This window comes from Nocardioides kribbensis (assembly GCF_015070375.1).
Lineage (GTDB): Bacteria > Actinomycetota > Actinomycetes > Propionibacteriales > Nocardioidaceae > Nocardioides > Nocardioides kribbensis.
In genome coordinates this window covers 227,325-284,995 of sequence record NZ_JADCLL010000006.1, presented here as the reverse complement: position 1 = coordinate 284,995, position 57,671 = coordinate 227,325, and the positions used below count along the sequence as shown (strand labels likewise).

Sequence of the window (57,671 nt, the reverse complement as noted above, 5' to 3'; positions counted from 1 at the left end):
CCTGCACGAGGGCGGTGTAGGTGGCCTCGACGTCGGCGGGGTCGGTCTCGGTGCAGCCCTGGATGTTGTGGGCCGGCGAGATGCGGATGCCGACCTTGTCGGCGCCGATCTCGGCGGCCACGGCGCGGGTGACCTCGATGGCGAAGCGGGCACGGTTCTCCGGCGAGCCGCCGTAGGCGTCCTCGCGGTGGTTGGAGCCCGGGGCCAGGAACTGGTGGATGAGGTAGCCGTTGGCGGCGTGGACCTCGACACCGTCGAGACCGGCGTCGATCGCGCCGCGGGCGGCGTCGACGTACTCCTGCACGACCGAGGCGATCTCGTCGGTCTCGATGGCGCGCGGGGTGGGCGAGGGCTTCATGCCCTCGGCGGTGAACATCTCGTCGGGGGTGGCGATCGCGCTCGGCGCGATCAGCTCCTGGCCGCCGGTGTTGTCGGGGTGCGCGACGCGGCCCGCGTGCATGAGCTGGGCGACGATGCGGCCGCCGCCGGCGTGCACGGCCTCGGCGACGCGCTTCCAGCCGGCGAGCTGCTCGGCGGTGTGGAAGCCGGGGGTGTTGAGGTAGCCCTGGCCGTGGGCGCTGGGCTGGCTGCCCTCGGTGATGATGAGGCCGGCGGAGGCGCGCTGGGCGTAGTACTCCACGTTGAGGTCACCGGGCACGGTGCCCTCGGCGCGGTTGCGGGTGAGCGGCGCCATCACGAGGCGGTTGGGGAGCTCCCAGTTCTTCACGGTGAGGGAGTCGAAGAGGTCGGCCACGGTGGTGTCAGCTCCTGTGTGTCGGGTGCGGTCGGTCACGAGTACGAACGCCCCGGACGCCCCACCTCATCCCGGTCTCACCCGGGGAGGTGAGAATGGGGCGTGATGAGCACCGCAGCCCTCGCGCCGACCGCCGACACCGCCACCGCGTGGCTGGTGGCGCTGCACCTGGGCGCCCTGCACCCGGTGGAGCAGGCACTCACGGTGGCGCTGGCCTTCGGGCCCTTCCTGGTGCTCGGCGTGGTCGTGGCGCTGCGGCGCCGCTCCGACCGGGCCGCCGAGGAGACCGCGGGTGAGGCGGTCGCCGGCGACGGCGCCCGGGCCGCCCAGGCACCCGACGCGGGCGACGGACCCCGAGGTGCCCCCGGCCGCGACTGAGCGACCGGGGCGGCCCCGGTCAGCGGGCGAGGTACTCCCGGCCGACCTTGTTCTCGGCCTTGAGCGCCTTGAGGAGCATGTCGCTGACCAGGCCCTCGATCTTGCCGCCGACCAGCGGGATGCCGACCTTGATCTCCAGGTCGACGGTCTCGGTGGTGACCCCGCCGGCCTCGCGCAGGGTGGCGGTGCCCTTCATCTCGCCGGGCTTGCCCGGGATGGTCACGAGCACGGCGCCGCGGTCGATCGTGCTCCACGACTCGGTCTGCACGATGTTGATCTCGTCGCCGACGAGCTTGGTGGCGAAGGAGGGGAGGCCCTTGGCCGGCTGCACCTGGTCGATGACGACCTCCATGCCGTCCTCGGGCCGGTCGCCCTTGGGGGTGACCGTGACGGTGTGCGAGAGCACCCGCTGGTAGTCGCAGACCTCCTCGCGGAAGGACTTGTCGGCCAGCATCGCGGCCACCTCGGCCAGAGGGGCGTCGTAGGTCAGGTCGTGCTTGAGTCGCTTGCTCACTTCTCACCTCTCGTGGCCGCGCCGGGGGCGCGGGGCCGCGTGCGTGCGGATCGGTCGGTGCACATCATGCACGGGTGTGCACCGAGTCGGCAGGCCCGACCGGGTGACGTGCGCCAGGTCAGCTCTGCGGGACGTGCGGCCCGATCGCGGGCAGCTCCTCCTCCTCGGCGAGGATCTCGGCGTACGTCGGGTCCTCGAAGGAGATCGGGTCGGGCACCCCGGCGGTGATGCGGGTGCCGTCGGAGCGCACCCCGCCGAGCTGCGGCTCGTCGCCCAGGTGGCCCGAGAGCCGGTCGCCGTGGCCGTCGAGCGCGACCACGAGCGGGGCGCCGGCGCGCACGACGTGCTCGCGGCCCGCGACCGCGATCTCCACGTCGGGGGCGTCGTCGCCGTCGAGGGTGAAGCTGATCGCGGCCTCGGTGAGCTCCACGCGCACCCGGGTGCCGCGCCAGGTGACCGCGAAGCGCAGCCGGCCCCAGGCGTCGGGCAGCCGCGGGTCGAAGGACAGCCGGGGACCGCGGTCGCGCATGCCGCCGAAGCCGAAGACCAGCGCGCTCCACACGCCGCCGGTCGAGGCGATGTGCAGGCCGTCGACGGTGTTGCCGTGCAGGTTGCACAGGTCGACGTAGAGCGACTGCAGGAAGTACTGGAACGCGACCTCGTGGTAGCCCACCTCGGCGGCCATCACCGACTGCACGACCGCCGACAGCGTGGAGTCGCCGGTGGTGATCGGGTCGTAGTACTCGAAGTCGGCGCGCTTCTCGGCCGCGGTGAAGCGGTCGCCCTGGAGGAAGAGCGCGAGGACGACGTCGGCCTGCTTGAGCACCTGGAAGCGGTAGATCACCAGCGGGTGGTAGTGCAGCAGCAGCGGGCGCAGCTCGTCGGGGGTGCGCGAGAGGTCCCAGACCTCCCGGTCGAGGAAGAAGTCGTCCTGCGGGTGGATGCCCAGGCCCTCGTCGAAGGGGATGTGCATGCCGGCCGCGCAGCGGCGCCACTCCTCGACCTCGTCGTCGCCGAGGTGCAGCCGGCCCACCAGGCGTGCGTGCTCGACGGGGTGCTCGGCGCGCAGCAGCTCGACGGCGGCCACGGCCTGCTCGAGGTTGTAGCGCGCCATGACGTTGGTGAAGAGGTTGTTGTTGACGACCGTCGTGTACTCGTCGGGGCCGGTCACGCCGTGGATGTGGAACGACAGCGAGCCGTTGCTGCGCCAGAAGCCGAGGTCGACGTACATCCGCGAGGTCTCGACGAGCACGTCGATGCCGTCGCGCACGAGGAAGCCGGTGTCGCCGGTGGCCGCGACGTACTGCGTCAGGGCGTAGGAGACGTCGGCGTCGATGTGGACCTGGGCGGTGCCGGCGGCGTAGTAGGCCGAGGCCTCCTCGCCGTTGATGGTGCGCCAGGGGAAGAGCGCACCGCTCTGCGCCATCTCGCGGGCCCGGTGGCGCGCGGCGGGCAGCATCCGGGTGCGGAAGTGCAGCAGGTTCCGGGCCAGGTGGGGCTGGGTGTAGGTGAGGAAGGGCGCGACGTAGATCTCGGAGTCCCAGAAGTAGTGCCCCTCGTAGCCCGAGCCGGTCACCCCCTTGGCCGGCACGCCCTGCTGGTCGGCGCGCGCGCTGGCCTGGGCCAGGGAGAAGAGGTTGAAGCGGATCGCCTGCTGGGTGGCGAGCGTCTCCTCGACGTCGGTGCCGTCGGCGGCCTCCACCTCGACGTCGGCGGCCGACCAGAACCGGTCGAACCACGCGCGCTGCTCGGCGTGGTAGTGGGCCACGCCGTGCAGCGCGGCGCGGTCGAGGGTGCGGTCGCAGCGGTCGGCCAGCTCGCGCACGGGCACGCCGCGCGAGGTGTGGTAGGCCACCGTCTTCTCCAGGCGCACGGTGCGGCCCTCGCGGGCCTCGACGCGGAAGACCATCTTGGTGAGGTCCTCGTCGTCGCGCAGGATCACCTCGGGCTCGTCCTCCGACTCCAGCCGGTGGTCGGCGCCGACCGCGATGGTCATCTTGGAGTTGGCGCACATGTAGCCGAGCATCATCCGGTCGTGGCGCGCGTAGCTGAGCCGCGGCAGCAGCACCCGGTCGTCGAACGACGCCGCCTTGCGCGGGTCGACGCCCTCGCCCATCGACTGCGAGGAGACGTGGTACTCGTCCTTGCCGTCCTGGCGGTTGAGCACCTGCGAGGAGATCACGATCGGGGCGTCGCCCTCGAGCATCGTGACCTCGAAGGTCATCACCGCGAGGTGGCGCTGGGTCATCGAGACCATGCGGGACGACTCGACCCTGACCCGCTTGCCCGAGGGGGTGCGCCACACCAGCGAGCGGCGCAGGACGCCGTCGCGGAAGTCGAGGCTGCGCTCGTAGTGCTCGAGGTCGGCGGTGCCGATGGTGAGCGGCTCGTCGTCGACGTAGAGCTTCATCAGCTTGGCGTCGGGCACGTTGACGATGGTCTGGCCGGTGCGGGCGAAGCCGAACGCCGCCTCGGCGTGGCGGATCGGCCAGGTCTCGTGGAAGCCGTTGACGAAGGTGCCGTGGGCGTAGGCGTCGCGGCCCTCGGCGGGGTTGCCGCGCATGCCGAGGTAGCCGTTGGCGACGGTGAAGAGGGTCTCGGTGACCCCGAGGTCGTCGGGGTCGTAGGCGCGCTCGACCAGGCGCCACGGGTCGACGGGGAAGCGGCTGCGGTCGACGGGGTCGGCCGCGACGTGGCGGCCGTGGCTGCCCTGGGTCTGTCCCTGCCCGGGGGTGCGCGCGCTCACGGGACCAGCTCGGCGAGGTCGGCGACGACCAGCGTGGCCCCGGCGCCGGTGAGCACCTCGGCGCCGGCGCCGCGGTCGACGCCGACCACGACCGCGAACCCGCCGGCCGCGCCGGCGCGCACGCCGGACACGGCGTCCTCGAGCACCACGGCCGAGCCCGGGTCGGCGCCCAGCACGGTGGCGGCGTGCACGAAGGTGTCGGGGGCCGGCTTGCCCGGCAGGCCGAGCTCCTCGGCCACCGCGCCGGACACGACGGTCTCGAAGCGGTCGGCCAGCCCGGCGGCCTCCAGCACGGCGGGGGCGTTGGCCGAGGAGGACACGACGGCCAGCGGCGTGCCGAGGTCGCGCAGGTGGTCGAGCAGCGCCACCGAGCCCGGGAAGGCGGAGACGCCGTCGCGTGCGAGCACGGCGTTGAAGGCGTCGTTCTTCCGGTTGCCCAGGCCCTTGACCGTGGGCGCCCGGTCGGGGGCGCCGGAGTCCGTGGCCTCGCCCTCGGGCAGCGCGATGCCGCGCGAGGCCAGGAAGTCGCGCACGCCGTCGTAGCGGGGCTTGCCGTCGACGTGGGCGAAGTAGTCGGCCTCGGTGTAGGCCGACCAGTCGCCCGCGGTGTCCTCGGAGCGGTGCTCGGACAGGAAGGCGTTGAACATCTCCGACCAGGCGCGCATGTGCACCTCGGCGGTCGGGGTGATCACGCCGTCGAGGTCGAAGAGCACGGCGGCGTGCGCCGACCAGTCGACCGGGGTCGTGCCGGCGGGCTCGGGCGGGGTCGCGGGAGTCGTCACCGCAGCAGGGTAGGCCGCGCGTGTGTCGCGGGTGTGAAGGCCCGGCGTACGCAGGTCGGGACGGTGACGGGCGCAACGCCGCGGCGGACGTAGGCTGCTCGGCATGGACGACCAGCCGGACCTGAAGCCCCGCTCCCGCGACGTCACCGACGGCCTCGAGAGAGCGGCCTCGCGCGGCATGCTCCGCGCGGTCGGCATGGGCGACGACGACTGGGAGAAGCCCCAGATCGGTGTGGCGTCGAGCTGGAACGAGATCACCCCCTGCAACCTCTCGCTCGACCGGCTGGCCAAGGCGGTCAAGAACGGCGTGCACGCCGCCGGCGGCTACCCGCTGGAGTTCGGCACGATCTCGGTCTCCGACGGCATCTCCATGGGCCACGAGGGCATGCACTTCTCGCTGGTCTCGCGCGAGGTCATCGCCGACTCGGTGGAGACCGTGATGATGGCCGAGCGCCTCGACGGCTCGGTGCTGCTGGCCGGCTGCGACAAGTCGCTGCCGGGCATGATGATGGCCGCGGCCCGCCTCGACCTGGCCTCGGTGTTCCTCTACGCCGGCTCGATCATGCCCGGGCAGGTCGACGGCAACGACGTCACGATCATCGACGCCTTCGAGGCCGTCGGCGCCTGCCTGGCCGGCAAGATCACCCGCGAGGAGGTCGACCGCATCGAGCGGGCCATCTGCCCCGGCGAGGGCGCCTGCGGCGGCATGTACACCGCCAACACGATGGCCGCCGTCGGCGAGGCCCTCGGCATGTCGCTGCCCGGCTCGGCCGCCCCGCCGGCCGTCGACCGGCGCCGTGACGGCTTCGCCCACCGCTCCGGCGAGGCCGTGGTCGAGATGCTGCGCCGCGGGATCACGGCGCGCCAGATCATGACCATGGAGGCCTTCGAGAACGCCATCACCGTCGTCATGGCCCTCGGCGGCTCCACCAATGCTGTGCTGCACCTGCTGGCCATCGCCCGCGAGGCCGAGGTGCCGCTGACCATCGACGACTTCAACCGCATCGGCGACAAGGTCCCGCACCTGGCCGACCTCAAGCCCTTCGGCCGCTACGTCATGAACGACGTCGACAAGATCGGCGGCATCCCGGTGGTCATGAAGGCGCTGCTCGACGCGGGCCTCATGCACGGCGACTGCCTCACCGTCACCGGCCGGACCATGGCCGAGAACCTCGAGGCCCTCGCGCCGCCGGCCCTCGACGACGACGTCATCCGCCGTCTCGACCGCCCGATCCACGCCACCGGCGGTCTCACCATCCTCAAGGGCTCGCTGGCGCCCGAGGGCGCCGTCGTGAAGTCGGCCGGCTTCGACGAATCGGTCTTCACCGGCACCGCCCGCGTCTTCGACGGCGAGCGCGCCGCCATGGACGCCCTCACCGCCGGGCAGATCACCGCCGGCGACGTGGTCGTCATCCGCTACGAGGGCCCCAAGGGCGGCCCCGGCATGCGCGAGATGCTCGCCATCACCGGCGCCATCAAGGGCGCCGGCCTGGGCAAGGACGTCCTGCTGCTCACCGACGGCCGCTTCTCCGGCGGCACGACCGGCCTCTGCGTCGGCCACGTCGCCCCCGAGGCCGTCGACGGCGGCCCGATCGCCTTCGTGCGCGACGGCGACCGGATCACCCTCGACGTGCTCAACCGCAGCCTCGAGGTCGAGCAGGGCGACGACTGGGAGTCGCGCAAGGAGGGCTGGGCGCCCCGCGAGCCGAAGTACACCCGCGGCGTGCTCGGCAAGTACGCCCGCACCGTCGCCTCCGCCGCGCACGGCGCCGTCACCGGCTGAGCCGCGTGAGCGTCCCGCGACGGGCGCCGAGCGAGCGCCGGGCGCTGCTCGGCGCCCTCGCCGGGCTGGTCGCGCTGGTGCTCGTCGCAGGCCTGGTGACCCACCTGCCGCGGTGGCTCGCGGGTGACGACCCGGCCCCGGTCGCCGACGGCGTCGGGCGCCCCGGTGCGGGGGCGGGGCCGGGGCCGGGCGGCGGCCGCGGCGACCGGCGTACGCCGGAGCAGGTGCGGGCCGCCAACGCCGCGACGCTGCTGCCCAACGGCACGCGCCGCGTCTTCGGCGCCGACGACTTCCTGGTGGCCTACTACGGCACGGCGCAGACCCCCGCCCTCGGGGTGCTCGGGGAAGGAGCGCCCGAGCAGGTGCGCGAGCGCCTCGACGCCGCGGCGCGGCCCTTCGCCCGCCCCGGCTCGCCCGTGCAGCCGGTCTACGAGCTCATCGTGACCATCGCCGACGCCGGGCCGGGTGACGACGGCGACTACGCCCACGACGTGCCGCGCGCCGGGGTGGAGCGCTGGGTCGCCGCGGCGCGCCGGCACGACGCGCTGCTGCTGCTCGACCTCCAGCCGGGGCGCACCGGCTTCCTCGACACCGCCCGCCGCTGGGAGTGGGCGCTGCGCCAGCCCCACGTCGGGCTCGCCCTCGACCCCGAGTGGCGGATGGGGCGCCGCGAGGTGCCCGGGCGGGTCATCGGCAGCGTCGGTGCCCGCGAGGTCGACCGCACCTCGGCCTGGGTGGCCGGGCTGGTGCGCCGCTGGGAGCTGCCGCAGAAGCTCTTCGTGCTCCACCAGTTCCGCACCGACATGGTGCGCGACATCGCGGCCGTCACGTCGCGCCGGGAGCTGGCGACGGTGCAGCACGTCGACGGCTTCGGCGCGCCCCGCGAGAAGCTCGCGACCTACCGCGCGGTCGTGCGACCGCAGCAGTTCCGTGGCGGCTTCAAGCTCTTCTACGACGAGGACGTCGACCTGATGGGCCCGCGCGAGGTGCACGCGATCCGGCCCGCGGTGAGGTTCGTGAGCTACCAGTGAGCCAGCCGTGAGCCACCCGACGGGCTCGGGCCCCCTCCAGCCCGACCCCGGGCGGGTCACCGGGCGTCGCGGGCACCACCGCCCCGACCTCCACCCAGTGGAAGCCGGCGGGACGGTGGCGGGGCCCCGACGGTTGGACCAGGAGTGCCTGACGTGACGACCGAGCCATCACGCCCGCCCACGACGACGCCGAGCCGGCCCCGTGGCGGTGGCGGTGGCCGGCTGCGCGACCAGCTCCTCGCCCTCGGACCCCACGACGGCGCGCACCGCGTCGCGGCCCGCGCGGGGGTCTCGATCCTCGTGCCGCTGCTCGTGCTGCTGGCCGCGGGTCGTCTCGAGTGGGCGCTCTACGCCACCTTCGGCGCCTTCGCCGCGCTCTACGCCCGCGACCGCGGCGGCGCCGAGCGGCGCCGCATGCAGCTCACGCTCGCGACGCTCCTGGTGCTCGCCGTCGGGCTCGGCACGGTCGTGGCGACCTCCCCGCAGCGCGCCTGGCTGGCCGTGCCGCTCGCGGCCGGTGTGGCCGCACTCGGCTCCACGCTCTCGGACCGCCACGCCTGGCACCCGCCCGGGGCGCTCTTCCTCGTCTTCGCCTTCGGCGCCACCGCCTCGGTGCCCTCCACGGCGGGCGACGTGCCGGTCGCTCTGGGCGTGGCGGCGGCCTCCGCCGCGCTCGCCGTGGTCGTGGGCGGCCTCGGTGCGACGGTGCGCGCCAGGCGGGGCGGGTCGGCCGCCGCCGGTGGGTCCGGTGCGGCGGCGGGTGCGCGAGCGGCGGCGGGTGCGGCGGCAGGTGCGGCAGGCGGCGCGACGGCGGGTGCGACGGCCGGGGCGACCACCCGGGTCGCGCCGACGGACGTACGACGCCACGCGCTGCGGGCCGCCCTCGGCGTGGCGCTGGCCGGGGCGGTGGCCACCGCGACCGGCATCGGCCACCCCTACTGGGCGATGGTCTCGGCCGTGGTGCCGCTCGCCGCGCGCGACCCGCGGGCCCAGGCCGTGCGGGGGCTGCACCGCCTCCTCGGCACGGGCGTCGGTCTGCTGGTCGCCGCGGCCCTGCTCGGCCTCGACCTCACCGGGCTGGGTCTCGTGCTGGTGGTGGTGGCGCTGCAGGTGACCGCGGAGCTGCTCGTCGGGCGCAACTACGCCCTCGCCCTGGTCGCCATCACGCCGCTGGCGCTGCTGATGGTGCACCTGGCCAGCCCGGTGCCGGTCGGCACCCTGCTGCTCGACCGCGCCGTGGAGACCCTGCTCGGCGTCGCCGTCGGGCTGGCGGTAGGCCGGGCGCTGCGGCGCCGGCCCTGACCCGCGGTCGCCGTCGGTCGCGTGGTTGCTGAAGCGGCGCAATTGCGTGGTGGTGCTGGGGGTCGGGTGGGGGGTTTGCGCGGCTGGTGCTGGTGGTGGGTCGCGTGGGTTGCTGAAGTGGCGCAATTGCGTGGTGGTGCTGGGGGTCGGGTGGGGGGTTTGCGCGGCTGGTGCTGGTGGTGGGTCGCGTGGGTTGCTGAACCGGCGCAATTGCGCCGTTGCGCACCGGACCGGGCTGGTGGCTCAGAAGTAGTCGCGCACGTGCAGCGGACGGCCCGCGAGCAGCAGGTCGAGCAGGGCGTCGTGGTGGCCGGGCCCGGTGAGGTGGTCGAGCATGCGCAGGTTGGCGCAGGTCTGCGCGCCCGCGAAGAGGAGGGCCAGTCCCTGCGGCGTGAGGGTCGGTACGTCGACCCCGCCCGGCGCACCGACCGCGACCCCACCGGCGGCCAGCCGCTCGCAGCGACCTGGCCCGTCGCCGAGCGTGAGCCGGTAGCGACCGTCGGCGCCGAGCCGGTCGCCGGCCACGGCGAGGTCGATCGCGACACCTGGCCCGGCAGTCCCGCCCCCGGCCCCGGCCCCGGCCCCGCCCCCGGACCCGATCCCGGCCCCGGACGCGACCCCGGCCCCGCCCCGCGGGCCCACCCCGTCGGGAAGGGCGAGGCGTCGCGCAGTGAGGGCGCCGGCGACGTCGTGCACGCGCAGCATGTAGGGGTGGTGGGCGGCGGGGTCGGGTGACCAGGTGACGCCGGGCAGGAGGAGCCGCGCAGGGTCGGCGCCGGAGGTGCGCAGCGCGAGGGTGGGGGCGACGGAGGCGGAGCTGGCCAGCACCTCCCACAGCGCGCGGTAGCCGTCGGCGCTGACGGCGAGGAGGTCGTGCACCTCGAGCACGCCGTCGGGGCCGTAGCCGCCGTGGCGCGACCAGCTCGCGTAGCCGACCACGCGCCCCGCGGCGTCGACGGCCAGGGTGGTCGCGCCGCGGTCGGCGTGGATCTCGGCGTCGGGCCGGTCGAAGCGCGGGCCGGTGCGGGTCAGCGGACCGTTCTGCGCCGCGGCCCAGGCGGCGTACAGCTCCTGCACCGCGCGCACGTCGCCCACCTCGGCGCGCCGCGTGGTCACGCCCACGGGCGGGCGCACGCGCGACAACGAGGCCGTCGGCAGGGTGACCCGGTCGAGGGCGGCGACCAGCTCCCAGCCCAGCGAGCGGTAGATGCCGGGGGCGGTGGGGTAGAGCGTCGAGAGGACCGCGCCGCGCTCGGCGGCCTGGGCGAGGAGCGGGGCCATGACCGCGGCGAGCAGCCCGCCGGAGCGGTGCTCGGCGGCGACGGCCACACCGGCGATGCCGCAGGTGGCGAGCTCGACCCCGCCCCACCACGACGCCTGCTCGAGCGCGACCACCTTGGCCACGAGCCGGCCGCCGTCGACAGCGCCCCAGCCGTGGCGACCCGGCGACGGCTCGGCGGGGCGCGTGCGGGGCGGGCTGCCCGCCGGCGCAGCGCCGAAGGCCTCCTCGGCCAGGGCGGCCTCGCCCTCCCAGTCGTCGGGGGTCAGCTCGCGGATCTCCACGACCCCGAACCTAGCCGGGCGCGCCGGGCCGGTGGCGGGCCCGGGGCGGGCGCGCGTGTAGACATGCGCCGTGAGCGACCTCGACCCCGCCCCCCGCGACGCCGCCGACCCGCTGGCCGACCACCGCGACCGCTTCGTCGGCGCGAGCAGCCCGCTGGTCTACCTCGACGGCAACTCCCTGGGCCGCCCCCTCGCCGTCACCGGCGCCCGTCTCGCCGGCTTCGTCGACCACGAGTGGGGCGGGCGGCTGATCCGCGGCTGGGACGAGGACTGGTTCGACCTGCCGCAGCGCGTCGGCGACGACATCGCCCGCACCTGCCTGGGCGCCGCCGCGGGCCAGACCACCATCGGCGACTCCACGACCGTGCTGCTCTACAAGGCGATGCGCGCCGCGGTGGCGCTGCGTCCGGGCCGCGACGAGATCGTGGTCGACCGTGACAACTTCCCCACCGACCGCTACCTCGCCGAGGGCGTGGCCCGCGAGTGCGGGCTGACCCTGCGCTGGGTCGAGGTCGACACCGCGCTCGGGGTGAGCGAGGAGCTGCTGGCCGAGGCGGTGGGGGAGCGTACGGCGCTCGTCGTGCTCAGCCACGTGGCCTACCGCTCGGCGTACCTCGCCGACGGCGTGACGCTGACCCGCCTCGCGCACGACGCGGGCGCGCTGGTGCTGTGGGACCTCAGCCACGCGGTGGGCTCGGTGCCGGTGGAGCTCGACGGCTGGGACGCCGACCTCGCGGTGGGCTGCACCTACAAGTACCTCAACGGCGGCCCCGGGTCGCCGGCCTTCGTCTACGTCGCCGAGCGGCTGCTCGCCGAGATCGAGCAGCCGCTGCAGGGCTGGATCGGTGCGCACGACCCCTTCCTCATGGGCCCGACCTACCGCCCGGCCGACGGCATCCGCCGGATGCTGTCGGGCACGCCGCCGGTGGTCGGCATGCAGCCGGTGCGCGACATGCTCGAGCTGCTCGACCGGGTCGGCATCGCCGCGGTGCGCGAGAAGTCGGTGGGGCTCACCGGCTACGCCCTCGACCTGGCCGACGACCTGCTCGCGCCGCTCGGCGTGGGCGTGGCCACCCCGCGCGACCCCGCCCTGCGCGGCGGCCACGTCACCCTGGTGCACGAGCGGATGCGCGAGGTCACCACCGAGCTGTGGCGCCGCGACGTCATCCCCGACTACCGCGACCCCGGCGGCCTGCGCCTGGGGCTGTCGCCGCTGTCGACGTCGTACGCCGAGGTCCGGGCCGGTCTCGAGCAGGTGCGCGACGTGCTCGGGGGGCTGCTCGGCTGAGGTCGCCGCCGTCCGGTCGGGTGCTGCGCCGGACGTCATGCGGAGGGTGGAATCGCATCCTCGTGGCGCGTGACGTCCGGGGTTCGCGCGCCGCTCGCCCCGCCCGCTCGGCGCTCGTCGGGCCGCGTGGCAGGGTGAGGCCATGCGCTACCCCAGGCCCCTGCAGCCCGGCGACACGATCGGCGTGACCGCTCCCTCCTCGGGGGTGGCGGGCCCGCTGCGCCCGCGCCTCGACGCCGCCGTGGCCTCGCTGCGCGAGCGCGGCTTCGAGGTGGTGCTCGGCGACTGCCTCGACGGCTCGTCGGTCACCTCCGCCCCGCGCGCCCGGCGCGCGGCCGAGCTCGGCGCGATGCTCACCGACCCCGCGATCCGCGCCGTCGTGCCGCCGTGGGGCGGCGAGCTGGCCATCGACCTGCTCGAGGAGCTCGACTGGGCCGCCGTCGAGCGCGCCGAGCCCACCTGGGTGGTCGGGTGGAGCGACCTCGACACCGTGCTGCTGCCGCTCACCACCCGGCTGGGCTGGGCGACCCTGCACGGCTGGAACCTCATGGACACCCCCTACGCCGCCCCCGACGGTCTGCTGCACTGGGTCGACGTCGCCTCCGCCACCGGCCCCCTCACCCAGACGAGTCCGGGCCGCTACCGCGCCGACGGCTGGGACGACTACGTCGCCGAGCCCGGCGTCGACCGCATGACGCTGCCCGACGAGGGCGGCTGGTCGCTGCTGGGCGGGGGAGAGGCCTCCTTCTCCGGGCGCCTGGTCGGCGGCTGCCTGGAGGTGCTGAGCCCACTGGCGGGCACGGCGTACGCCGACGTGCGCGGCTTCGGCGAGGCCCACGCCGACGACGGCCTCGTCGTATACGTCGAGGCCGCCGAGCACGGCGCCTACGACGTCGCCCGCGCGCTGCACGGCCTGCGCCTGGCCGGGTGGTTCGACCACGCCACCGGCATCCTCGTCGGGCGCACCTCCGCCCCCGCCGCCGAGCACCTGACCCAGGCCGAGGCGGTCAAGGACGCCCTCGGGATGCTCGACCTCCCGGTCGTCCTCGACGTGGAGATCGGCCACGTGCAGCCCTTCCTCCCGCTCGTCAACGGCGCCCTCGCCGACGTCGACACCGGCGACCGCACCCTCGTCCAGACCTTCGCCTGAGCGCACGGTCGCCCGAGTCCGCCCCCGCCCGCGACCCGACCCGACCCCACCCGACCCCACCCGACCCGACCCGCACGATCCGCCCGCGGCCGACCGGAGCCACGAGGGTGACCCGGGTGTCGGTGGCGCGGGCGATGCTGAGGGGGTGCCCAGCCTCCCGCCGCCCCCGTCCCTCGCCGACGGCGCGACCCGCGACGACGTCGTCGCGTGGGTCGCGGCGCACCTGGGCGACCTGACCCTCGAGGGCCCCGACGGGGTGCGCGCCGGAGCGCTCACCGGCGGGCAGAGTGCCGCCGACGCGGCGCTCGCGGCCCTCGACATCACCGGCTACGCCCGCACCCGCAGCACGGTGCTGCCCGTGGGGCGCCGCGGCGCGAGCCGCATGTCGCCCTACATCCGCCACGGGCTCACCCCGCTGTCCGCGGTGTGGTCGGCGGTCGGCGACGCTCCCGAGCGCGACCGCCGCAAGTACCGCGACGAGCTGCTGTGGCAGGAGTACGCCCGCCACCTCTACGCCCGCGTCGGGCCCGCCCTGGGCCGTCCGCTGCGTCACGAGCAGCCCGCCGGCCCCCGGCCCGCCGACGGCCGCGACCCCTGGCCGCGAGAGATGGCGTGCATGGACGCCGTGGTCGGTGAGCTCCACGACGACGGATGGCTGGTCAACCAGACCCGCATGTGGCTCGCCTCCCAGTGGGCCGTGCGCGAGGGTGCGGCCTGGCGCGACGGCGAGGACGCGATGTTCGCCCACCTGCTCGACGGCTCGCGCGCCGCCAACCGGCTGGGCTGGCAGTGGACCACCGGCACGGGCAGCGGCAAGCCCTACGGCTTCAGCCGCTGGCAGGTCGAGAAGCGCGCGCCGCAGCTGTGCCGCTCGTGCCCGCTGAAGGCCGCCTGCCCCGTGCAGGACTGGCCCGAGGCCTCCACCGGCGCGCGGGTCGGGGGGCCCGGCGCCCCCGACCTCGGCCCCGGCGACATCCCGGCCGGCCCCGAGTCGGTCGAGGGCGACGGGGCGGAGGAGGTCTGGCTCACCGCGGAGTCCGTGGGCGACACCGACCCCGCGCTGGCCGCCGACCCCGAGCGGCCCGCGGTGTTCGTCTTCGACGAGCCGCTGCTGCGCGGGCTGCGGCTCTCGGGCAAGCGGCTGGTCTTCCTCGCCGAGACGCTGGGCGAGCTCGGCGGGGGCCGCAGGCTCGACGTACGCCGGGGCGACGTGGTCGAGGAGCTGGCCGGTCGCTCGCTCGCGACGACCCACGCGCCGGTGCCCGGCTGGGCGCGCCGGGCCGCGGCGCTGGAGCCGGTGGAGGTGCATCCCTGGCCGTGGCTGGTGCGTCCGCGGCGTGCCTCGGTGCGGTCCTTCTCGTCGTGGCGCAAGGGCGTGCGGGCCTGACCCGACCCGGGGCCCGGGCCAGGCCGCGCCGTCGGTCGCGAACACCTGCGGCGAGCCCCCACCCGGCCCGACCTCGGCCGACCGGTGGCCGCCGGCGGTCACGCTCTGGCAGGGTCGCCGGATGGACCAGCGACTCAGCTTCGTGACCCTGGCCGCGCGCGACCTCGCCGCGAGCCGGCGGTTCTACCTCGACGGTCTCGGCTGGCGCGCCGCCCTCGACGTCGAGGGGGAGGTGCTGATGGTCAAGGTCGCCGACCGCGTCGTGCTCTCCCTGTGGGACCGCCGCGCCTTCGAGGCCGAGGTCGGGCCGCTCGCCGACGGCCCCGGCCTGGCGCCGCTCACCCTGGCCCACAACGTCGCCACCCGCGAGGAGGTCGACGCCGTGCTCGCCACCGCCCGCGGCGCCGGCGCCGACCCGGTGCACCCTGGGCAGGAGCGCGCCTGGGGCGGCTACACCGGTTACTTCGCCGACCCCGACGGCTACCGTTGGGAGATCGCCTGGAACCCCGGGCCGATCGGGCAGGAGGTCCTCCCATGAGCAGCGACACGAGCCAGACCGACACGACCGACGACCAGCAGACCGACCCGGACAAGCAGGTGCTCACCGGCCACGACGTGGCCGAGGCCCTGCTCGAGGAGTGGCGATTCGTCCTCGGGCGCCTCCACGCGCGCTTCCGCACCGGCGACTTCTCCACCGGCGCCCGCCTGGTCGCCGCGATCGCCGACGCGGCCGACGCGGTCGACCACCACCCCGACGTCGACCTGCGCTACCCCCACGTCGACGTGGTGCTCTCCAGCCACGACGTCGGCGGCATCACCCGCCGCGACCTGCGCCTGGCCGCCACGATCACCGACCTGGCCGGCCAGGTCGGCGCCGAGCCGGCGCCGCACGAGGTGCAGGCCCTCGAGTGGGCCCTCGACACCCCCGACCCGTCGCGCATCAAGCCCTTCTGGGCCGCCGTGCTCGGTCTCGACCCGAGCGCCGGGGAGGACGACGAGGTGCTCGACGGCGACGGCCGCTCGGCGCTGTGGTTCCAGCGCTCCACCGACAGCGCCGCCGACGGAGCCGCCGACGGAGCCGCCGACGGGGCCACCGACAGTGCCGCCACCGGGTCCGACGGCGGGGCCGCCGACCGCGCCGGGACGTCCGGCCAGCGCTTCCATCTCGACGTCACGGTGCCCCCGGAGCTGGCTGAGAAGCGCGTGCGCGCTGCGGTCGAGGCGGGCGGCACCCTCGTCAACGACGGCTACGCCCCGGCCTTCTGGGTGCTCGCCGACGCCGAGGGCAACCACGCCTGCGTCTGCACCTGGCTGGGCCGCGACGGCTCCGCCACCGCCCCGCCCGCCGACGACGCCTGAGCCCCGCCCGGCCGCCCCGGACGGGCGGCCGAGGGGCCGCGCAGACACCGGGACTGCGCAACCGGCGCAATTGCGTGGGCGGGCGGGACGGTGGCGGGGAGGTTTGCGTGGTCGGCGCAGACGGCGCCGCCGCGGGACTGCGCAACCGGCGCAATTGCGTGGGCGGGCGGGACGGTGGCAGGGAGGTTTGCGTGGTCGGCGCAGACGGCGCCGCCGCGGGACTGCGCAACCGGCGCAATTGCGTGGGCGGGCAGGACGGTGGCGGCAAGCTTTGCGCAGTCAGCGCAGACGACACCGCCGCCCGACCGCGCAACCGGCGCAATTGCGTGATCGGGCACGCCACGCCGATCAGCGCGCGCACCCCGCCAGCCGATCGGCACCCTCCACCCGACCACGATGTGGGACCGCCGTCCCGCATCGTGGGACGGGGTGGCAGGGTGTGGTGACGGGAGAGGGGCCACGGGCTACCGTGGTCAGCATGCGCCAGGACCTTCTTGTACGCACGCGACGCGTGAGCTGAGACCACCACACCCGGTCGAAGTCCACGTGTCACCCCTCGTCGCCCTCGGGCCGGGGGGCTTTTTTGTGCCTCGCACACCGGAGGCGACCACGAGCGGCACGCCAGATCCAGCACGCAGCACCGGCAGGCGGATCCAGCGCGCAGGTCCAGGCGGCACGGCCCTCCGGGGCCACCTTCCACGAGCCACACACCGGCCCCCCGCGGGCCACACAGGAGCAAGGGGCACAGAGGCATGAGCGAGCAGGTGACGGGTGCGCAGAGCCTGATCAAGTCGCTGGAGGCGGCCGGCGTGACCGACGTCTTCGGCATCCCCGGCGGCGCGATCCTCCCGGCGTACGACCCGCTGATGGACTCCTCCATCCGCCACATCCTGGTGCGCCACGAGCAGGGTGCAGGCCACGCCGCCCAGGGGTACGCCGCCGCGACGGGGCGGGTCGGGGTCTGCATGGCCACGTCGGGCCCGGGCGCGACCAACCTGGTCACGCCGCTCGCCGACGCCCACATGGACTCCGTGCCGCTGGTCGCCGTGACCGGCCAGGTCGGGGCCTCGATGATCGGCACCGACGCCTTCCAGGAGGCCGACATCCGCGGCATCACGATGCCGATCACGAAGCACAACTTCCTGGTCACCGACCCCGCCGAGATCCCGCAGAAGGTCGCCGAGGCCTTCCACATCGCCTCGACCGGTCGCCCCGGACCGGTGCTGGTCGACGTCGCCAAGTCGGCGCTGCAGGCCATGACCGACTACCGCTGGCCCACCGAGCTCCAGCTGCCCGGCTACCGCCCGGTGACCAAGCCGCACGCCAAGCAGATCCGCGAGGCCGCGCGCCTGGCGCTCGAGGCCCGCCGCCCGGTGCTCTACGTCGGCGGCGGCGTCATCCGCGCCCGCGCCCACCGTGAGCTGCGCGTGCTGGCCGAGCTCACCGGCATGCCGGTGGTCACGACCCTGATGGCCCGCGGCGCCTTCCCCGACTCCCACCCCCAGCACCTGGGCATGCCCGGCATGCACGGCACGGTGGCGGCGGTCGCGGCGCTGCAGAAGAGCGACCTCATCATCAGCCTCGGTGCCCGATTCGACGACCGCGTCACCGGCAACCTCGACTCCTTCGCCCCCGGCGCCAAGGTCGTGCACGCCGACATCGACCCCGCCGAGATCGGCAAGAACCGCCACGCCGACGTCCCGATCGTGGGCGACTGCCGCGAGGTGATCTCCGACCTCGTCGTGGCGCTCACCGCCGAGAGCGACGCCGGCACGACCGGCGACTACGAGCAGTGGGTGCAGTTCCTGGCCGGGGTGAAGCAGAAGTACGCCCTGGGCTACGACCTGCCCACCGACGGCAGCCTCTCGCCGCAGTACGTCATCGAGCGGCTCGGCTCGATCGCCGGGCCCGAGGCCATCTACACCTCCGGCGTCGGCCAGCACCAGATGTGGGCCGCGCAGTTCATCGGCTACGAGCACCCCAATACCTGGCTCAACTCCGGCGGCCTCGGCACCATGGGCTACTCGGTGCCGGCCGCGATGGGCGCCAAGGTCGGCATGCCCGACACCACCGTGTGGTCGATCGATGGCGACGGCTGCTTCCAGATGACCAACCAGGAGCTCGCCACCTGCGCGATCGAGGGCATCCCGATCAAGGTCGCGATCATCAACAACGAGTCGCTCGGCATGGTGCGCCAGTGGCAGACGCTCTTCTACAACGAGCGCTACTCCAACACCAACCTCCAGCGCCACGGCGGCCCGGTGCGCATCCCCGACTTCGTCAAGCTCGCCGACGCCTACGGCTGCGTCGGCCTGTCCTGCGAGGCCCCCGGCGACGTCGACGCCACTATCGAGAAGGCCATGGAGATCAACGACGTGCCCGTCGTGGTGGACTTCCGGGTGCACCGCGACGCCATGGTGTGGCCGATGGTCGCCGCCGGCACCAGCAACGACGACATCAAGTACGCGCGAGACCTCGCGCCCGACTTCGACGAGGACGACCTGTGAGCGCACACGCCGACTCCCGCAGCACCCTGTCGGTGCTGGTGGAGAACAAGCCCGGTGTCCTGGCCCGCATCGCGGGGCTCTTCAGCCGCCGCGGCTTCAACATCGACAGCCTCGCGGTGGGCCCCACCGAGCACCCGGAGATCTCGCGGATGACGATCGTGGTCGACGTCGAGCGCTCCCCGCTGGAGCAGGTCACCAAGCAGCTCAACAAGCTGGTCGAGGTGATCAAGATCGTCGAGCTCGACCAGGGCGCCTCGGTCAACCGCGAGCTGGTGCTGGTCAAGGTCGCCGCCACCGCGGAGACCCGCGGCCAGGTGCTCGACACCGTGCAGCTGTTCCGCGCCAAGGTCATCGACGTGGCCCCCGACGCCCTCACCGTGCAGATCACCGGCAACGCCGGCAAGATCGCCGACTTCCTGCGCGTGCTGGAGCCCTTCGGGATCCGCGAGCTCGTGCAGTCCGGCATGGTCGCCATCGGCCGCGGCTCCCGCTCCATCTCCGAGCGCAGCCTGCGCCCGGTCGCCACCCCCGCTCCGCCCGCCGCGGTCTGACCCGGCGCCCCCGACGCACCTCCACTGAAACCAACCCGAAGGAGAAGCCCCCGTGGCTGAGATGTTCTACGACGACGACGCCGACCTGTCCCTGATCCAGGGCAAGAGTGTGGCGGTCATCGGCTACGGCAGCCAGGGCCACGCCCACTCGCTGTCGCTGCGTGACTCCGGCGTCGACGTCCGCATCGGCCTGCAGCCGGGCTCGAAGAGCCGGGCCAAGGCCGAGGCCGAGGGCCTGCGCGTGCTCACCCCCGCCGAGGCCGCGGAGGAGGCCGACGTCATCGTCATCCTCGCCCCCGACCAGCACCAGCGGAAGCTCTACGCCGAGGAGATCGCCCCGGCGCTCACCGAGGGCGACACCCTCGTCTTCGGCCACGGCTTCAACATCCGCTTCGGCTACATCACCCCGCCCGAGGGCGTCGACGTCTTCATGGTCGCCCCCAAGGGCCCCGGCCACCTCGTGCGCCGCGAGTACGTCGACGGCCGCGGCGTGCCCGTGCTCGTCGCCGTCGAGAAGGACGCCTCGGGCTCGGCGTGGGACCTCGCGCTGTCCTACGCCAAGGCCATCGGCGGCCTGCGTGCCGGCGGCATCAAGACCACCTTCACCGAGGAGACCGAGACCGACCTCTTCGGCGAGCAGGCCGTGCTGTGCGGCGGCGCCTCGCAGCTGGTGCAGTACGGCTTCGAGGTGCTCACCGAGGCCGGGTACCAGCCCGAGGTGGCCTACTTCGAGTGCCTCCACGAGCTCAAGCTCATCGTCGACCTAATGTACGAGGGCGGCATCGCCAAGCAGCGCTGGTCGGTCTCCGACACCGCCGAGTTCGGCGACTACGTCTCCGGCCCCCGGGTCATCACGCCCGAGGTGAAGAAGAACATGGAGGACGTGCTCGCCGACATCAAGAACGGCGCCTTCGCCGAGCGCTTCATCACCGACATGGACAACGGCTCGCCGGAGTTCACCGAGTTCCGCAAGAAGGGCGAGGCGCACCCGATCGAGTCCACCGGCCGCGAGCTGCGCAAGCTGATGGCCTGGGTCAAGAGCCACGACTCCGACTACGTCGAGGGCACCTCCGCCCGCTGACCGGTCGGTCCCTCCCGGGACCGCTCCCGCAGCACCCGCCGAGCCGGCGCCCCACCCGGGGCGCCGGCTCGTGGCGTACGGCCGCCCGTGACGCGACGCGGCGCGCGCCGCGCGCGGAATGCCCCGTGCCCCGGGGCCGTTGGGGCAGGCATGCAGATCGAGATCTGGTCAGACGTCGTGTGCCCGTGGTGCTACGTCGGCAAGCGCCGGCTGGAGTCGGCGCTGGCCGACTTCGAGCACGCCGACGAGGTCGAGGTGGTCTACCGCTCCTTCGAGCTCGACCCCTCCGCGCCGCACCACGGCCACGAGAAGACCCTGCCGCAGCTGGCGCGCAAGTACGGCCGACCGGAGGACGAGATGCGCCAGATGGTCGCCTCGCTGGTCGAGACCGGCGCCGAGGAGGGCCTGGAGCTGCGGCTCTTCGACACCGTGCACACCAACACCGTCGACGCCCACCGGCTGCTGCACCACGCCCTCGCCGTCGGCGGGCCCGCGCAGCAGCGCGCGCTCAAGGAGGAGCTGCTCGCGGCGTACTTCACCCGGGCCGAGGACGTCGGCGACCACGACGTGCTGGTGGCCGCGGCCCGGGCCGCCGGACTCGAGGAGGGGCCGGCCCGCGAGGTCCTCGCCGGGCAGGCCCACGCCGAGGAGGTCGCCGCCGACGTCGAGCAGGCCCGGGCCTACGGCGCCACCGGCGTGCCGTTCTTCGTCGTCGACCGGCGCTACGGCATCTCCGGCGCCCAGCCGGCCGACGTCTTCGCCCAGGTCCTGCGCACCGCCTGGACCGAGGCCCACCCGCCGCTGCAGGTCGTGGGCGCGGGCGAGGCGGGGGAGGCCTGCGGGCCCGACGGGTGCGCGCTCTGACCCACACGTCGAGCGCTGGCCGGCGCTGTCCGGCGCCGGGCCCCGCCCACCCGTCCCGGTGGACGGGTGTGGCCCCGACGGTGTGACGGCGGTTACGGTCGGCGGGTGACCCGACGCCCGCCGCTGCGCGCCCTCGCCGCCCTGCTCGCCACGACCGCCCTGGGGGCCGCGCTCGCCGGTGGGCCGCCCGCAGCGGCGGCCGACCCCGGCCCGTCGGCGACGGCGGCCACGGGGGCGACGGCGGCGGCGCGGGAGAGCGGTGTCGGGCCGCGGCTGACGTCGTTCCCGGCCGCGCTGCTGCTGAGCAACCTGCTGCCCGACCTCGACCCGCCCGGCGCCAACGACTGGACCTGCCGTCCCAGCGCCGCCCACCCGCGCCCGGTCGTGCTGGTCCACGGCACGGTCGAGAACCGCTACGACAACTGGGCGCAGATGGCCCCCGACCTCGCCGCGGCCGGCTACTGCGTCTTCGCCCTCGACTACGGCAGCTACACCCGCACGCCTTACCGGGGCCTCTCGGACATCGCCGCGTCGGCCCAGGAGCTCTCGGCGTACGTCGACCGGGTGCTGGCCGCCACCGGTGCGGCCGAGGTCGACCTGGTCGGGCACTCGCAGGGCGGGATGATGCCGCGCTACTACCTGCGCTTCCTCGGCGGCGCCGACAAGGTCGACCAGCTCATCGGACTGTCGTCGAGCAACTACGGCACGACCTTCTTCGGCGTGCTCCCGCTGGTCGCCGCGCTCCCCGGCGGCGAGGGGCTCGTCGGCCTGGCGGCGCCCGCGATCCCGCAGCAGCGGCAGGGCTCGGACTTCCTGGCCCGGCTCAACCAGGGCGGCGACACGGTGCCGGGCGTGCGCTACACCGTCATCCAGACCCTCTTCGACAACGTCGTGACGCCCTACCGCAACGCCTTCCTCAAGGACCCCGGCGTCACCAACATCCTGCTCCAGTCGCGCTGCCCGCTCGACCAGAGCGACCACCTCAGCATCAGCTACTCGCCCAACGTCGTGCGGCTGGTCAAGAACCGGCTCGACCCCTCCACGGCCCGCTCCCTCTGCGTCTACTCCCCGCCGCTGCTCTGAGGCGCCCCCGCCAGGTCGACGACCCGGTCCACGCCGACGTCGTCGAGGAACGCCGGGTCGTGGCTCACCACCATCAGCGCCCCCCGGAAGGCGCCCAGCGCGCTCACGAGGGCGTCGTAGGCGGCCAGGTCGAGGTTGTTGGTGGGCTCGTCGAGCAGCAGCAGCCGCGGCGCCGGGTCGGCCAGCAGCAGGGCCGCCAGGGTCGCGCGGAAGCGCTCCCCGCCGGAGAGCACCCCCACCGGGCGCCCGGTGGCGTCGCCGCGGAAGCCGAAGCGCGCCAGCCGCGTCCGTGCCTCGTGCGGGTCGGCGCCCGGTGAGCGGTCGAGCACCCCGTCGAGCACCGTGCGGGCGGGGTCGAGCACGTCGAGGCGCTGCGGCAGCAGCGCCGTCGGCACGTACGTCGACACCGCGCCGGCGGCGGGCGGCAGCAGCCCGGCCACGGTGTGCAGCAGGGTGGTCTTGCCGGCTCCGTTGGGCCCCACCACCGCGACCCGGTCGGGGCCGTGCACGGCGAGGTCGACCGCGGCGCCGGTGCGCAGCACCAGCCCGGCGGTGTCGAGCACGCGCCGCCCCCGCGGGACCTCGGTGGCGGGCAGGTCGACCCTGACCGCGGTGTCGTCGTGGACCCGGCGCTCGGCCTCCTCGAGCCGGGCACGGGCTTCCTCGAGGCGCCCCTCGTGGACCGTGCGGTAGCCCGCGGCCGAGCGCTCCGAGCGGTTCTGCTGGTAGTCGATCTCGGCGCGTCCCATGCCACCGGCACGGGCGGCGCGCGCGCCCTGGCGCCGGCGCTGGGCGATCACGCGCTCGGCCTCGACCCGGTCGGCCCGCTGGCGGCGCAGCTCCGAGCGGGCCGAGGTGACGGCGGCCGCGGCGGCCTCCTGCTCGCCGCGCAGCTGCGCGGCGTAGGCCGACCAGCCGCCGCCGTACCACCGCACCCGCCCCGCGCGGAGGTCGCCGACGCGGTCGATCTGCTCGAGCAGCGCGCGGTCGTGGCTGACCACGACCAGGGTCCGGGGCCACGACGCCAGCACCTCGCCGAGACGTCGCCGCGCGGCGGTGTCGAGGTTGTTGGTGGGCTCGTCGAGCAGCAGCACGTCGGGTCGGCGCAGCAGCAGCCGCGCCAGCCCGAGCCGCACCACCTCGCCGCCCGAGAGCTCGCCGAGGCGGCGTCCGAGCACCCCGGCGGGCAGCCCGAGGCGGTCGAGCTCGGCCTCGGCGCGGTCGGGCAGGTCCCAGTCGTCGCCGATCTCGGTCACCAGCCGGGTCGCCCGCTCGTCGGTGGCCCCGGCCTCCAGCTCGCGCAGCGCGCGCCGCACCGACCCGACGCCGAGCACGTCGGCGACGGCCGCGCCGACGTCGAGGGTGAGGTCCTGCGGCAGCAGCCCGACCTCCCCGCGCACCGCGACGTGACCGGAGGTGGGCGTCAGCTCACCGGCCACCAGCCGCAGCAGGGTGGACTTGCCCGAGCCGTTGGCCCCGACCAGGCCGGAGCGGCCGGGGGGCACCGCGAGGTCGAGGGGCACCTCGCCCCCGAGGGCGGGGGTGCCGTCGGGCCAGGTGTGGACGACCCCCGCCAGCCGGATCGCGGGCGCCGGGTCCGGCGGCGGGGAGGGAGGACGAGGGGTGGGTGCGGGCACGGGGCCTCCTGAGGACGTGACGGATCGCGGGCGAGCGGGGCTCGCCGACGCGGGGACGTGGGCCTCAGAGGAGCAACCGGACCTGCCGTGGGGGAGGGGATGGGGCGGGTCCACGGTAGGTCGCCGCGGTGGCGCGGTGCCACCGCTTTCCCGTCGCCCGCGGCCGGTAGGGTGCGGGCCGCACAGCGTCGTGCACCGTCCCGTCCCCGCCGTCGTCCCGCGACCGCGCCGCGCCCCGCCCCGGCGGCCCGCGTCCCTCGCGGCCACGCGACGGGGACCCCCGTCGAGGACCAGCGAGGTCACCGCTCGTGAGCAAGCCCGTCGTCCTGATCTGCGAGCCGCTGAGCCCGGCCACCCTCGAGGCCCTGGGCCCCGACGTCGAGGTCCGCACCTGCGACGGCACCGACCGCGCCCGCCTGCTCCGCGAGGTCGCCGACGCCTCCGCGCTCGTCGTGCGCTCCGCGACGCGGGTCGACGCCGAGGTCCTGGCGGCGGCGCCCCGCCTGCGGGTCGTCGCCCGGGCCGGGGTAGCCCTCGACACCATCGACGTGCGCGCCGCCACCCACGCGGGCGTGGTCGTCGTCAACGCGCCCACCTCCAACGCGGTCTCGGTGGCCGAGCTGGCCGTGGGCCTGCTGCTGGCCGCCGCCCGGTGCGTCGTACCGGCCCAGGAGGCGCTGCGGGAGGGCCGGTGGGAGCGGGAGAGCTTCACCGGCACCGAGCTCTACGACAAGACCGTCGGCGTGGTGGGGCTGGGCCGCATCGGCGTGCTCGTCGCGCAGCGCCTCGCGGCCTTCGGCATGAAGGTGCTGGCCTACGACCCCTACGTCCAGCCCGGCCGCGCCGCCCAGGTCGGCGTGCGCCTGGTCGACCTCGCCACCCTGCTGCGCGACTCCGACGTCGTCTCGGTGCACCTGCCCCGCACCCCCGAGACCATGGGGCTGATCGGGGAGGCCGAGCTGCGGCTGGTGCGGCCCTCGGTCATCGTCGTCAACGCCGCGCGCAGCGGCGTCGTCGACGAGGCCGCGCTCCACGACGCCCTCGTCGAGGGAAGGGTGGCCGCCGCGGCCCTCGACGTCTTCGAGCACGAGCCGGCCACGGCCAGCCCGCTGCTGGGGCTGCCGGGCGTCGTGGCCACGCCGCACCTCGGCGCCTCCACCCACGAGGCCCAGGAGAAGGCGGGGCTGGCGGTCGCCCGGTCGGTGCGCCTGGCGCTGGCCGGCGAGCTGGTGCCCGACGCCGTCAACGTGCAGGGCGGCGTCATCGCCCACGACGTGCGCCCCGGCATCCCGCTGACCGAGCGGCTGGGCCGGATCTTCAGCGCGCTGGCCGGCGAGGCCGCCGCCAGCCTCGACGTGGAGGTGCGCGGCGAGATCACCGACCACGACGTCACCGTGCTCGAGCTCGCCGCCCTCAAGGGCGTGCTGACCGACATCGCCGAGGAGACCGTCTCCTACGTCAACGCCCCGCTGCTGGCCGCCGAGCGCGGCACCGCCGTGCGCCTCGTGGTCGACCCCGAGAGCCCCGACCACCGCAACCTCGTCACCCTGCGCGGCACCCTCGCGGGCGGCGCCACGGTCTCGGTCAGCGGCACCCTGGTCGGCATCGGCCAGCGCGAGCGGCTCGTGGAGGTCAACGGCTACGCCCTCGACATCGAGCCCACCGACCACCTGGCCTTCCTCACCTACGCCGACCGCCCCGGCGTCGTCGGCACCGTCGGGCGGGTGCTCGGCGACGCGGGCGTCAACATCGGCGGCATGCAGGTCTCCCGCGACGCCCCCGGGGGCCTGGCCCTCGTCGCCCTCTCGGTCGACTCCGCCGTGCCCGCCGACGTGCTCGCCGCCATGGGGCGCGCCATCGACGCGGTCTCCGTGCGCGCCGTCGACCTCACCTGAGGAAGCCCGGGCGAGGTGGGCCTCAGGCGACGGTGACGCGGTCGCGGGCGGTGTGGGAGCGGCCGCGGCCGCGGGCCACGACGTCCCAGGCCTCGGCCAGGCGGGCCACGGCGTCGTCGAGCTCGGCGGCCGGGCGCGACCAGGGCAGCCGCACGAAGCGGTCGAGGCCGCCGTCGGCGGCGAAGACCGGGCCGGGCGCGACGAGCACGCCGCGTCGCTCGGCCTCGTCGGCCAGGGCGCTGGCCCGCGCCGCCGGCAGCTCGCACCACAGCGCCAGCCCACCGCCGGGCAGGCGGAAGCGCCACCCGGGCAGGCGCGAGCGCACCGACGCCGCGAGCGCGTCGCGCTGCGTGCGCAGCCGGGTGACGTGCTCGGGCAGCACCGGCCCTCCGGCCAGCAGCCGCGTCAGCACCAGCTGCTCCATCACCGGGGAGCCGAGGTCGAGCACGAGGCGGGCCTGGGTGAGGGCCTCCACGCGGTGGTGAGGTGCCCTGATCCAGCCCAGCCGCAACCCGCCCCAGAAGGACTTGCTGGCGCTGCCGAGCGTGATCGTGTCGGGGGAGTGCAGGGCGAAGGGTGCGGGCATCGCCTGCCCGTCGAGGGCCAGGGCCTGGTGGGCCTCGTCGACCACCGCGACCGTGCCCGCGGCGCGCAGGTGGGAGGCGTAGCGCTCGCGCTCCTCGTCGGCCATGAGCAGGCCGGTGGGGTTCTGGAAGTCGGGCACGAGGTAGGCCAGGGCCGGGCGGCTGCGCCGCAGGGTGCTCGCGACGGCGTCGAGGTCCCACCCGTCGGGGTCCACCGGGCAGGGCACCAGCCGGGCGCCGGCGTTGCGGATGGCGCCGGTCGCGTTGGGGTAGACCGGCGACTCCACCAGCACCCGTGAGCCCGGCCCGGCGAAGGCCCGGGCCACGATCGCGGCCGCGGAGAGCGCACCCGGGGTGACCAGCACCTGCGCGGGGTCGGTGGGCAGGCCCCGTGCGGCGTACGACGCGGCGATCGCGGCCTGGAGCGCCGGCATGCCGGCCGGGAAGTAGCCGTGACCGCCGAGGTGGGCCGGCAGCAGTGCCGCGGCCTCGGCGAAGGCGGCGGCCAGGCCCGGCGGCGCGCTGGCCGCGGCGCAGTTGAGGTCGAGGGCCTCGGCGTCGTCGGGGCCGGGCAGCAGGGCGCGGTCGTGGGCCCGGCCGCGCCCGCCCGGCAGCCGGGCGAAGGTGCCGGCGCCCTGCCGGGCCTCGGCGAAGCCGGTCTCGCGCAGCGCGGCGTAGGCGCGGGTGACGGTGGTGCGCGAGACGGCCAGCGCCTCGGTGAGGTCGCGCTCGCTGGGCAGCCGGGTGCCGTAGCCGATGCGGCCGTCGCCGATGAGCAGGGTGAGGGCGTCGGCGAGGCCGAGGTAGGCCGGGGAGCGGTCGAAGCCGCCCACGAGCGCGGCCAGGCGCGAGGCCGACACGGTCGTGGCGCTCAGCGGCAGCGGGCCCGGGTCGGGGCGCCGCGCACCGGTCGCGCTGTGGGCCGCGCTGCGGACGGAGGTGGCCTGGGTCATGCAGACCACTGTCCCACGATTGGCTATTTGTCCACAGACCAATCGGACGCAGGCTGGGGTGGTGCCCACGACCACCGCCTCGCGACGCCCCCGACCCGCCCTGGCCGACCTCGGACCCGTCGCCCAGCTGCGGGCGGGGCGCCTGGGCCGCCGGCTGCCCCAGCTCGCCGTCGGCCTCGTGCTCTACGGCGTGTCGCTGGCCATGATGGTCCGCGGCGACCTGGGTCTGGCCCCCTGGGACGTGCTGCACTCGGGGCTGGCGGGCCTGGTGCCGCTCACCCTCGGCCAGGTGATCGTGGCGGTGAGCTTCCTGCTGCTGCTCGCCTGGGTGCCGCTGCGCGAGGTGCCGGGCCTCGCCACCGTCGCCAACGCCGTCGTGGTGGGCCTCTCCGCCGACGCCACGCTGGCCCTGCTCGAGGCGCCGCAGGGCTGGGCCGCCCGCGCCGCCCTCATGGTCGGCGGCGTCCTGCTGTGCGGCTTCGCCAGCGCGCTCTACATCGGCGCCCAGCTGGGTCGGGGTCCCCGCGACGGGCTGATGACCGGGCTGAGCCGGCGCACGGGGCTGTCGCTGCGGCTGGTGCGCACCGGGCTCGAGGTGAGCGTCGTGCTGCTCGGCCTGGCCCTCGGCGGGGTGCTCGGGCTCGGCACGGTGCTCTACGCGCTCGCGATCGGCCCGCTGACCCAGGCGATGCTGCCGTCCCTCACGGTCGACCTGCGCCTCGACCCCGCCCGCGGACCCGCCGCAGGCGGCTCCTGAGGTCCGGCGGGCCGGAGCCTCAGCGCCGGGTGGCGATGAGGGTGGAGGCGTCGGAGGCCACCATCACCTCGACGGTGGTGAAGCGGGGGTCGGTGAGCCACTGCTCGCGCAGGGTGTCGACGCGGCCGTAGCTGATCGGCGGCCAGACCTCGCAGGGGGTGAAGTCGTCGAGGACGACGATGCCGCCGGCCTCGACCAGGTCGGCCACGGCGTCGACGCCGACCTCGGTGGGCTCCCCGGAGTCGAGGAAGAGCAGCGAGAAGGGGCCCTTGTCGAGCAGGGTCGACCAGTCGGCGGCCAGCACCTCGACCTGACCGTCGTCGACGAAGATCTCGGAGGCGGCGCCGGCCAGGCGGGGGTCGAGCTCGGCGGTGACGATCCGGGTGGCGTCGTCGCGCACCCCCGAGCGCAGCCAGGCCGTGCCCACCCCGCAGCCGGTCCCGAACTCCGCCATCGTGCCGGAGCGGGTGGCGGCGAGCGTCGCCAGCAGCCGGCCGGTCTCGTTGCGGCAGAACGACACGTACCCCGCGCGCCGCGAGACCGCGAACGCGCGGGCGACCACGTCGGGAAGGTCGGGAGGGGCGCTCATGCGCCGAGTCTCCCACTGCGGGACGGCCGTCTCGGATCGCGGACGAATTCCGGAAAGCGGTGGCCGGCGTCCGGAATGCGAGGCTACCGTGGTCGCACCATGCGGAGCATCCTCGTACTCATCGAGCGCCGCGGCGGGGCCCAGCAGTAGATCTGCTCAGAGAGGCCACCTCGCCGCGGTGGTCGTCGTACGTGGTCTCTCGGCACTGCTGGATCGATGACGTCCCTGCCGGTCGGCCCGTGCGCCACGCGCGACCCGCCCCCCGCACGGCCCGTCCCTCGTGCGATCCGCGAGCCGACCCGCCCGCCCGTGTGGGGTGTCGTCGTTTCAGCCGTGCCGCGAGCCGCACGGCGCCACCGCCGTCGGCCGGCGCCCCGCCGGTCGGCGCGACCGACCGGGTCACGACCCGGGAACGAGCCCGGGAACGAACCCAGGACCGAAGGAGACACCGATGTACGACATGTACCCCGAGTGGGGACCGGCCAGCCACGACCCCGAGAACCCCCGCAGCCGCGAGGCACTCCAGCGCTCGCTCGACCAGCGGGACGACGGGGGCGAGCGGCCCGACGACAACTAGCCTTCCGCGCATGACCGACCCGAACGCCGCCCCCACCTCCGGAGCACCCTCCGGGCCCGCCACCGGCACCGTGCGCCTCGCCGTCATCCCCGGCGACGGCATCGGGCCGGAGGTGACCGCCGAGGCCCTCAAGGTCCTCGACGTGGTCGCCCCCGCGGGAGTGACGTTCGAGCAGACCCACTACGACCTCGGCGCCGAGCGCTACCTCGCCACCGGCGAGGTGCTGCCGGACTCCGTGCTCGGCGAGATCCGCCAGCACGACGCCATCCTCCTCGGCGCGGTCGGCGGCAAGCCCAACGACCCGAACCTGCCCCCGGGCATCCTGGAGCGCGGCCTGCTGCTGCGGCTGCGCTTCGAGCTCGACCACTACGTCAACCTGCGACCCTCCCGGATCTTCCCGGGCGTGACGTCGCCCCTCGCACGCCCCGGCGAGGTCGACTTCGTGGTGGTCCGCGAGGGCACCGAGGGCCCCTACACCGGCAACGGCGGCGCCCTGCGCGTCGGCACCCCGGCGGAGGTCGCCACCGAGGTCTCGGTCAACACCGCCTTCGGCGTGGAGCGCGTCGTGCGCGACGCCTTCGCCCGCGCCCAGCGCCGGCCCCGCAAGAAGCTCACCCTGGTCCACAAGACCAACGTCCTCGTGCACGCGGGCGCGGTGTGGTGGCGCCTGACCCAGCAGGTCGCCCGGGAGTTCCCCGAGGTCACCGTCGACTACATGCACGTCGACGCGGCCATGATCTTCCTGACCACCGACCCCGCGCGCTTCGACGTGATCGTCACTGACAACCTCTTCGGCGACATCGTCACCGACCTGGCCGCCGCCATCACCGGTGGCATCGGCCTCGCGGCCTCCGGCAACGTCAACCCCGACCGGACCGCCCCCAGCATGTTCGAGCCCGTGCACGGCTCCGCGCCCGACATCGCGGGCCAGCAGAAGGCCGACCCCACCGCGGCGATCCTCTCCGCCTCGCTCCTGCTCGACCACCTCGGGCACCCGCAGGCGGCCGCCGTCATCGAGGCGGCGGTGATCGCCGACCTGGCCGAGCGCGCCGGCTCGCGCCCGACCGCCGAGGTCGGCGACGCGATCGCCGCACGCGTCGGCGGCTGACCGGCCCCACCGCTCACGGACGCCTCCTCCCGACCGGGGGGAGGCGTCCGCGCGTCACCGGGGCCGCACGACCGCGTCGTACGTCGCCCCGCCCCGCCCCGTCCCAGCCCGTCCCCGCCCGCCGCGGCCGCCCACACCGCGCCGGGCCCCACCACCGAGGTCGACTACCGTGAGCCCCATGCAGATCAGCACCACCCTGACGTCCACCCCCGTCGACGACGCGCGCCTCGCGGGCATCCTGGGCGACCCCGGGTTCGGCAACTTCTTCACCGACCACATGCTCACCGTGGAGTGGACCCCCGAGGCCGGCTGGCACGACGCCCGCATCGAGCCCTACGCGCCGCTGAGCATCGACCCGGCCTCGGCGGTGCTGCACTACGCGCAGGAGACCTTCGAGGGGATGAAGGCCTACCGTCACGCCGACGGCTCGGTCTGGTCCTTCCGTCCCGAGGAGAACGCGAAGCGCATGGCGCGCTCCAGCCACCGCCTCGCGCTGCCGGTGCTCGACCCCGCCGACTTCGTGCAGGCCGTCGACGCCCTCGTCGAGGTCGACCAGCGGTGGGTGCCCGACACCACCGCGCCCGGCGCGGGGGAGAAGAGCCTCTACCTGCGACCGTTCATGTTCGCCTCCGAGGTGTTCCTGGGCGTGCGCCCGGCCCAGCACGTCACCTTCATGGTCATCGCCAGCCCCGCCGGGGCCTACTTCAAGGGCGGTGTGAAGCCGGTCAGCCTGTGGCTGACCGAGGAGTACACCCGCGCCGGCCGGGGCGGCATGGGCGCGGCCAAGACCGGCGGCAACTACGCCAGCTCGCTGGTCGCCCAGCAGGAGGCGATCGCCCAGGGCTGCGACCAGGTCGTCTTTCTCGACGCCCAGGAGGGTCGCTACGTCGAGGAGCTCGGCGGCATGAACCTCTACTTCGTGCACCGCGACGGACGCATCGTCACCCCCGCGACCGGCACGATCCTCGAGGGCATCACCCGCGCCAGCATCATCGAGCTGGCCCGGGAGATGGGCCACGTCGTGGAGGAGCGCAGGTTCTCCATCGACGAGTGGCGCGAGGGCGTCGCCAGCGGCGAGATCACCGAGATCTTCGCCTGCGGCACCGCCGCCGTGGTCACCCCCGTCGGAGCCCTGAAGTGGGACGGCGGGGAGGTGCCCTGCGCCGCCGAGGCCGGCGAGGTCACCACCGCCGTGCGTCAGGCCCTCGTCGACGTGCAGTTCGGTCGCGCCGAGGACACCTTCGGCTGGATGCACCGCATCGTCTGACGCCCGGCCGGCCGCTGCGGGCGTTCCGGCCGGGAGCCGGTCGGGGCGGGTAGGGCGTCCGCGACGCGGGCACCGGTCTGGCCGCGCACTGCCGAGTGAGGTTACCCTTACCTAAGTCGCTCGCGCAGACGGCGCGGGCACCGGCGGAGGGTCGAGCCATCAGCGTCGTCGCGGAGACCGGCACAGCGCCCCACGCCCCCCAGGGACCGCCGCAGGGTCGAGGTGGCGGGGAGCGTCGTGAGGACGGCCCGCGGGCGCCCCGCACGACCCTGCGCGGCGTCGTGGCGCTGGTCGTCCTGCTGCTCCTCGTGGCCGTGGTGGCCCTCGCGAGCCTGGCGTGGGGGGCGCGCGACGTGGCCCCGGGTCAGGTGTGGCGTGCTCTGGTCGACCCGGTGGCCGGTGACAACGACCACCTCGTCGTGCGCGACCTGCGGGTGCCGCGCACCCTGATCGGCCTCGCCGCCGGCGCCGCGCTCGGCGCGGCGGGAGCGCTCATGCAGGGCGTCACCCGCAACCCCATCGCCGACCCCGGACTCCTCGGCATCAACGCCGGCGCCTCGCTCGCCGTGGTCGCGGCCATCGCCGGACTCGGGGTGGCCTCGACCGCCGCCTACCTCCCCTTCGCCTTCGGCGGTGCCGCCGTCGCCGCGCTCGTCGTCTACGGCGCCGCCTCGCTCGGCTGGGAGGGCGTCACTCCGGTCAAGCTCGCGCTGGTGGGCGCCGCCTTCACCGCCACGGCCACCTCGGTCATCACCGTCGTGCTGCTCACCGACCGCCGCACCCTCGACGAGTACCGCTTCTGGCAGGTCGGGTCGCTGGCCAACCGCCCGCTCGACGTGCTCACCACCGTCCTGCCCTTCGTCCTCGTCGGGCTCGCCCTGGCGCTGGCCGCCGGGCGCGTGCTCAACGCGCTCGCGCTCGGCGACGACGTGGCCCGCGGGCTGGGCCAGGACGTCACCCGGGGCCGCCTGCTGGTGGTGACCGCGGTCGTGCTGCTGTGCGGGTCCGCGGTCTCCCTGGTGGGCCCGATCGCCTTCGTGGGGCTCGTCGTGCCCCACGTCGCGCGCGCGGTGGTCGGTCCCGACTACCGGTGGATCGTGGTGCTCTCCACCGTGCTGGGCCCGGTCGTGCTGCTCCTCGCCGACGTGGTCGGCCGTCTCGTCGCCCGCCCCGGCGAGGTCGAGGCCGGTCTGGTCGTCGCGGTCATCGGCGCCCCCGTGCTCGTCGCGCTCGTGCGCCGCTCCCAGGCGGTGGCGGCGTGAGCGCCCCGTCCACCACGCGCACCGGCCCCGCCTCCGCAGGTCGGCCGCAGGGCCCGTCCGGCGCCACCGCGGGCCGGGTCGCGCCCGACGCGTCGTCGCCGGGCCCGGTCGAGGTCGCGCGCCGCGGGCTGGTCGCCGGCCGTCGCCGGCGCCGGCGCCGGCGCGCCGTCGTGACCGTGGCCCTGGCCGCCGTCGCGCTCACCCTCTCGGCCCTCGCCCTCATGCTCGGCGACTTCCGCCTCTCGGTGGGCCAGGTCGTGGGCGCCCTCGTCGGCAGCGACGACGACCTCGCCGCCCGCTTCGTCGTGGTCGACCTGCGCGCCCCCCGCCTCGTGCTCGGGGTGCTGGTCGGGCTGGCCTTCGGCCTGGCCGGGGCGCTCTTCCAGTCGGTGCTGCGCAACCCGCTGGCCAGCCCCGACGTCATCGGCATCTCCCAGGGCGCCAGCGCCGGCGCCGTGGCCGCGCTGCTGCTCGGTGGCGCCACCGGTGCCGCGGTCTCCGCCTCCGCGCTGGTCGGCGGTGCCCTCGTCGGCCTCCTGCTCTACGCCGTGGCGTGGCGGCAGGGCATGACCGGCCACCGCTTCGTGCTCGCCGGCATCGGCGTGGCCTACGTCTGCAGCAGCGTGGTGGGCTACCTGCTGACGCGCAGCGAGGTCAACGAGGCGCAGGCCGCGCTGCTGTGGATGACCGGCAGCCTGGCCCAGGCCACCTGGGGCCTCGTCGTGACCCTGGGGGTGGCCCTCGCGGTGCTGGTGCCGCTCGTCGTGCTGGTGGCCCGGGGCCTCGACCTGCTGCTGCTCGGCGACGAGCAGGCCGCCGGGCTCGGCATCCGCCCCGAGGTGGTGCGCGCCCTGGTCATCGCCCTGGGGGTGGCCCTGGCCTGCGTGGCGACCGCCGCCGCCGGCCCCGTGGCCTTCGTCGCCTTCACCGCCGCTCCCGTCGCGCGCCGCCTCCTCGGCGACGGCTCGCTGGCCCTGCTCCAGGCGGCCCTCGTCGGGGTCGTGCTCGTCGTCGGCGCCGACGTCGTGGCCCAGCACCTCCTGCCCGCCGACCTGGCCGTCCCCGTCGGTGTGGTCACCGGCGCCGTCGGCGGCCCCTACCTGATCTGGCTGATGGCCAGCGGACGCACCCGGACCGCGTGAGCCGGACGTCATGAGAAGGAGATCCCGCATGACCGGCACCACCGCATCCCCCCTCGACCGCCCGCTCGGCGGCGGTCCCGCCGGACCCGACGAGGCCTCCGACGCGGGCCCGGCGAGCGGTGCCTTCCACGCGCCGGTCCGGCTCGTGGCCCGCGGGCTCGAGCTGGCCTACGACCAGCGCACGGTGGTGCACGGCGTCGACCTCGCCGTGCCGCCCGGCCGGGTCACCGTGATCGTCGGGGCCAACGGCTGCGGCAAGTCGACCCTGCTGCGCGGCCTGGGCAGGCTGCTGACCCCGGCGGCCGGCCGGGTCGAGCTCGACGGGCGCGACCTGCGCTCGGTGCGCCCGCGCGAGGTCGCCGCCGTGCTGGGGCTGCTGCCGCAGCAGCCCCTGGCACCGGAGGGGATCACGGTCGCCGACCTCGTCGGCCGCGGTCGCCACCCCCACCAGGGCGCCTTCCGACGCTGGAGCGCCGCCGACTCCGACGCGGTGGCCGAGGCGCTCGCCCTCACCGACACCCACGAGCTGGCCGCCCGCCGGGTCGAGGAGCTCTCGGGCGGTCAGCGCCAGCGCGTGTGGGTGGCGATGATGCTGGCCCAGGACCCCCGCATCATGCTGCTCGACGAGCCCACGACCTACCTCGACATCGCCCACCAGGTCGACGTGCTCGACCTGCTCGCCGAGCTCAACGAGCAGCGGGGCACGACGGTGGTCATGGTGCTGCACGAGCTCAACCTCGCGGCCCGCTACGCCGATCACCTGGTGGTCATGCACGAGGGGCGGCTGCTGTGCGAGGGGAGCCCTGCCGACGTGCTCGACGCCGACTGCGTCGAGCGAGCCTTCGGGCTGCGCGCGCAGGTGGTGCCCGACCCGATCACGGGCTCGCCGATGGTCGTGCCGGTCGGTCGGCGCGCGGCCGCGCGGGCTGCGCGCCCCGCGATCCACCCGGGCGAGCGGTCCGAGGTCCGGGTCGCGGACCGGGCGTGACGCACCGCCGGTCCGATCATGTAAGGTGAGCCTTACCTAACTCAACGACCGGGCTCGGCCGGTCCCGCACACCTGAGGAGCGGACGTGACGTCCCTTCGTCCCCTGAACCGCCGCGGCTCCCGCCGGGGCCTGGCCCGCCGGGTCGGCCTGCCGCTCGGCGCCCTCCTGCTGGCCCTCCCGCTCGCGGCCTGCGGCTCCGAGGAGTCCGGCGGCAGCGCCTCCGACGGCGAGTCGGCCGGTGGCGAGAGCTTCGAGCCCGTCACCATCGAGCACGCCTTCGGCGAGACCGAGATCGACGAGCAGCCCCAGCGCGTGGTCACCTGGGGCTGGGGCAGCTCCGACGCCGCCATCGCCCTGGGCACGATCCCGGTGGCCATGCCCAAGAACTCCTACGGCGCGACCGAGGAGGGCCTCATGCCCTGGCAGGAGGAGGCCCTCGCGGCCGCCGGCGCCGAGACGCCGACCCTGCTGACCGAGGGCACCGAGGTGCCCTTCGAGGAGATCGCCGCCGCCGGCCCCGACCTGATCCTGGCCAACTACTCCGGCATCACCGAGGCCGACTACGAGAAGCTCTCCCAGATCGCCGACACCGTCGCCTACCCCGACGAGCCGTGGACCACCCCGTGGCGCGACGTCATCACCACCGTCGGCGAGGCCCTCGGCCAGTCCGACGAGGCCGAGCAGCTGCTCGAGGACATCGACGGCGAGGTCGCCACGGCCGCCGAGGAGCACCCGGAGTTCGAGGGCAAGACCATCGCCGCGGTCGCCATCGACCCGACCGCCTTCTACGTCTACAAGGGCGCCGACCCGCGTGTGCAGTTCCTCGAGGACCTCGGCTTCGAGCTCGCGCCCAGCGTCGACGAGCTGAGCACCGACGAGTCGTCGTTCTACTACACGATCAGCACCGAGGAGGTCGACAAGCTCACCTCCGACGTCCTGCTGTCCTACGTCGCCGACGAGAAGACGCGCGATGAGCTCGCCGCCGACCCGGCCTACCAGGCCATGGAGCAGTTCCAGGACGACACCGTCGCCTCGGTGGTGGGGGAGTCCTACATCTCGGCGGTCTCGCCGCCGACCGCACTGTCGCTCACCTGGGGCCTCGACGAGTTCGTCGCCTCCCTCGAGCCGGCCGTCCAGGCCGCGGGCTGACCACCCGACCCCGCACCCCGGCCGCGGCCGGTCCCCCCGCTCCGGCGGGGCGACCGGCCGCGGCTGTCGCGGTTCCGGCGGCTCGCGACGGTAGATTGCCACGGTGACGACCTTCTCCCACGGGCGCTCCGGCGAGCATGCGACCTCGCCCCGCCCGCCCCAGCAGGCGGTCACGGTCGGCCCCTACACGCTGCTGACCAAGATCGGCGAGGGCGGCATGGGCGTGGTCCACCTCGCCCGCGCGCCCCACGGCGAGCGGGTCGCGCTCAAGGTGCTGCGCCCCCACATCGTGGGCGACGACGAGGCCCGCGCCCGGCTGGCCCGCGAGGTCGGGTCGCTCTCGCGCATCCGCAGCCGCTGGGTCGCCGAGATCAAGGACGCCGACCCGTGGGCCGTCGTGCCCTACGTCGCCACCCGCTACGTGCCCGGCCTCTCGCTGCACGACCACGTCGTGGAGGAGGGACGCGTCGAGGGCGAGGACCTCGTGTGGTTCGCCGCCTGCCTGGCCGAGGGGCTCGACTCGGTCCACGCCGTGGGAGTCCTCCACCGCGACGTCAAGCCGTCCAACGTGCTGATGGAGGGGCGCACCCCGATCCTCATCGACTTCGGTCTGGCGCGCGTGGCCGACGACCCCAAGCTCACCCACACCGGGTGGCTGCTCGGCACCCCCGGCTACCTCGCCCCCGAGATCCTCTACGGCGACGACGCCACCACCGCCTCCGACGTGCACAGCTGGGGCGCCACCGTGGCCTACGCCGGGCTGGGCCGCGCGCCCTTCGGTCGCGGCCCGTCGATGGCGATCATGGACCGCGTGCGCCGCGGCGAGCACGACCTGTCGGGGCTGGACGGCGACCTCGCCCAGGTCGTGGCCGCGGCCCTCCACCCCGACCCGGCGCGCCGGCCCACCCTGGCCGAGCTGCTGGCGTGGCTGCGCCCGCAGACCACCCGACCCGAGGCCGCTCCCGCCCCGCTGCCGGCCCCCGCCCGCGAGGACCCCTTCACCCTGCCGCTGGCGCTGGCCGCCGAGGCCGTCGCCCAGCGCCTCGGCCACCCCGCCGGGCCGGGCACCGACGCCGGTGCCCACCGCGCTGCCGACGCCGACGCCGCTGCCGACCCGGCCACCGACGTGCTCGCCGACCCCGCGTCCGTGCGCGACGACCCGGCCGTGGCCGACCCCCGGGTCGACCCCTGGGCCGACCCCTGGGCGGGGCCCGCGGGCGACCGGCAGGGTGCGGCGTACGACGGGCGGGGACCCGACGGCACGCTCGTGGACCGCGACCACCCGCCGACCCGTGTCTACGAGGAGGACCCCACCCGCCGCCTCGGCGACCCCGACCCCTGGTCGGCCCCCCGGCCCGAGGCCGGTCCCGGCGATCCCGCGGTCGCGCACCCCGGTGGGCGCCCGGAGGGGCACGACCCCGACGGTCCTGAGGGTCCGGGGGACCCCTGGGCCCACGAGCCGTGGGGCGCGCCGGTCGAGGTGGCCCGGGCCCCGCTGGCCGAGCGGGCGCGGCGGGCGACGCTGCTGGTGGCCGCGGCGGGCGCGGTGGGCACCGCGACGGCCGCCGCGCCGTGGGTGACCCTCGCCGTGCTGCTGGTCCTCGTCACCGTCCTGCGGGGCGGGTCGCTGGCCGGCAGCGTCGCCGCCGACCGGCGACGGGCCCGCGGGCCGAAGTGGTACGACGGCCCCCGCCTGCTGCTGGCCGCCCCCTGGACGCTGACCCGCTCGTTGCCGGCCACGGCGGTGCTCACCCTGTGGAGCGTCGGCCTCGGCCTGGCCGTGGCGCTGCTGTGCTACGCCGTCGCCGCCACCACCCCGACCATCCTCCTCGTCTCGGGCGCCACCGTCGCGGTGTCGCTGTGGGCCGGGCCGGGCGGCTCGCGGGTCCGCAGCCCCCTGGCCCGGGTGGTCGAGCCGGCCGCCCGCTCGGGCGCGCGCTGGGTGGTGTCGCTCGTCGTGCTGGTCCTCCTCGCGGCCGCCGGCGCCTTCGCCCAGGCGCAGGGCGGCACCCGCTGGACCCCCGACGACAGCCCGCCCCTGGCCGACGTCAGCCTGCCCTCCTGGTGGGCCGCCGGCTGAGCGACGGGCGCCCGGAGCAGCCGGTCCGCACCGCGCGGCCGCCCGACCCCACGGTCCCGAGGCGTGCCGGCCCGGTGGCGCGCGGTCGCGGTCCGCGCCGGACCACCGCCGGACCACCGCTGGACCACCGCTGGACCACCGCTGGACCACCGCCGGACCACCGCCGGACCACCGCTGGTCCGCTGCCGGACCATCACCGGACCACCACCCGCCGCTGCTGGGGGGAGGGGCACGACCGTGCCCCTCCCCATGGCAGCCGCGAGGTGGATCCTCCCGGGCCGCCGTACGAGACCGCACGGCCGGCGACGGGCCAGCGCCGGGCCGCATCGTGGGACCCCCTGTCGGGGGCCGGCCGCGCGTGGCAGCATGAGCGGCATGCAGCACCACGTCATCATTCGCTAGCGCGTCGAGCGCCCACCCGGGCCCCCGACGCGCCACCTCTCGCACGCGAGAGGTTTTTTTGTGCCCGGAACACGACGGAGACCACCGAGACCATGGACCTGCACGGCGACTTCCACGTCTACGACACCACCATGCGCGACGGCGCCCAGCAGGAGGGGCTCAACCTCTCCGTCGCCGACAAGCTGACCATCGCCACGCTCCTCGACGGCCTCGGCGTCGGCTACATCGAGGGCGGCTGGCCGGGGGCCAACCCCAAGGACACCGAGTTCTTCCGTCGTGCCGCCACCGAGCTCGACCTGCGCCACGCCCGGCTCGCGGCGTTCGGGGCGACCCGCCGGGCCGGCGTGCGCGCCGCCGACGACCCGGGCACGGCCGCCCTGCGCGACAGCGGCGCCGGCACCGTGACCCTGGTGGCCAAGGCGCACACCCGCCACGTGGAGCTGGCCCTGCGCACCACGCTGGAGGAGAACCTCGCGATGGTGCGCGACACCGTCACCCACCTGCGCGAGGAGGGCCAGCAGGTCTTCGTCGACGCCGAGCACTTCTTCGACGGCTACCGCCTCGACCGCGGCTACGCCCTCGAGGTGCTGCGCACGGCGGCCGAGGCCGGGGCCGAGGTCGTCGCGCTGTGCGACACCAACGGCGGGATGCTGCCGCCGTGGGTGGCCGACACCGTGCACGACGTCGTGGAGTCCCTCGGTGCGCGCGGGGCGGGCTCGGGGTCGGGCGGACTCCACGTGGGCATCCACGCCCACAACGACACCGGCTGCGCGGTGGCCAACTCGCTGGCGGCCGTCGAGGCCGGAGCTACCCACGTGCAGGGCTGCATCAACGGCTACGGCGAGCGCACCGGCAACGCCGACCTGGTCACCGTCGTGGCCAACCTCGAGCTCAAGACCGGTCGCGCCCTGCTGCCCGACGGCCGTCTGCGCGAGGCCACCCGCATCGCCCACGCGGTGGCCGAGGTGACCAACGTCCCGCCCGCGTCCCGCCAGCCCTACGTGGGCACCTCCGCCTTCGCCCACAAGGCGGGGCTGCACGCCAGCGCGATCAAGGTCGACCCGAACCTCTACCAGCACATGGACCCCGTCGGCGTCGGCAACGACATGAGGCTGCTGGTCTCCGACATGGCCGGTCGCGCCTCGATCGAGCTCAAGGGCCGCGAGCTGGGCTTCGACCTCTCCGGGGAGTCGCGCAAGGAGCTCGTGGGCCGCATCACCGACCGGGTCAAGGTGCTGGAGTCGCGCGGCTACACCTTCGAGGCCGCCGACGCCTCCTTCGAGCTGCTGCTCGTCGAGGAGGTCGAGGGCCGCCGCCCGTCGTACTTCGACGTCGAGTCGTGGCGCGTCATCACCGAGACCCGCGCGGGGGCGCCCGCGGGGGTGGAGGCGCTGTCGGAGGCCACGGTGAAGCTGTGTGCCGCCGACGTGCGCTACGTCGTGACCGGCGAGGGCAACGGTCCGGTCAACGCCCTCGACCAGGCCCTGCGCGCCGCCATCGGGCAGGCCTATCCCGAGGTCGCCCGCTTCGAGCTGATCGACTACAAGGTGCGCATCCTCGACCAGGGGCACGGCACCGACGCGATCACCCGGGTGCTCATCGAGACCACCGACGGGGAGTCGTCGTGGGTCACCGTCGGGGTCGGCGCCAACGTCATCGAGGCCTCCTGGGGCGCCCTCGTCGACGGCGTCACCTTCGGCCTGCGCCGCCACGCGGGCTGAGCCCCGGGGCCGGCCGCTCAGGCCACGACGCGGCGGACCAGGTCGGCCCAGGCGGCGTAGACCCGCTCGACGGCGAAGCCCTCGACGCGCACCTGCTGCTCCAGCACCGGCACCTCGAGCGGGGCGAGCAGGGCGGTAGCCAGCAGGGGCAGGTCGCCGCCCACCTCGAGCTCGGTGAGCAGGTGGCGCACGTGCATGGCGACGAAGGAGTACGCCGCGTAGGACCGCGTGCCCGCCCGCCCGGCGGCGCGGATGAGATCGGCGCTGAGCAGGGTGGCCTCGATCCGCGAGCGGCCGAAGGCCAGCAGCCGGTCGAGCGGGGGAGCGCCGGGCCCGAGCGGCGGCGGGCCGGAGATGACCGAGGCCTGCCAGGCGGTCTCGGAGTGGTCGAGCAGGGCCGCCATCAGACCCTCGCGGGAGTCGAAGCGGCGGAAGACGGTGCCCTTGCCGACGCCCGCCTCGGCGGCGACCGCCTCCATCGTGACCCGCTCCAGGCCACCGCACCGCCCGATCAGCCGGCCCGCGGCCTCCAGCAGGGCCGCACGGTTGCGGGCCGCGTCGGCGCGCTCGACCGGGGCGTCGTGGAGGAGGGGGAGGAGGGGCCGCTCGGTCATGGTCCGCCCAGTCTAGGGAGCCGGACCAGCCGGGTGACCGGTTCCACAGCCCGGCGGGAATGAAAACGGACTGCGGTCCGTTTAAGATCACGACCGTCCGGCACCACCGGACTGCAGACCCGCCGGCCCGCCGTCGGCACCCCACGACCCGCCCGACGGCGGGACCGACCGTCCTCCGAGGAGCACCCCATGTCCGAGACCACCACCGTCGCCGTCCTGGTCGGCAGCCTGCGCGCCGACTCCCTCAACCGTCGCCTCGCCGAGGTCCTGCGCGACCAGGCCCCCGAGGGCGTCGTGCTCGACATCGTCGACGGCCTCGCCGACCTGCCGTTCTACAACGAGGACCTCGACGCCGGCGACGCCCCCGCCGCCGCGGTCGCCCTGCGTGAGCGCGTCGCCGCGGCCGACCGGGTCCTCGCCGTCACGCCCGAGTACAACGGCACGATGCCGGCCGTGCTCAACAACGCCATCGACTGGCTCTCGCGCCCCTACGGCGCCGGCGCCATCGTGGGCAAGCCCTTCGGCGTCGTAGGCGCCACCCCCACCCCCTACGGCGGCAAGTGGGCCCACGCCGACACCGTGCGCTCCGCGGGCATCGCCGGCGCCACCGTCGTCGAGGACGTCCTCGTCTCGCAGTCGGCCCTCGAGGTCGACGTGCTCACCGACACCGAGGTGCTCGGCCGCCTCACCGGCGCCGTGCGGACCCTCGCCGCCTACCAGCCGGCCACCTCCGCGGCCTGATGCACCCGCGGGGGGACACGTCTTACTGACCGTTGAGACCACTGGCTGACAGTCGTGACGGTCAGCCAGTGGTCGCAACGGTCAGTAACATGCGGTGCGTGAGCGACCCCCGGCCCGACCCCGCCCCGCCGGTGCCCTACGCGCCGTACGGGCCGGCGGTGCCGCCGCCGGTGCGCCCGCCGGCGCCGCGCTCGCGCCCGCTCGACGTCACCGTCACGATCCTCCTGCTGCTGGTGCTGGCCATGGGCGCGCTCGTCGCGTCGTTCTTCGGGCTCTTCCTCGGGATGGTCTCCGACGGCTGCGGCGGCTCGGTGCAGTGCGACACCGGCCGCATCGGCGCCGGGATCCTCGTCGCCGCCGGCTCGCCGTGGGTCGTGCTGCTCATCGCGACCTGCTGGTCCACCGTGCGGATGGTCCGGCGCCGCGTGGCCTTCTGGGTGCCGCTGCTGGCGGTGCCGGTCTGGGCCGGTCTCCTCGCGCTGGGTGTCGCCCTGGCCGTCAGCGGCGTGCCGTCCTGAGGACGACCCCGAGGCGCTAGCGTCGGCGCATGGTCGACCTGCACGACATCCACGAGCTCACCGCCCTCGAGCAGGGCGACCTGGTCCGGCGAGGTGAGGTCTCCTCGCTGGAGCTCACCGAGCACTACCTCGACCGCGTGGCGCGCCTCGACGACGTCGGGGCCTTCGTGACCGTGACCGCCGAGCGCGCCCTCGAGCGCGCCGCCTCCCTGGGCCGCTGCGCCCCGGGCGGGACGGGGCCGTCGGGGTCGGTCTCGCGACTGTGGGGGGTGCCGACGGCGATCAAGGACCTCAACCTCACCGCCGGCGTGCCCACGACCTTCGGCTCGGCCGCCTTCGACGACTTCGTGCCCGAGGTCTCCGACGCCGTCGCCCTGGCCGTCGACGACGGTGGCCTGGTCAGCCTGGGCAAGACCAGCACCCCGGAGTTCGGGTCGCCCTGCTACACCGAGCCCGAGGGCCGACCGGCGGCCGTCACCCCGTGGGACCGCACCCGCATGGCCGGCGGCTCCTCCGGCGGCGCGGGCGCGGCCGTCGCGGCCGGTCTGGTGCCGGTGGCGCAGGGCTCCGACGGCGGTGGCTCGATCCGCATCCCGGCCTCCTGCTGCGGTCTGGTGGGCCTCAAGCCCTCGCGCGGTCGCGTGAGCGGCTTCCCGATGTACGGCGACCCCGTGGGCCTCGCGGTGGCCGGCCCGCTGGCGCGCACGGTGCGCGACGCCGCCGCGCTGCTCGACGTGCTCGAGGGGCACCGGGTGGGCGACCCCTTCTGGGCGGCGCCCCCGCAGACGACCTTCCTGGAGGCCTGCGACCGGCAGCCGGGGCGGCTGCGCATCGCCCGCTTCGTGGCGCCGGTGATCGCCGACGTGCCGGTCGACGCCTCCAGCGTGAGCGCCTGGGAGGACGCCTCGCGGCTGCTGGAGTCACTGGGCCACGACGTCGTCGACGTGCCCGTGCCGCTGCCTCCCGAGGCGGTGCCGGTCTTCGAGACCTGCTGGGCCGTGCTCACCGCGCTGTCGGCCGCACCGGCCGGCCGCGAGGCGCTGCTGCGCCCGCTGACCCGGTGGCTCACCGAGCGCGGCCACGCGGTCAGCGGCCCCCAGCTCGGCCTGGCGATCGGCGCGATGCGCCGCCACGCCGCCAACGCCCTCGCCGCCCTGGCCCCCTACGACGCCGTGCTCACCCCGACGCTGGCCACCCCGCCGCTGCCGGTCGGCGCGATCCGCGACGACGCCGACCCCGCCGCCGACTTCGCCGCGCAGAAGGCGTTCACCCCCTGGACCTCGGCGTGGAACGTCACCGGCATGCCGGCGGTCTCGCTGCCGCTGCACTGGACCGCCGAGGGTCTGCCGGTCGGCGTCATGCTGGCCGGGCGCCCGGCCGAGGACGAGCTGTTGCTGTCGCTGGCCGCGCAGGTCGAGGCGGCCGCACCGTGGCACCACCGGCGCCCGCCGGGCTGGTGAGACAGGAGCGGATGGGTCGGGCAGGTCGGGCCGGGTTCAGACCGCCCGCTCGTCGACGCCCCACTGCTCGCGGAACTCCTCGGGGCTGAGCTCGGCGAGCTCGGTGCGCAGGTGGTGCAGGGTGTGGCTGGCGACCTCGGGGCTCTCCACGTCGATGGCCAGCACCCGGCGCCCGGAGTGTCGCTCGTGCACCTCCACCGTGCCGGCCGAGGAGCACTCCAGGGTGCCGCCGCTCAGCGCGAACCAGACGTCGAGCGCCACCACGAGGGCCCGCCGCAGCGGCGGGCGCCGGTCACCGGCCAGCGCGACGCGGTAGACCTCGTCGGCGGTCTGCGGGTCGAGGGTCAGCACCCCTCGATCCTACGGCGCCGCCGCGCACGGCCCGGCTCAGTCGTCGCCGAGCCCGCGCGCTGCGAGCGCGTCACCGGTCTCGTGGGCGCGGGCCACCACCCGCACCACGAAGGGCGTGAGGTAGGCGCGGGGGTGCCGGCCCAGGCCGCGGGCGCGGGCGGCGTCGCGCGTCTCCAGCGCCAGGGCGACGGTGCCGGGCAGGGCCTGCACGGCCAGACCGACGGTGAGGGCGACCCGCTCGGGCGGCACCCCGACGTGGCGCAGCGGGCCCGACCAGCGCACGAGCGCGTCGAGCATGGCGTTGACCGGCGTCGTGGCGGTGACCACGACCGCGGCGAGGGTGAGGGCGAGGAGGTCGACGAAGGTCTCGACGGCCTTGCCGGCGCCGTAGAAGAGGCCCTGCACGAGGGAGGCGACCAGCGCGATGAGCAGCACGCCGCGCGCGGCGGTCAGCAGCAGCGGCAGCCGCACCCGCGCCAGGAGGGCCAGGCCGAGCGCCACGGCGAGGAACAGCAGCGAGGCGGGGGCGCTGCGCACCAGCACGATGGTGAGGCTGAGCGCGCCGAGTCCGGCCAGCTTCGGGCCCACGGGCAGGCGGTGCAGCAGCGTGTCGCCGGGCTGGTGGATCGCCACCATCGACGGCTGGCTCACGAGCGCTCCGCCACGGAGGCGACGTAGTCGGCGACCCCGGCCTCGGCCGGCCCGTCGTAGCGCACGCGGGCGTCCTCCACGACGACCACGCGGTCGCAGCGCGCGGCCAGGTCGAGGTCGTGGGTCACGAGCAGCAGCTGCTGGTCGAGGCCGAGGAGCAGGTCGCCGACGCGGCGGGTGTTGGCCAGGTCGAGCAGGGTCGTCGGCTCGTCGGCCACCAGCACGGCCGGCTCGGCGGCCAGCACCCCGGCCAGCGCCAGCAGCTGCTTCTGGCCCCCCGACAGGGCGTGCACCGACACGTCGGCGTGCTGGCCGAGTCCGTAGCGCTCCAGCACCTCCAGGGCCCGGGCGCGGCGCTGTGCGCCGTTGCGCTCGTGGCGGCGCAGCGACAGCTCGACGTCCTCGACGCAGGTCGGCATCACCAGCTGGGCGGCGGGGTCGGTGAAGCAGAAGCCGACCCTGCGGCGCACGGCTCCGGCCTCACGGGCCACGTCGAGACCGTCGACGACCACGCGGCCGGAGGTGGGCTCGACCAGGCCGTTGAAGAGCCGGGCCAGGGTCGACTTGCCGGAGCCGTTGGCGCCGATCACCGCCACGCGGCGCTCGGTCAGCCGCAGGGTGGTGGGGTGCAGCACCACGCGCTCGCCGTCGGTGGTGTCGACGGTGACCGCGGCGGCGTGGAGCTCGAGGACGGGCACGGGGCGGCGCGGCGCGAGGTCAGCGACGGCCGTGCAGCAGCTGGGGGAAGGCGCGGTGCACCTCGGCGGCCACCAGGGCGACCAGTGAGGTCTTGACGACGTCGCCGATCCAGAAGGGGGCGTCGTAGCTGATCGCCTCGCGCCACGACACGTCGAAGTAGAGCTTCATGCCGACGATGCCGGCGGTGTGCAGCACGAGCGCGCTCGCGACGAAGGAGCAGGCGAAGACGACGAGGGCGCGGGTCTTGCCGCGGCGCCCGGCGACGTACTTGACCAGCACGCCGGCGGCGAGCGCGGCGAGCGGGAAGCCGACGAGGTAGCCGGCGCTGGGGCCGGTGAAGACGCCGAGCCCCGAGGAGTGCTCGGCGAAGACGGGCAGGCCCACGGCGCCGAGCACGAGGTAGAGGGTGACGGCCAGGAAGCCGCGCACCGGTCCGAGCAGGCAACCGGCCAGCATCACGCCGAAGGTCTGCAGCGTGATCGGCACGCTGGCGCCACCCACGGGGATCGCCCCGACGTAGGCGCAGGCCGAGATGAGCGCCGCGAAGGCGGCGACCAGCGCGATGCCGGTGGTCGTCGAGCGCAGCCGCGAGGAGGTCGAGCCGCCGCGTCCGTCGTACGCCGGGTCGGCGCCGGGGTGGTCGGCCGGGTGGCCGGTGGTGGTGTGGTCGGAGGCGGGAGCCGGCTGCTGCGTCGTCATGGGGTCCTCGTCGTGCGGGTGGGCCACGCCGGACGGTCGCCGGCTGAACGGCGTTCAGGTTAGGGTGGTGCGGCGTCCGTGGTCAACGCGTGCGCCGGCCGACCGAGGAGTGAGATGTCCTACCGCCGCCCCGACATCGTGGCCCGCGCCGTCGAGGTGCTCGACACCTACGGCCTCGCCGACCTCACGATGCGCCGGCTCGGCGGCGAGCTCGGGGTGCGCCCCAGCGCGCTCTACCACCACTTCGCCAGCAAGCAGACCCTGCTCGCCGCCGTGGCCGACGAGGTGCTCGCCCGCGGACGGGCCCCGCGCGACACCCCGCGCGACACCGTGCCCGACGGCTCCTGGGACGACCGTGTCGTCGCGGTCTGCACCGAGCTGCGCGAGGCGATGCTGGCCTACCGCGACGGGGCCGAGCTCGTGGCCACCGTGCACGCCTTCGGCCTCGGCGCCGCCGCCCCCGGGCGCGACCTGGCCGCCGCGCTGGCCGACAGCGGCCTCGACCCGGCCCTGGCCGGCACGGCGACGCGGACCCTGCTGCACTTCGTCTTCGGCCACACCCTCGACGAGCAGACTCACCTGCAGGCCGGCAGCGCCGGCGCCATCGAGGACCAGCCGCGGGAGCGCTCCGACTTCGCGGCGGGCCTGGGCATCGTCCTCGACGGCATCCGGCTGCGCTGTCGCGTCGCACCGCCCCCGCGGGGCTGAGGCGCCGGCTCGGGCGCCGGGCTCGGTCCGCCCTAGGGTGATCGCATGGCGGCGACGGCGGAGCACTACGCGGAGGTCCTCGAGGAGGTCGGGCTCGACACGGAGGCCACGTTCGTCGTGGTGACCGGCGCGACGCGCGAGGAGGTGGCCGAGGTGCTGGGGGTCGACCTGGGGCGCCGGGTCGCGCTGGGCGATGCCTTCGAGGAGGACCACTCCGCCTACGCCCTCCTCGAGGTCGCCGGCGGCGTGCTGGCCGCCGAGCCCACCGGCTACGCCGACCCGAGCCTCGAGGCGCTGCGACGGCTCTCGGCCGGAGGGCGCACCGCCGCGGTCGCGCGCTCCAACGTGCAGGCCCACGACCGCTTCGGCTTCGCCCGCGACGGGAGGGTGGTCTTCGACGCCGACGAGTACGTCTTCCTCGACGACCCCACCCAGGTGCCCGACGACCTCCGCCCGCTCTTCGACCGGGCCTGGATCGACCTCGACGCCGAGGACCCCGTCCCGGCGCCCGCGCCGGTCGCCCCCGCCGACGTCGCCGACGGGGAGGAGCCGACCGGTCCGCCCGACGCGCTGGCCGTGGCCCTGGCCATGGTCGAGCACGTCACCGGGGTCGAGCTGAGCGTCGAGGACCTCGACCGGCTCCAGGACGTCGAGCGCTTCTGGGTGGCCTCGCTCACCTACGAGCCGGCGCAGCAGCCGGCGGACTGACCCGGTCCCCGGCGGGCCGAGGGGTCCGCCGCGACGCGGGCCGCGCGGGGCCCGGGTGCGGACTCTGGCGCGGGCCCGGGTGCGGGCCCGCGTGCACGGTTCCGCAGTGCGCCGTGTCGGCAGAACCAGGCACGTCCGTGGTGGGACAGGGCCTCGACGCGGAGCAAACAGCAGTAACTTGGTCGAGTTAAGTCTGTTTGCGGGTCGGTCCTCGGGCGACCACCGCACCGACCAGGAAGGCCCGTCATGAGCGCTCCCACCCACACCACCGCCCCCGCCGCCACCGGCCCGACGAGCACGCGTCGCGGCCCCGCCGTACGCCCGGGGTCGCCCGAGCTGCGCGACCTCCTCGACCGCATCCGGGCCGGCGCGGCCGAGCGCGAGCTCGAGGTCGACCCGCCCCACGAGCCCCTGGCGTGGTTCAAGGAGGCCGGCCTCGGCGGGCTGCGGGTGCCGGTCGCCGAGGGCGGTGGCGGCGCCACGATGCGGGAGTTCTTCGCCACGCTCATCGCGCTGGCCGAGGCCGACTCCAACCTGGCCCACATCGTGCGCGCCCACTACTGGTTCGTCGAGCAGCAGCTCCAGACCGACGACGCCGCCGCGCGGGCCCACGGGATCGACCTCGTCACCTCGGGAGCGCTGGTCGGCAACGGCTTCAGCGAGCAGAGCGCCAAGCCGGTGGGGCTGCACTTCGACACCACGATCACCCCCGACCCCTCCGGTGACGGCGGCTTCCGGCTCGACGGCACGAAGTTCTACTCCACCGGGAGCATCTACTCCGACTACACCCAGATCTGGGCCGCGGCGCCCGAGGGCCGCATCGCCGGCGCCGTCATCCCGGTCGACCGCGCCGGGGTGACGATCGCCGACGACTGGGACGGCTTCGGCCAGCGCATGACCGGCACCGGCACCACCATCCTCGACGACGTGCGCGTCGAGCCCGGTGAGTTCTTCGACCTCGGCGAGCCCGACGGGCCCCAGGCCCCGAGCTACCAGGGCGCCTTCCTCCAGCTCTACCTGCAGGCCGTCACCGCCGGCGTGCTCCGCAGCGTGCGCAACGACGCGGTGGAGCGGGTGCGCAGCCGCACCCGCGGCTTCAGCCACGCCAACGTGCCCCAGCAGCCGCGCCACGACGCCCAGGTGCTGCAGGTGGTGGGGGAGATCTCGGCCGACGTGTTCGCCGCGGAGGCCATCGTGCTCGCCGCCGCCGACCGGCTCCAGGACGCGGTCGACTCGGTCGTCGACGGGCTGCCGACCCCCGAGGCCGCCGAGGCCGCGCAGCTGGCCGCCGCCCAGGCCAAGGTGGCCGTGGACCGGTTCTCCTACGCCACCGCCGCCCGGATCTTCGACGTCGGCGGCGCCTCGGCGACCCAGCGGGTGCACAACCTCGACCGCCACTGGCGCAACGTGCGCACCATCGCGACCCACAACCCGACCTACCTCAAGGCCTCCGCGATCGGCGACCACGAGGTCAACGGCAGCGGCTTCCCGGGCAACGCCTACTTCTGACCCGGCCGACCCCGGCGCCGGACCCGGCACCGGACCCCGCACCGTCCTCCTCCGGACACCCCTCGAGAAAGGCCCCGCCATGTCCTCGGTCGGACTGACCTTCGTCGGCGCCGCCCTCTTCGTCAACGGCCTGCTGCTCCTCGGCAGGATCGACGCGAAGGGCGCCGGCGTCTTCAACCTCTTCGTGGGAGCGCTGCAGACGGCGATCCCGTTCTTCCTCATCGCCACCGCCGACACCCCCGACGAGATCCTCGGCGCGGCCGGGATCTTCCTGTTCGGGTTCACCTACCTCTACGTCGGCATCTGCAACCTGGCCGGCTACGCCAGCACCGGCGTCGGGTGGTACTCGCTGTGGGTCGCCGTCATGGCCCTCGGCTTCGGCGTCGTCAACATCGTCCGCTTCGACGACACCCCGACCGGCCTGCTGTGGCTGCAGTGGTCGGTGCTGTGGACGCTGTTCTTCCTCGTCCTGGCCCTCGGCCGCGAGCGGCTCACCGCCCTCACCGGTTGGTTCACCCTCATCCTGGCCTTCACCACCTGCACGGTGCCGGGCTTCCTGCTCCTGCTCGGCGAGTGGGGGCGGGTGCCGACCTGGGCCGTGCTCGCCTCGATCGCCGCCACGGTGGTCGCGCTGGTCCCGCTCTCGCGCGTCGGCCTGGCCGACCCGGCGGCGTCCACCTCGGAGCCCACGGAGCCCACCGAGCCCACGGAGCCCACGGAGCCCACGGAGCCCGCAGAGCCCGCCGGGGCCTCGGGGGAGCCCGGTGTGAACGCCACCGGTGGGATCCCGGGGCGCCGTCGCGCGGAGCCGGCCGCGGTCTGAGGAGTCGGCGGCGACCACCGTCCGCCTGGGTTCGGGGCACACGGTCGCCGCCGGCGGAGCTGACCTGGTCGGTCGACGACGCGCCGTCGTCGGACGAGGGCGACGAGGTCGGCGGCGACGTGGTCTGACCCGTCGGCGGCGCTCGGGTGCGGGTGCTGGCGCGACGCCCGCCGAGGCTCCTGGCCCGACCACCGCTCGCTGGATCGCCTCAGCCGGCGGTCTCGCGCCGACCGACGTCGACGGTGGCGCCGTGCTGCTCGGCGAGCAGCACGGCGCCGGCGAGGTCGAGGCGCGTCCCGTCGAGTCTGGCCGAGGCCAGGTCGACGCCCGCGAGGTCTGCCCCGCGCAGGTCGGCGCCCGCGAGGTCGGCCTCGCGCAGGCTCGCCCCGCCCAGCTGAGAGTCGCGCAGGACCGTGCCGGTGAGGTCGGCCAGCGCGAGGTCGCTCTCGCGCAGGTCGAGCCCGGTGAGGTCGAGCCCGGCGAGCCGGGCGCCCCGCAGACCGACGGCGCGCCACTGCCCGCCGACGACCCGCATCGGCCGGGTCGTGCACGAGGCGAAGGTCGAGCCCGTCGTCTTGCAGCCCTCGAAGGTCGCGTCGAAGAGGTTGCAGCCGCGCAGCTCGCAGCCCACGAAGGCCGTGGCCACGTGCACCGAGGAGTTGAGTCGGCAGGAGTCGAAGCGGCAGCGCTCGAAGAGCGCGCCCCTCGTCGTGACCTCGGAGAGGTCGACGCCGACGAAGGCGCAGTCGACGAAGCGGGCGGCGGCGAGGTCCTCGGCGTACCAGTCCTCGCCGCGGAAGGTCCGCCCCTCCGCGCCGTCGGGCGCCTCACCCACGAGAGGTCCGGGGTGGCTGCGTCGGGGTCACCGGGGTCACGGGGCTCACCGGGCTCACCGTAGTCAGGGGTGCCGACGGCGGCCCCGACGGCAGGGTCAGCCCAGCGGCCACCAGGCCAGCCGCCGGGTCGCGCCCTGCTCCCACCACGCGAGGTCGACCCGCTCGGCGCGGCAGCGGGCGGGCAGCAGGTCACCGAGGTCGAGGCGCAGCGAGTCCTCGTCGACGTCGGGGCCGGCCAGGTCGAGGGTGAGGTGCGGGTGCAGCTCGGCGTACCGCCCCTCGTAGGGCGGGCACTGCGGGAAGGCCTCGGCCAGTCGCGCGGTGAGCTCGCGGAAGGGCCCGTCGGGCTCCGGCACGAGGTGGAGCGTGCCGTCGGGGAAGCGCGCCACCCGCTCCAGCACCACCTCGAAGGCCGCCACCGAGGCCACCACGCGCCGCACCCGCTCGGTCTCGGCGGCGTCGGGGGAGGCCAGGAACGGCCCGAGCACGGTGACGTGGGCGTGGGTGAAGCCCGGGTCGCGCGACAGGTACGCCGCGTCCTGCCGGCCGGTGAGCCCGCGCACGAACCCGTCCAGCGGCGCCACCGGCACCTGCAGCACGCTGTGTCCAGGCCACCCCACCGCGCCATCCTCCCCGTCGGGGCGGGGCCCGCCCTCAGCGGGCCACCGGGTTGACCAGCTCCCCGGCGTAGAGCAGCGAGGAGGACTGGTCGGCGAGGTCGACCATCTGCAGCGTGTTGCGCAGCTGGAGCCGATTGAGGCAGGAGTGGCGGAAGGTGGGGCGACGCAGGTCGTAGGCCGCCACGGCGTCGGCGAGCTCCGGGTGCTCCTCGGCGTGCTGGTCGAGGCAGCGCGCGACCTCGGCCCAGAAGTCGTCCTGGTCGAGCACGCCGTCGACGTGCAGGATCGCGGCGAGGTGGCGCAGCACGCCGTCGAGGACGTCGGTGTGCAGCGCGAGCGCCTTGACGTCGGGCTCGACGTCGGCGCGCACCCGCTCCACCTCGGCCGGCAGCGGACGGTCGGGGTGCATGACCGCGACCTCCTCGCCGACGTCCTTCATCAGCGCCCGCACCGGCACGTGGTCGCGCAGCACGAGCACGAGGTTCTCCCCGTGCGGCATGAAGGCCAGGTCATGGGCGAGCAGGCAGTGCACGAGCGGGCGCACGTAGGCGTGCAGGTAGCTGCGCAGCCACTCGCGCGCGTCCAGCGACGAGGCCTCGACCATCGCGGTGGCCAGCGCCCGCCCCTCGGCGTCGCGGTGCAGCAGCGAGGCCATGGTGGCCAGCCGCTCACCGGGGCCGGTCCGCGGCAGCGGGCTCTCGCGCCACAGCGCCGCGAGCATCTTGCGGTAGGGCGAGGTGGCGGTGTGGCGGTGGAAGGCGTCGCCGGTGTAGCCGACCGCCGCGCGCTCGCGCAGCACCGTGAAGCCGCAGCCGGCCAGCGTGGGGTCGCCGGCGACGAGGTCGGCCACCCAGTCGTTGATGGCGGGGGTGACGGCCATGTAGGCGGGGGAGAGGCCCCGCACGAAGCCCATGTTCTGGATGGCCAGGGCGGTCTTGACGTAGTGCCGCTCGGGGCGGTCGGTGTTGAAGAACGTGCGGATCGACTGCTGGGCCCGGTAGGCGTCGGGGCTCTCGCCGAGGTGCACGAGGTCGCGCCGGGCGAGGTCGGGGGCGAAGGTGACCGCGACCTTGCTGCGCCACTGCCAGGGGTGCAGCGGCAGGTAGGTGTAGTCGTCGGGGTCCAGGCCCAGCGCGAGCAGCCGCGCCGCGAAGCCCGCCCGCACCTCGGGGTCGAGCTCGCCGGCCCACAGCCGCTCCTCGCTGAGCCCGGCGCCCAGCGAGAGCCGGGTGACGCTGCGCCGAGCGGCCAGCCACACCAGCCGCACCGCTCGCCCGGCCTCGGGGGCGTAGGCGGTGTAGTCGTCGAGGTCGAAGCCGATGCGCCCGTTGTTGGCCACGAAGCCGGGGTGGCCCTCGGTCATCGCCGCCTCGACCTCCTGGTAGCCGGCCGCGAGCAGCTCGGCCACCGGCACCCGGCGGTGCGCGAGCTTCCAGCAGGCCGCGGCCAGGGTGCTGGCGACCTCCTCGAGGTAGGTCGGCACCAGCGCGTCGGGGATGCCGAGCACAGGGGCGAGCTCGACCACGAGCTCCTGGGCGTCGAGGGGCGCGGGCTCGCCGTCCACGCGCCGCTCGAGGCTCTCCTCCTCGATCGCCCAGTGCTCGAGGGCCAGCCGCCGCGCCCGGAAGCGGTACGCCGCCCCGCGCCCGGTCTCCAGCAGCCAGGCCGCCGGGTCGGCCGCCGCGGCCGCGTCGGGCGTGGCGGGCGTGGCACCGGGCCCGGCCCCGGGGTCGGGCACGGGGGCGATGATCCGCTCGTGGGCGTACTCCGCGATCGCCTTGGCCACCAGGTGTCGCTGTGCGACGGCGAGGTGCTCCGGGGTGAGGTGGTCGGCGGGGTCGACGGCCCGCGGGGCGGGGCCCGTCGGGTCGGCTGCGTGCCCGGTCGGGTGCCCGGTCGGGTGCCCGGTCGTGTGCTCGGTGGGGTGGGTCAGCGTCATCGGGTGGTCTCCAGTCGGGAGAGGCGGGAGGCGGCGTGGGCCTCGCGGGTGCAGAAGGACAGGGCGGCGGTCTTGCCGGGCAGGGCGACGTGGCGGGCCACGACGAAGCCGGCCTCGGCGTTGAGTGCGGCGATGGCGGTGTTGCGCACGTCGGGCTCCACCACGACGCGGCGCACCGCGGGGTCGGCGAGGCAGTGGGCCATCACCGCGGCGAGGACCGCGCGGGTCAGCCCGGGTCGCGGTGGCCCGGTGGGCGGGGCGACGAGCACGTGCATGCCCAGGTCGCCGGGCTCGAGCTCGGGCAGGTCGCGCAGGTGCGGGTCGGCGGCGGGGTCGTAGGTCTCGGCGAGGAAGGTCGGCTCCCCGTCGACACGGCCCAGCCAGGCGTCGTGGGTGGGGGAGGCGGCGATGCCGACGTACTCGACGGCCACGTCGTCGTAGGTGGCGCCCTGCATCTGCCAGAAGGCCGAGCGAGGGTGGGTGACCCAGGCGTGGAGCAGCCGCAGGGTGGCGGGGTCGAGGGGCAGCGGGCCCAGGGTCGCCCTCACCGCGTCGCTCCCTGCCCGGCGGGGGCCCGGCGCAGGTGGTCGGGCACGCCGAAGCTCTGCACGGCCACCCGCTTCTCCAGGGGGTAGACCTCGCGGCCGGTGACGGCGGCGAGGATCGCGGAGCTGCGGTAGGCGCCCATGCCGAGGTCGGGGGCGACGAACCCGTGGGTGTGCTCCTCGCCGTTCTGCACGAAGACCTCGCGGCCGGCCCGGTCGACGGCGTAGCGGGAGTCGGCGAGGTAGCGGCCGCGCTCGTCGAGACGCAGCCGGTGGCGCACGGGGTCGAGGAAGTCCGGCACGGAGGCCTCGTAGCCGGTGGCGAGCACGAGGCCCTCGGTGCGCAGCCCGAAGTCCTCGCCGGTCTCGTCGTGGCGCAGGTCGAGGTCGTAGGCCTCGCCGTCCCAGCGGGCGCCGGTGAGGGTGGTGGCGCTCACCAGCGTGGTCCGCGGTCCCGCGCCCTGCACCCGCAGCCGGTAGTGCAGGTCGGAGATCTCGTCGACCAGGTCGCCACTGATGCCCTTGTAGAGCGAGCGCTGCTCGCGCAGCAGCCGCTCGCGGGTGCCGGCGTCGAGGCCCTGGAAGTAGGCGGAGTACTCCGGCGAGGTCAGCTCGAGGGTGAGCTTGGTGTACTCCATGGGGAAGAAGCGCGGGCTGCGGGTCAGCCAGGTCAGCTCGTAGTCGTGACCGGGCGACTCGGCCAGCAGGTCGCGGTAGATCTCGGCCGCGCTCTGCCCGCTCCCGACGATCGTGATCGAGCGCTGCTGCTGCAGCCGCTGCTTGTGCGGCAGGTAGTCGGCGGAGTGCAGCGCGGGCCCGCCGGCCGCGCGCACGCTGTCGAGCACGCGCGGGCGGGTGCCGACCCCGAGCACGAGGCGGCGCCCCAGCACGGTCTCGCCGGAGGCCGTCGTCACGACGTACGCCGCGCCCGCGGCGCCGTGGGGGTCGAGCCCCTCGTGCAGCCGGTCCCTCAGCCCCGGGTGGGCGTCGAGGTCGAGGTCGTCGGTGTGCTCGACGCGCACGACGGGGCAGCCGAAGCGCACCGAGGCGAGACCCTCGGCGGCCCAGCGGCAGTAGTCGTCGTACTCGCGGCGCAGCGGGTAGAACGACTCGCGCACGTAGAAGGGGTAGAGCTGCCCGGTCTGCTTGAGGAAGTTGAGGAAGGACCACCGCGACGTCGGGTCGGCCATGGTGACCAGGTCGGCCAGGAACGGCACCTGGAGGGTCGCGTCGTCGAGCATCATGCCGGGGTGCCAGGCCAGCTCGTCGCGGGCCTCGAGGAAGACCGCGTCGAGGTCGTCGAGGGGGTCGGCGAGGCAGGCGAGGCCGAGGTTGAAGGGGCCCAGGCCGATGCCGACCAGGTCGTGCACCCGGCCGGTCGAGGGGGCGGCGGCGGTGCCGGCGGACGAGGTGGAGGCGCTCACGCGGCCACCTCCCCGAGCAGCTCCTCGGCCAGGGCGACGCAGTGGTCCACGACGCCGAGCAGGTCCTCGGTGGTGGCCATCGGGTTGAGCAGGGTCAGCTTGAGCCAGCGCCGGCCCTCCAGCGTGGTGGCCGCGACCATGCCGAGGCCGCGCTCGTAGAGCGCCGAGCGCACCAGCGGCACCAGCCGGTCGGCGGCGTCCTCGCCGAGCCCCGGCGGGCGGTAGCGGAAGACCACCGTGCTCAGCTCGGGCACGGCCGCCAGCTCGACGCGGCGGTCGGCAGCCAGGTGCTCGCCGACCTCGCGGGCCAGGCCGGTGACGGTGTCGACGTACTCCCCGATGACCTCCGGGCCCATCACGCGCAGCGTCAGCCACAGCTTGAGCGCGTCGAAGCGCCGGGTGGTCTGCAGGCTCTTGTCGACCTGGTGGGGGCTCGCCGCGCCGCCGGGGTCACGGGGGTTGAGGTAGTCGGCGTGCCACGCCACGTGGCCCAGCGTGCGCGCGTCGCGCACGAGCACGGCGCTGGAGGAGACGGGCTGGAACCACGTCTTGTGGAAGTCGACGGTGACCGAGTCGGCCCGCTCGATCCCGTCGAGGCGCCCGCGCTGGGTGGGGGAGACCAGCAGCCCCCCGCCGTACGCCGCGTCCACGTGCAGCCAGCAGCCGTGACGCTCGGTCAGGTCGGCCACCTGCGCCAGCGGGTCGATGGCGCCGAAGTCGGTCGTGCCGGCGGTGGCGACGACCGCCATCGCGGTGCGGCCCTCGGCCACCACGGCGTCGAGGGCGTCCGCCAGGCGGGCTGGGTCGAGCCGGCGGCGGGCGTCGACGCCGACGGCCACGACCGCCTCGGCGGGCAGGCCGAGCAGGCGCGCCGACTTCTGCACGCTGAAGTGGGCGTCGACCGACGCGAGCACCCGCAGGTCGGCCGGCGCCGCTCCGGCGGCGAGGGCGCGGTCGCGGGCCAGGTGGAGGGCCTGGAGGTTGGACTGCGAGCCGCCGCTGGTGAAGACCCCGTCGGGGACCGCGTCGGCGCCCGACTCGTCCTGCGAGCCGGCGGCCCAGCCGATGCGCCCCGCGGTCCACGCCACCAGGTGGCGCTCGACGAAGGTGCCGGCGACGCTCTGGTCGAAGGTGTCGAGGCTGGCGTTGACCCCGGAGACGAAGACCTCGGCCAGCAGGGCGGGGATCACCACGGGGCAGTTGAGGTGGGCGGCGTAGGTCGGCTCGTGGAACCACACCGTGTCGTCGAGCCACAGCCGGCCCATCTCCTCCAGCGCCGCCGCCGGGTCCTCGAGGGGGGCGTCGAGGTCGACGTCGAGCACCGGCTTCGCCGCCTGCGCCGGGCCGACCCCGGTCGCCGGGCCGGACACCCGGGTGAGGGCGTCGGCGAGGTGGTCGACGCCGAGGCGCATCGAGGCGACGTAGGCGTCGGCGTGGTCGGGGTGGAACAGGTGCGCCAGGGCGCGAGGGGAGGGGGGCACCGGAGATCCTTCCGAGATCAGGTCAGGTAAGGCTCACCTTAGTTAGGTTTGCCTAAGTCTGCATCTGTGGTCTCGGAGGACGAACGTCACACCGTGGCCCGGTGGTGGGGAAGGGGCCCGTCGAGACGCTCGCTGCGCTCGCTCCGCAGGGACCACGCCGGCGACCCGTCACGGTGGTTGAGGAGGGAGCGCCGGCGACCGTCTCGAAACCACCCACCCGCGCGGTGGTCGAGGAGGGAGCCCCTCGAGACGCTCGCTCAGCAGCGACCACGCCGGCGACCCGTCACGGTGGTTGAGGAGGGAGCGCCAGCGACCGTCTCGAAACCACCCACCCGCGCGGTGGTCGAGGAGGGAGCCCCTCGAGACGCTCGCTCAGCAGGCACCACGCCAGCGACCGTGTCGACACCAGCCGCAGGTGTCGTCTCCCGCCACTCCCGCGCGGTCGGTCACCGCGAGCGCTGCCGACCCCACCACGCGGGGGCGCTTCGTGTCGCCGACTGGGTCGCGCGAGAAGTGGCGGCGTACGACCGGTCGAGGACCGCCGCAGGTGTCGTCTCCCGCCACTCGCCGACGCCGCCCGCCGGGCCGACCCACGCGCCGGTCACCGGGCCCGTCACCGGGCCCGTCACAGGGCTGGTCACCGGGCTGGTCACAGGGCCGGTCGCAGGGTCGGGGACCCCGGTACGCCGGGGCCGTGCACCGCCTTCCGCGCGAGACGGTCGTCGCTGACGCTCCTCCCTCCTCGACCACCGCCGCCCACCCGGCGACGGCCGGGGCTCTCAGCCGGCGACGGCCAGCAGCCGGTCGACCTCGCCGAGCAGCCGCGCCCGCAGCGGCGCACCGCGCTCGCTGAACTCCCGCTGCGCGGCGACGTAGGCGGCCTTGCCCTCGGCGGTCTCGATGCGCACGGGTTCGAAGCCGAGGTCGGCCAGGTCGTAGGGCGCGGCGCGCATGTCGAGCTCGCGGATGTCGCGGGCCAGCTCGAAGCAGTCGGCGACGAGGTCGGAGCAGATCATCGGCGTGAGCCGGAAGGCGTGCTTGTAGAGGTCCATCCCGGCGTGCAGGCAGCCGGGCTGCTCGAAGTCGGGCCGGTCGGCGGCGCTCGGCGCG

At 75.2% G+C, this 57,671-nt stretch carries 52 protein-coding genes (2 of these 52 cut by a window edge); 32 read left to right on the top strand and 20 right to left on the bottom strand.

The genetic code is table 11. The features are described 5' to 3' along the window. Positions 1-754, bottom strand: partial view of an alkene reductase gene (locus IR170_RS14545; protein ID WP_082499899.1) — the 5' portion only. 317 nt of this gene lie to the left of the window's left edge; the window shows 754 of its 1,071 coding nt (coding positions 1-754); its start codon is at positions 752-754; its stop codon lies beyond the left edge, outside the window. Positions 755-859: 105 nt separating this feature from the next. On the opposite strand from IR170_RS14545, the gene IR170_RS14540 reads away from it, so the two are divergent. After that, positions 860-1,132, top strand: coding sequence for a hypothetical protein (locus IR170_RS14540; protein ID WP_193665125.1), 273 nt, complete (start codon positions 860-862; stop codon positions 1,130-1,132). Positions 1,133-1,151: 19 nt separating this feature from the next. On the opposite strand, the gene IR170_RS14535 is transcribed toward IR170_RS14540, so the two are convergent. The 3 genes from IR170_RS14535 to IR170_RS14525 form a co-directional block, all read right to left on the bottom strand. Beyond that, on the bottom strand, positions 1,152-1,646 hold the full coding sequence (locus IR170_RS14535; RefSeq protein WP_193665122.1) for a DUF2505 domain-containing protein: 495 nt from the start codon (positions 1,644-1,646) through the stop codon (positions 1,152-1,154). Positions 1,647-1,764: 118 nt separating this feature from the next. Beyond that, on the bottom strand, positions 1,765-4,392 hold the full coding sequence (locus IR170_RS14530) for a glycoside hydrolase family 65 protein (protein ID WP_193665120.1): 2,628 nt from the start codon (positions 4,390-4,392) through the stop codon (positions 1,765-1,767). Next, entirely contained in the window at positions 4,389-5,174 is a 786-nt protein-coding gene (locus tag IR170_RS14525; protein ID WP_319805100.1) for an HAD family hydrolase, read from the bottom strand. The genes IR170_RS14530 and IR170_RS14525 overlap by 4 nt, the downstream gene beginning before the upstream one ends. A 103-nt stretch (positions 5,175-5,277) precedes the next feature. Between IR170_RS14525 and ilvD the strand changes: the two genes are divergently transcribed. The 3 genes from ilvD to IR170_RS14510 all read left to right on the top strand — a co-directional run bounded on the left by ilvD (position 5,278) and on the right by IR170_RS14510 (position 9,290). Beyond that, positions 5,278-6,957: a dihydroxy-acid dehydratase gene (ilvD, locus tag IR170_RS14520; protein WP_056862300.1), complete on the top strand. Its 1,680-nt coding sequence runs from the start codon at positions 5,278-5,280 to the stop codon at positions 6,955-6,957. A 5-nt stretch (positions 6,958-6,962) separates the two neighbouring features. Next, positions 6,963-7,988, top strand: a complete 1,026-nt coding sequence (locus tag IR170_RS14515) for a hypothetical protein (RefSeq protein ID WP_193665116.1) — start codon at positions 6,963-6,965, stop codon at positions 7,986-7,988. Positions 7,989-8,141: 153 nt separating this feature from the next. Then, a complete protein-coding gene (locus IR170_RS14510; RefSeq protein ID WP_319805099.1) occupies positions 8,142-9,290 on the top strand; it encodes an FUSC family protein in 1,149 nt (382 codons plus the stop codon). Positions 9,291-9,533: 243 nt separating this feature from the next. On the opposite strand, the gene IR170_RS14505 is transcribed toward IR170_RS14510, so the two are convergent. Beyond that, positions 9,534-10,853 carry a GNAT family N-acetyltransferase gene (locus IR170_RS14505; protein WP_193665114.1) on the bottom strand — a complete coding sequence of 440 codons (1,320 nt, stop codon included), beginning with the start codon at positions 10,851-10,853 and terminating at the stop codon, positions 9,534-9,536. 70 nt (positions 10,854-10,923) lie between these two features. On the opposite strand from IR170_RS14505, the gene IR170_RS14500 reads away from it, so the two are divergent. The 10 genes from IR170_RS14500 (at position 10,924) to IR170_RS14455 (ending at position 22,123) form a co-directional block, all read left to right on the top strand. Beyond that, the gene (locus IR170_RS14500; protein WP_193665113.1) at positions 10,924-12,141 is read left to right on the top strand and encodes a kynureninase; all 1,218 of its coding nucleotides are present in this window, start codon (positions 10,924-10,926) and stop codon (positions 12,139-12,141) included. 142 nt (positions 12,142-12,283) lie between these two features. Then, positions 12,284-13,291: a S66 family peptidase gene (locus IR170_RS14495; protein WP_193665111.1), complete on the top strand. Its 1,008-nt coding sequence runs from the start codon at positions 12,284-12,286 to the stop codon at positions 13,289-13,291. 145 nt (positions 13,292-13,436) lie between these two features. After that, positions 13,437-14,678 (top strand): FAD-binding domain-containing protein, encoded by a 1,242-nt coding sequence (locus tag IR170_RS14490; protein ID WP_193665110.1) that lies wholly within the window; start codon positions 13,437-13,439, stop codon positions 14,676-14,678. 121 nt (positions 14,679-14,799) lie between these two features. Beyond that, the gene (locus tag IR170_RS14485) at positions 14,800-15,216 is read left to right on the top strand and encodes a VOC family protein (RefSeq protein WP_193665108.1); all 417 of its coding nucleotides are present in this window, start codon (positions 14,800-14,802) and stop codon (positions 15,214-15,216) included. Continuing rightward, complete coding sequence (locus IR170_RS14480; protein WP_193665106.1) at positions 15,213-16,037, top strand: 4a-hydroxytetrahydrobiopterin dehydratase; 825 nt, start codon at positions 15,213-15,215, stop codon at positions 16,035-16,037. The genes IR170_RS14485 and IR170_RS14480 overlap by 4 nt, the downstream gene beginning before the upstream one ends. A 752-nt stretch (positions 16,038-16,789) precedes the next feature. Next, entirely contained in the window at positions 16,790-18,544 is a 1,755-nt protein-coding gene (locus IR170_RS14475; protein ID WP_056904648.1) for an acetolactate synthase large subunit, read from the top strand. Continuing rightward, positions 18,541-19,095: an acetolactate synthase small subunit gene (gene ilvN, locus IR170_RS14470; RefSeq protein ID WP_056862306.1), complete on the top strand. Its 555-nt coding sequence runs from the start codon at positions 18,541-18,543 to the stop codon at positions 19,093-19,095. The genes IR170_RS14475 and ilvN overlap by 4 nt, the downstream gene beginning before the upstream one ends. A 52-nt stretch (positions 19,096-19,147) precedes the next feature. Continuing rightward, the gene (ilvC, locus tag IR170_RS14465) at positions 19,148-20,176 is read left to right on the top strand and encodes a ketol-acid reductoisomerase (RefSeq protein ID WP_308196087.1); all 1,029 of its coding nucleotides are present in this window, start codon (positions 19,148-19,150) and stop codon (positions 20,174-20,176) included. 150 nt (positions 20,177-20,326) lie between these two features. Continuing rightward, positions 20,327-21,040, top strand: a complete 714-nt coding sequence (locus tag IR170_RS14460) for a DsbA family oxidoreductase (RefSeq protein ID WP_193665104.1) — start codon at positions 20,327-20,329, stop codon at positions 21,038-21,040. 105 nt (positions 21,041-21,145) lie between these two features. Further along, positions 21,146-22,123: an esterase/lipase family protein gene (locus tag IR170_RS14455; RefSeq protein ID WP_319805098.1), complete on the top strand. Its 978-nt coding sequence runs from the start codon at positions 21,146-21,148 to the stop codon at positions 22,121-22,123. Here the strand turns inward: IR170_RS14455 and IR170_RS14450 are convergent. Next, the gene (locus IR170_RS14450; protein ID WP_319805097.1) at positions 22,102-23,760 is read right to left on the bottom strand and encodes an ABC-F family ATP-binding cassette domain-containing protein; all 1,659 of its coding nucleotides are present in this window, start codon (positions 23,758-23,760) and stop codon (positions 22,102-22,104) included. The two genes, IR170_RS14455 and IR170_RS14450, sit on opposite strands and share 22 nt — an antisense overlap. Before the next feature lie 308 nt (positions 23,761-24,068). Here IR170_RS14450 and serA point away from each other — a divergent pair, with 308 nt between their 5' ends. Next, a complete protein-coding gene (serA, locus tag IR170_RS14445; protein WP_193665102.1) occupies positions 24,069-25,655 on the top strand; it encodes a phosphoglycerate dehydrogenase in 1,587 nt (528 codons plus the stop codon). Between the two features lie 22 nt (positions 25,656-25,677). On the opposite strand, the gene yczR is transcribed toward serA, so the two are convergent. Beyond that, positions 25,678-27,192, bottom strand: coding sequence for a MocR-like transcription factor YczR (yczR, locus tag IR170_RS14440; protein WP_193665100.1), 1,515 nt, complete (start codon positions 27,190-27,192; stop codon positions 25,678-25,680). A gap of 61 nt (positions 27,193-27,253) precedes the next feature. Here yczR and yczE point away from each other — a divergent pair, with 61 nt between their 5' ends. Beyond that, entirely contained in the window at positions 27,254-27,949 is a 696-nt protein-coding gene (gene yczE / locus IR170_RS14435) for a membrane protein YczE (RefSeq protein WP_193665098.1), read from the top strand. 19 nt (positions 27,950-27,968) lie between these two features. Here the strand turns inward: yczE and IR170_RS14430 are convergent, their stop codons facing one another. After that, a complete protein-coding gene (locus IR170_RS14430; protein WP_056904644.1) occupies positions 27,969-28,538 on the bottom strand; it encodes an O-methyltransferase in 570 nt (189 codons plus the stop codon). Positions 28,539-28,989: 451 nt separating this feature from the next. Between IR170_RS14430 and IR170_RS20010 the strand changes: the two genes are divergently transcribed. From IR170_RS20010 to cimA, 9 genes are all read left to right on the top strand, one after another. After that, positions 28,990-29,115 carry a hypothetical protein gene (locus tag IR170_RS20010; RefSeq protein WP_264674828.1) on the top strand — a complete coding sequence of 42 codons (126 nt, stop codon included), beginning with the start codon at positions 28,990-28,992 and terminating at the stop codon, positions 29,113-29,115. A 10-nt stretch (positions 29,116-29,125) separates the two neighbouring features. Continuing rightward, positions 29,126-30,223 carry a 3-isopropylmalate dehydrogenase gene (locus tag IR170_RS14425; RefSeq protein WP_193665096.1) on the top strand — a complete coding sequence of 366 codons (1,098 nt, stop codon included), beginning with the start codon at positions 29,126-29,128 and terminating at the stop codon, positions 30,221-30,223. Between the two features lie 178 nt (positions 30,224-30,401). Then, positions 30,402-31,490: a branched-chain amino acid aminotransferase gene (locus IR170_RS14420; protein ID WP_056862313.1), complete on the top strand. Its 1,089-nt coding sequence runs from the start codon at positions 30,402-30,404 to the stop codon at positions 31,488-31,490. A gap of 281 nt (positions 31,491-31,771) precedes the next feature. After that, positions 31,772-32,752 carry a FecCD family ABC transporter permease gene (locus IR170_RS14415; RefSeq protein WP_319805096.1) on the top strand — a complete coding sequence of 327 codons (981 nt, stop codon included), beginning with the start codon at positions 31,772-31,774 and terminating at the stop codon, positions 32,750-32,752. After that, complete coding sequence (locus tag IR170_RS14410; RefSeq protein ID WP_193665094.1) at positions 32,749-33,894, top strand: FecCD family ABC transporter permease; 1,146 nt, start codon at positions 32,749-32,751, stop codon at positions 33,892-33,894. The genes IR170_RS14415 and IR170_RS14410 overlap by 4 nt, the downstream gene beginning before the upstream one ends. Positions 33,895-33,922: 28 nt before the next feature. Further along, positions 33,923-34,882 carry an ABC transporter ATP-binding protein gene (locus IR170_RS14405; RefSeq protein WP_193665092.1) on the top strand — a complete coding sequence of 320 codons (960 nt, stop codon included), beginning with the start codon at positions 33,923-33,925 and terminating at the stop codon, positions 34,880-34,882. Between the two features lie 85 nt (positions 34,883-34,967). After that, positions 34,968-36,032 (top strand): iron-siderophore ABC transporter substrate-binding protein, encoded by a 1,065-nt coding sequence (locus IR170_RS14400; RefSeq protein ID WP_319805095.1) that lies wholly within the window; start codon positions 34,968-34,970, stop codon positions 36,030-36,032. Between the two features lie 103 nt (positions 36,033-36,135). Next, positions 36,136-38,112 carry a serine/threonine-protein kinase gene (locus IR170_RS14395; RefSeq protein ID WP_193665090.1) on the top strand — a complete coding sequence of 659 codons (1,977 nt, stop codon included), beginning with the start codon at positions 36,136-36,138 and terminating at the stop codon, positions 38,110-38,112. Between the two features lie 494 nt (positions 38,113-38,606). Beyond that, positions 38,607-40,235, top strand: a complete 1,629-nt coding sequence (cimA, locus tag IR170_RS14390; RefSeq protein ID WP_193665088.1) for a citramalate synthase — start codon at positions 38,607-38,609, stop codon at positions 40,233-40,235. Positions 40,236-40,252: 17 nt separating this feature from the next. On the opposite strand, the gene IR170_RS14385 is transcribed toward cimA, so the two are convergent. After that, a complete protein-coding gene (locus IR170_RS14385) occupies positions 40,253-40,849 on the bottom strand; it encodes a TetR/AcrR family transcriptional regulator (RefSeq protein WP_056862317.1) in 597 nt (198 codons plus the stop codon). Positions 40,850-41,038: 189 nt separating this feature from the next. On the opposite strand from IR170_RS14385, the gene IR170_RS14380 reads away from it, so the two are divergent. The 3 genes from IR170_RS14380 (at position 41,039) to IR170_RS14370 (ending at position 43,568) form a co-directional block, all read left to right on the top strand. Beyond that, a complete protein-coding gene (locus IR170_RS14380) occupies positions 41,039-41,590 on the top strand; it encodes an NAD(P)H-dependent oxidoreductase (protein ID WP_193665086.1) in 552 nt (183 codons plus the stop codon). Between the two features lie 98 nt (positions 41,591-41,688). After that, positions 41,689-42,108 (top strand): DUF6264 family protein, encoded by a 420-nt coding sequence (locus tag IR170_RS14375; RefSeq protein ID WP_193665084.1) that lies wholly within the window; start codon positions 41,689-41,691, stop codon positions 42,106-42,108. A 29-nt stretch (positions 42,109-42,137) separates the two neighbouring features. Continuing rightward, the gene (locus tag IR170_RS14370) at positions 42,138-43,568 is read left to right on the top strand and encodes an amidase (RefSeq protein ID WP_227489293.1); all 1,431 of its coding nucleotides are present in this window, start codon (positions 42,138-42,140) and stop codon (positions 43,566-43,568) included. Positions 43,569-43,604: 36 nt separating this feature from the next. Here IR170_RS14370 and IR170_RS14365 read toward each other — a convergent pair whose 3' ends face one another. Genes IR170_RS14365 through IR170_RS14350 form a run of 4 tightly spaced genes read right to left on the bottom strand, consistent with a single transcriptional unit; the run spans position 43,605 to position 45,968 of the window. Further along, on the bottom strand, positions 43,605-43,919 hold the full coding sequence (locus IR170_RS14365) for a hypothetical protein (protein ID WP_193665082.1): 315 nt from the start codon (positions 43,917-43,919) through the stop codon (positions 43,605-43,607). Positions 43,920-43,955: 36 nt separating this feature from the next. Beyond that, complete coding sequence (locus IR170_RS14360) at positions 43,956-44,570, bottom strand: energy-coupling factor transporter transmembrane component T family protein (protein ID WP_082499906.1); 615 nt, start codon at positions 44,568-44,570, stop codon at positions 43,956-43,958. Next, complete coding sequence (locus IR170_RS14355) at positions 44,567-45,268, bottom strand: energy-coupling factor ABC transporter ATP-binding protein (RefSeq protein WP_193665080.1); 702 nt, start codon at positions 45,266-45,268, stop codon at positions 44,567-44,569. Before IR170_RS14355 ends, IR170_RS14360 begins: the two co-directional genes overlap by 4 nt. Before the next feature lie 19 nt (positions 45,269-45,287). Continuing rightward, a complete protein-coding gene (locus tag IR170_RS14350; RefSeq protein ID WP_082503230.1) occupies positions 45,288-45,968 on the bottom strand; it encodes a biotin transporter BioY in 681 nt (226 codons plus the stop codon). A 114-nt stretch (positions 45,969-46,082) separates the two neighbouring features. Between IR170_RS14350 and IR170_RS14345 the strand changes: the two genes are divergently transcribed. From IR170_RS14345 to IR170_RS14330, 4 genes are all read left to right on the top strand, one after another. After that, positions 46,083-46,676: a TetR/AcrR family transcriptional regulator C-terminal domain-containing protein gene (locus tag IR170_RS14345; protein WP_193665078.1), complete on the top strand. Its 594-nt coding sequence runs from the start codon at positions 46,083-46,085 to the stop codon at positions 46,674-46,676. A 45-nt stretch (positions 46,677-46,721) separates the two neighbouring features. Then, positions 46,722-47,384 (top strand): DUF6461 domain-containing protein, encoded by a 663-nt coding sequence (locus IR170_RS14340; RefSeq protein ID WP_193665076.1) that lies wholly within the window; start codon positions 46,722-46,724, stop codon positions 47,382-47,384. A gap of 246 nt (positions 47,385-47,630) precedes the next feature. Continuing rightward, positions 47,631-48,893 (top strand): acyl-CoA dehydrogenase family protein, encoded by a 1,263-nt coding sequence (locus IR170_RS14335; protein WP_193665074.1) that lies wholly within the window; start codon positions 47,631-47,633, stop codon positions 48,891-48,893. A gap of 79 nt (positions 48,894-48,972) precedes the next feature. Then, entirely contained in the window at positions 48,973-49,716 is a 744-nt protein-coding gene (locus IR170_RS14330) for an AmiS/UreI family transporter (protein ID WP_193665072.1), read from the top strand. A gap of 208 nt (positions 49,717-49,924) precedes the next feature. Here the strand turns inward: IR170_RS14330 and IR170_RS20405 are convergent, their stop codons facing one another. The 7 genes from IR170_RS20405 to IR170_RS14295 all read right to left on the bottom strand — a co-directional run. After that, positions 49,925-50,551: a pentapeptide repeat-containing protein gene (locus IR170_RS20405; protein WP_193665070.1), complete on the bottom strand. Its 627-nt coding sequence runs from the start codon at positions 50,549-50,551 to the stop codon at positions 49,925-49,927. 96 nt (positions 50,552-50,647) lie between these two features. Continuing rightward, a complete protein-coding gene (locus IR170_RS14320; RefSeq protein ID WP_193665068.1) occupies positions 50,648-51,172 on the bottom strand; it encodes a 2'-5' RNA ligase family protein in 525 nt (174 codons plus the stop codon). A 34-nt stretch (positions 51,173-51,206) separates the two neighbouring features. Next, positions 51,207-53,111, bottom strand: coding sequence for an IucA/IucC family protein (locus IR170_RS14315; RefSeq protein ID WP_193665066.1), 1,905 nt, complete (start codon positions 53,109-53,111; stop codon positions 51,207-51,209). Further along, positions 53,108-53,659: a GNAT family N-acetyltransferase gene (locus IR170_RS14310; RefSeq protein ID WP_193665065.1), complete on the bottom strand. Its 552-nt coding sequence runs from the start codon at positions 53,657-53,659 to the stop codon at positions 53,108-53,110. Before IR170_RS14310 ends, IR170_RS14315 begins: the two co-directional genes overlap by 4 nt. After that, positions 53,656-55,080 carry a lysine N(6)-hydroxylase/L-ornithine N(5)-oxygenase family protein gene (locus IR170_RS14305; protein WP_319805094.1) on the bottom strand — a complete coding sequence of 475 codons (1,425 nt, stop codon included), beginning with the start codon at positions 55,078-55,080 and terminating at the stop codon, positions 53,656-53,658. Before IR170_RS14305 ends, IR170_RS14310 begins: the two co-directional genes overlap by 4 nt. Then, on the bottom strand, positions 55,077-56,561 hold the full coding sequence (locus IR170_RS14300) for a pyridoxal phosphate-dependent decarboxylase family protein (protein WP_319805093.1): 1,485 nt from the start codon (positions 56,559-56,561) through the stop codon (positions 55,077-55,079). The genes IR170_RS14305 and IR170_RS14300 overlap by 4 nt, the downstream gene beginning before the upstream one ends. A gap of 779 nt (positions 56,562-57,340) precedes the next feature. After that, positions 57,341-57,671, bottom strand: the end of a protein-coding gene (locus IR170_RS14295; RefSeq protein WP_193665063.1) for a 3-methyladenine DNA glycosylase. It continues 539 nt past the right edge of the window; 331 of the gene's 870 nt are visible here — the last part of the coding sequence; its start codon lies off the right edge, out of view; it ends in the stop codon at positions 57,341-57,343.

Bases quoted from the DNA above. Each gene is read 5' to 3' on its own strand.
- IR170_RS14340 (WP_193665076.1), top strand. From the start codon at position 46,722: ATGGCGGCGACGGCGGAGCACTACGCGGAGGTCCTCGAGGAGGTCGGG.
- IR170_RS14315 (WP_193665066.1), bottom strand. From the start codon at position 53,111: ATGACGCTGACCCACCCCACCGAGCACACGACCGGGCACCCGACCGGG.
- IR170_RS14480 (WP_193665106.1), top strand. From the start codon at position 15,213: ATGAGCAGCGACACGAGCCAGACCGACACGACCGACGACCAGCAGACC.
- IR170_RS14485 (WP_193665108.1), top strand. From the start codon at position 14,800: ATGGACCAGCGACTCAGCTTCGTGACCCTGGCCGCGCGCGACCTCGCC.
- IR170_RS14370 (WP_227489293.1), top strand. From the start codon at position 42,138: ATGGTCGACCTGCACGACATCCACGAGCTCACCGCCCTCGAGCAGGGC.
- IR170_RS14405 (WP_193665092.1), top strand. From the start codon at position 33,923: ATGACCGGCACCACCGCATCCCCCCTCGACCGCCCGCTCGGCGGCGGT.
- yczR (WP_193665100.1), bottom strand. From the start codon at position 27,192: ATGACCCAGGCCACCTCCGTCCGCAGCGCGGCCCACAGCGCGACCGGT.
- IR170_RS14345 (WP_193665078.1), top strand. From the start codon at position 46,083: ATGTCCTACCGCCGCCCCGACATCGTGGCCCGCGCCGTCGAGGTGCTC.
- cimA (WP_193665088.1), top strand. From the start codon at position 38,607: ATGGACCTGCACGGCGACTTCCACGTCTACGACACCACCATGCGCGAC.
- ilvD (WP_056862300.1), top strand. From the start codon at position 5,278: ATGGACGACCAGCCGGACCTGAAGCCCCGCTCCCGCGACGTCACCGAC.
- IR170_RS14495 (WP_193665111.1), top strand. From the start codon at position 12,284: ATGCGCTACCCCAGGCCCCTGCAGCCCGGCGACACGATCGGCGTGACC.
- IR170_RS14475 (WP_056904648.1), top strand. From the start codon at position 16,790: ATGAGCGAGCAGGTGACGGGTGCGCAGAGCCTGATCAAGTCGCTGGAG.
- IR170_RS14420 (WP_056862313.1), top strand. From the start codon at position 30,402: ATGCAGATCAGCACCACCCTGACGTCCACCCCCGTCGACGACGCGCGC.
- IR170_RS14540 (WP_193665125.1), top strand. From the start codon at position 860: ATGAGCACCGCAGCCCTCGCGCCGACCGCCGACACCGCCACCGCGTGG.
- IR170_RS14335 (WP_193665074.1), top strand. From the start codon at position 47,631: ATGAGCGCTCCCACCCACACCACCGCCCCCGCCGCCACCGGCCCGACG.
- IR170_RS14330 (WP_193665072.1), top strand. From the start codon at position 48,973: ATGTCCTCGGTCGGACTGACCTTCGTCGGCGCCGCCCTCTTCGTCAAC.
- IR170_RS14350 (WP_082503230.1), bottom strand. From the start codon at position 45,968: ATGACGACGCAGCAGCCGGCTCCCGCCTCCGACCACACCACCACCGGC.
- IR170_RS14425 (WP_193665096.1), top strand. From the start codon at position 29,126: ATGACCGACCCGAACGCCGCCCCCACCTCCGGAGCACCCTCCGGGCCC.
- IR170_RS14430 (WP_056904644.1), bottom strand. From the start codon at position 28,538: ATGAGCGCCCCTCCCGACCTTCCCGACGTGGTCGCCCGCGCGTTCGCG.
- IR170_RS14380 (WP_193665086.1), top strand. From the start codon at position 41,039: ATGTCCGAGACCACCACCGTCGCCGTCCTGGTCGGCAGCCTGCGCGCC.
- IR170_RS14385 (WP_056862317.1), bottom strand. From the start codon at position 40,849: ATGACCGAGCGGCCCCTCCTCCCCCTCCTCCACGACGCCCCGGTCGAG.
- IR170_RS14460 (WP_193665104.1), top strand. From the start codon at position 20,327: ATGCAGATCGAGATCTGGTCAGACGTCGTGTGCCCGTGGTGCTACGTC.
- IR170_RS20010 (WP_264674828.1), top strand. From the start codon at position 28,990: ATGTACGACATGTACCCCGAGTGGGGACCGGCCAGCCACGACCCCGAG.